Source organism: Treponema bryantii NK4A124, from assembly GCF_000421345.1.
Classification (GTDB): Bacteria; Spirochaetota; Spirochaetia; order Treponematales; family Treponemataceae; genus Treponema_D; species Treponema_D bryantii_B.
The window spans coordinates 115,344-168,783 of the sequence record NZ_ATWV01000006.1; the positions used below are offsets into that span (position 1 = coordinate 115,344).

Genomic DNA, 53,440 nt, shown 5'->3' on the forward strand with positions numbered 1-53,440 from the left:
ATGCATTATCGCCCGGAAGTCCTGAAAGAAAAATTCCAGCTTCCTGATAATCTTGAATCCACTGCCCTGCTCGTTGTGGGCTACCCTGCAGAAGATGCAAAGCCCGCCCCGGGCCACGAAAATTGCCGCCCGGACAGCGAGCTTATCAGCTGGGAGTAATTAAAACTATCGCACCTTATGCCCAGAAGCTGCTTCGAAATTGTACTTTACAATTCCCAAATCCAGCTGAGTCATAGGGCCGCGTTTTGTTGTGATAACTGCTTCATCCCCATCAAGAGAAACCTGGAACTTCTGCTGATTCAGCGCAGTCGGTGCCAGAATTGCGGCTTCGAGGCCTTCCTGGAACCAGGCCGGTGTAGCAGGCAAATCAGCTTCTGAAACCTTACAGAGCTTGCTAACCGGCTTTGACTTATGAGCCACGCCCTGACTTTCACCATATCCCAGAGCGATTACACAGACAATCTTTTCGCCGGCATTTTTATCTGCCTTGCATTTACCTTTACCGTAAGTGCCCGCAACCCAGCAGGTGTTGAGGCCCAGAGTCTGTGCCACAAGAACAAGTTTCTGTCCGTAATAGCCGCACTTTTGGTCAAGCTTATCAATGGACTTGCTGCCAATCATCGCGATATAGTTCTTTGCATTTTTGAATTTGCCGTAATGTGCAAGGAAGGTATCAAAACATTCAGGGTCATCAGTAACCAGCTGAATGTTTAAACCGCTTTCCGCATTGCACTCCTTAATCAGAACCTCAAGCTTTTCCTTATCTTCGCTTTTTACAGGAAGATCCTTAAACTGTCTCACCGAATGTCTTTCTTTAATTGCTTCTTTTATATCCATATATAAATAATAATACAAAAATTCCTGTCAGTATCATAAAATTATGTTATTCCCAATAAATTTTGTTAGTCTCAGTTGACAAAACTATAAAACGGTATTATATTTTACTCAATTACATTGTATACAATGTATATATAAACGGAGGCTTTTATGTCATTTGCTGTAAGATACTATACCAAAACTGGTAACACAAAACGACTTGCAGATGCAATTGCAAAGGAACTTGGAGTTGAGGCACTTCCAATCTCTGAGCCAGTAACAGAAAAGGTTGATATTCTTTTCCTCGGAAATTCATATTATGCCTTTAATATTGATCCGGAGGTTCGCAATTTCGTTGCATCTCTTTCTAAAGACAAGGTTGGAAAGATTGTAAACTTTGGTTCAGCAGCCCTTCTCAATTCTACTTACAAAAAAGTTAAAGCAGAAGCAGATAAGGTTGGCGTTCCAATGGATGAAAAAGAATTCCACTGCAAAGGTGAATTCAAGGGACTTCATAAGGGCAGACCAAATGAAGATGATATCAAGGCTGCTGTTGAATTTGTAAAGCAGTATAAATAGGTAAAGATAAAAGACACTGCCCGTTCTGTCCGGCGGGCTTAAACTGGAGGATTATTATGATTTATGATTACGAAGTAACAACAGGTAAAGGTGAAACATTAAAGCTTTCTGATTTGAAAGGAAAGGTAATTTTGATTGTAAATACAGCAACAGGCTGCGGCTTTACACCACAGTATGCACTTATTGAACAGCTGTATAAAGATTATCATGAAAAAGGACTCGAGATTCTCGATATTCCTTGCAATCAGTTTGGAGCACAGGCAACAGGCAGTGATGAAGAAATTCACAACTTCTGTACAACTCGTTACAACACTACATTCCCTCAGATGAAAAAGTCTGATGTAAATGGCGCAAATGAACTTCCACTCTACACATACCTTAAATCTCAGAAGGGCTTTGAAGGATTTGATGATAATCCATTAAAGTCTACACTGGAAAATATGTTCAATGCAGCAAATCCGGACTGGGCAAAAACTCCGGATATCAAATGGAACTTCACAAAGTTTGTAATTGACCGTAACGGAAATGTAGTTGCCCGCTTCGAGCCAACTGCAGATATGGCCAAGGTCGAAGAATGCATTAAAGCATTACTCTAGAGTGCCAAAGTTTGCCTGCAGAATCAGAATATTAAGGGAGAGGTCTCTCCCTGGTTCGTACTTCGTTGCTCACCACCCTCTCCAGCGGGGGACACCCCCTGCGATGTTTGCGTAGCAAACTCGGTTACAACGCCCCTAGGGTGTCCTTAATAATGCGGCGGCTTTCTATTAGGAATATCGCCTTCCATCTGATTGGACATTTCGCGGATTCTGTCCGACATCATTTTTATTTCCTTCTGCAGCTTATCAATAGTTTTGGCCTGATCAACTGCAACGTTCTGAATCTGGCTTACAAAATCTTCCATGTAGGCGAGTTTCATTTCGATTGCAGTCAGGCGATCTTCTGTTTCTTTTTCCATATATTTATTCCTTCATTTACTCAATCACTTCCAGAACTGCTTCGTTCCATTTGATGGATTTTACTTTCAGCTGAACATCTTTTGTAATATCCGGAAAGCGGCAAACGGTAATCACATCACCAGGGCGAACGAAGTATTCAAAAGTTTTTGGAATCTGATTTGATTTAGAATCAACGACGAGAGTGAGGCACCACAAATCCTTTTCAACATTTTTGATGCTGGAAACACAAGTCCAGCTGCCACGGATTCCCTTGGCAACCGGCGTAAAGTAATCTGTCATAGATGCGCCGAACACATCCCCAGTTTTCACTTTTACGTCTTCGGCAAAAACAAGTCCCGAAGCAATCAGCAAAATAAAGAAAAAAGCATGCAGTTTTTTCATTTGTCACCTCTTTAATCAGTAAGAGCTTTACTAGAGTGCAATCCACTAGAGTAGACTCTACTAGAGTGCAGTCTACTAGAGTTAACTCTACTAGACTGTACTCTAGTAACGCTATATAGATAAAGAATATTTGTCAAGGAAAAGAATCTCACTCACACAAACTATTTTCTCATATTCAAATATAAAATTCATGAAATTATAAAATAATAAAGGTATAATCTTTATAAAGAACGACGAATATACAAAAGAATGATTGATAATGTGAGGTCCAAAATGAAAAAAAGTATTGTTTTTCTTCTGGCATTAAGCCTTTTGATAATCAGCTGCAAAGGGAAAAATCAAAAATCAGAAAATACTTCAACCGTAATTCAGGAAAAAACAGTCGAAGTAACTGGCTCAAATAAAACAATTACTGTCCCAAATGACACTGAAAGCATCACAGTTACCGGCGATTTTGATTTTACAGTTTCTACAAATTCTTAAAGACCTTATCTACTGCAAGGTCTAAATCAAGATCGTGCAAGCCTTTGTATGACGCTTTCATAAAATCAACGGGAAGTAATTTTATGAGTTTTGCACTTGGAACATTTTCCTGCCATTGAGAGCGGGCATAGAATTGACCAATCCAATCTGGCGCAAAGCCTGTAAGCGTCTTGCCTTCTTTTGGAGAATAACCATCTACTTTGCAAAAGTAATCATATAATTCTTTTTCTGGAAGATTGCTTACATAAGCATCTGCTCTATCAAGATAAGTTCGTGTTTTGCTTGTCATATATTTTTCAATGAAATCGTCAAAATCAATATGAGGAGAATCGGCTACAAGCTCGAACATTTTTCCCTGAGTTTCAACAATTTCATCTACATAACATTCTGGATATGCTGTCATTGCTTTACCTCTATACCAGCGTGCTGAAAACTTTTTCAACCTTGTTCTTATCTGAATTAATCAATTCCTTCATTTTAATTCTAGCTTCAGCATCTCGCTGATTGTATTTTTGATTAAACTCATGATAATCAACAGGAATTATTTCTCCTGTCTTATGAATACTTGCGAAAGCTTTTTCAGACTTCAAACACCACTGGATTCCAAGTCCACCAAGCTGCATAAGTTCTTCAAGGATATCAATATCAACTTCATCACGAACAAAAGCTTTTGCAATATAGAAATATGAAGCATTTGCTCGCCAGCCTTTTATGACATCAGCTGAAATTGTATCTTTTCCATATTTTGCAATAAACTTTGGAACAAGAACTTTATATCGTTTTGAATCAGCAGCGTCTCTATGCTTCATCAATTCACTAAGCCAGCAAAGAATATTTTCTTTTTCATAATCAAAAACTGATAAATCGCTTGTATCCAAGTCAAAGGTATGAACATATCCACTTTCAGAATCCGGTTTACAAACCGCCCATTCTTTAGCAAGTTCCAGATCAGCAGTTAGATAAAAACCTTTACCGTAATCATGACGTTCTTCGCCAAGACCAAAGGTCGGAGTAACTATTTTGTCTGGACTTCCATGGTATAAAATCATATCTTTTTCCTTATTCGAATTATAACATTAAACAACAGAAATCGCTAGATTTTAGATTTTCTTCTTGGAACATATAAATTTTGCATAAACTTTTGCAACTTCGTTATAATCCTGACATCTGATTCTCTGCCCACTTGTATAATTATGGAAGAGCATTGCGGACAATGCTGACTTTTGATAAATACGTTTTCCGAGAGAAAAGGCTATTTGTTTCGCAACTGCCATTTCATGCCTTGAACAAACTATTGTAATTTCCGGTTCATGCATTGTTTTGGAATCATACCGAAGCCCTACAAGACGATGAATACAGCTGTCATCAGAGACTAGAAAATCTGATGATTTGATGCCATCCTGGAGTTTTTTAAAAGAGATTTTATTACTAAAATTATAAACCGCAAATGTATTCCAGATTTCTTTATCCATATTATCAGCTAGGTCTACCACATCGAATCCAATAATTTTTTCCTTAAACCAGGATTCTTTTCTTCTGCTTTTTTAGCATATATACCAATATTATTTACACTCTGCAACATATCCTTATATGCTTCTTTTTCAAATTGAATTGATTGCTCGGCAATTTTTAACAATTTTTTTGCAGAAGACTCTGTATTAGCTATTTGAATCCACATTTCTTGTTGACGATAGAAGATTTTAGCATTTAATAATTCATTTTGTTCTATAAATAATTCTATTCTTTTGTACTCAAGCGTAGATTTTTTTACTTCCATACTTACATCAGTACTAATTGCAATTGCAAAACGGCCAATACCTACAAAATTAACACGTAATATAATATCCTTTATAAATAATGGACTGCCAATTTGGCCTGCGTTTTTAACCGCAGAACGAATTGTTGCATCTGCAAGATCAAATGCAGTAAACGTACCGGTAGAAATAGTTAGCATTCTTATGATAGTGCGATTTTTAAAAGGAAGAATGTTTTTCCAGTCTAATTTATAAAAATCATTTTTTAATTTGTATTCAGCAATAAAATGTCTAATTGTATAAAAACCCCTAACTAAGGCTTCATTTATTACCACAGGAACAGCTTGCCTTTTAAGTTCATGTTTTAAGGCATTTTCAGTTCTAATATCAAATTTACTAGAGGCACCTTCAAATAAACTATTAAGAATCCCTAAATCAATTTGTTTTTTTCCTGTACCAATTCCATTTTGATAAACTTTTCTTAAATTTTCTGAAAAATTTGAATCTTTAAAACAAGGAAGTGCAGATAATTCTTTTAATAATGACATTACAGGACCAGGCAAGCCAGCACCACCATGTTTAGAAGTGCCAGAACCTGCTATATCGCTCATCCAATGTCCTTTAGCATTTGCAATAGTTTTTGCAACTGTAATAAACCAATTAATTATTCCACAAAAAAATTTTGTAACTAGTGTTGTACCTTGTAGTTGCCCATAATCATTAACTAATATTGGAATAGAATACTTTGTGCTCGAATTATTATAATAAATTGTTTCACCTTTAAACTGAACCAATAAACAACAAATTAAGCCTACAATATTGGGATGATGGCAAAAATCATCGATATGATGAGTATTTTTTGTTATTCCAGAACCTGCAAGTTGTTCAAACGCACCATCACCAGGTAATGGATATTTTTTCTCTAAATATTTTATCGCTAAATCAAGTCTTTCTCCATTGCCCTCATGTGGTTGCCATCCTTTTTTCTTTGCAAATGCCATTACTTTTCTATTAATTTCTTCATTACTAATGGCTTTAGCATGTTCAAAATTCCATTCACCAACGAAAATTGAATCAATTATTCCAGATAAAATGCCACTAGAAACTGCTACTATATAATCTAGACCATCTGCATGATTCGTTAATCGATCTATTTCAGAATTTAATTTTTCAATTTCAGTATCAATACTTGAAATACGTTGATCTAATGCGTAAATATCTGAATTTTGTTCCTTTTTTATATAAGGAACAATTTCATACTCTACAGAAAAATTATCATCAGGGATTTCTTGCTTAAATTCAACTATTGATTTTTGTTCCAAAATATCCATTTTTTATCTTTCTCCTTTTTATTGTCTTCTGCAACAGGTTTTTCTTGAATTGTATTAGATGTCTCATTCTTTTGAATTGTTTCTACAATATTATCTGCAGGTTCATCTTTTTGATTATTATCTGAAAAAGATTCAAGTTGTTTTTTTAGGATATCTAATTCCTTCTGGAATTGTTCTTGTTGCTTTTCTTGTTGTTTGCGAAGCTCATCAATTAATTGTTGTTGTCTTTCTACCTGTTCTTGCTGTGAATGAACAACTTCACTCAATTTATTATGTTTTGCCATCACATCCTGTTGATCATTCAGTTGTTGCATTACAGCTTGAAGCTCTTTTTGTGCAAAATCTGATAACTGCTCATCAGAAGCACCTTTTAGTTGTAATTCAAGTTGTCTATAAACAGAACGATTTGCCGCAATACTACTTGTACCTAGCAAAAAAAGAGCTTTTGTCGCTTCTATTATTTTTTCTTGTAATTTAGCTATTTTTGAAATTGCCTGAACACTTACATCATTAGCAATGGCCTGTTCTTTTTGTGCAGTCTGAAGAGCTTCGATAGCTCTTTTCTTTTTTCCAATTCCAGCTGATTTTTCAGCAGCTTTCTCTGCAGTTTCTAAGGCTTGCTCAGCACTTTGTTTTGCTTTGTTTGAAAGAGACAGAGTTTCTTTATATTCTCTATCAATAGCACAAACACAATTTATTTTTTCATCAACTTGAATTAAGAATGTTGAATCCAAAACAGTATTGTCATAATTTTCAATACTAGTCTGAATTTCTGAAATATTTCCAGACTCAGTTGTTTCAGATTGTTTTTTGTACTTGCTATGTATTCTATCTCTGTAGGATGATTCATTTAGTTCAGATTTTATATCAAATATCATTTTAGAACTCCTTTTATTCTTCATTATTAGAATCAGTAATTACATTCTCAGAAGAAATCATTTCTGAAGAATCAGTTCTTTCTTCTTCATTAATCAAAGTCTGTTTTTCAGGCGTTTTTTGTTTTACATCCAATGCATTTAATAAATCGCTTGATGAAAGTATTGTATTTGAAGTCAAATATTCTCTTATTGTTTTTTTATTAAAATCCTCATCATCTGTCTTTGCATCGGCAGCGATTAGAATATAGGCAACCTCTGGTTTATTGTATTTTTCTAATGCATACATCAATGCTGTTTTTCCATCTTTATCTTTTTCGTTAACATTGGCACCTTTCTCTATGAGTAATTTGATAACTGAAGAATCCTGTTGATTTTCACAGGCATACATAAGAGCTGTTTTCCCTGTATCTGTTTGAGAGTTTACTTCATTAATATAATTAAATAATGTTAAAAGAACACCTGGATTTGGATTACATGAACCTAGCATGGTTATTGTAAGACCAACAGAATTTGGAACTAAATCGGCACCACGTAATATTAAGTCTTCCATAACTGCAGGGTTCGGATTATAGCGTGCTGAATACATTAATGCGGTCCATTCATTGTTGTTTTTAATATTTAATTCTGCCCCTTTATCAAGTAAATATTTTACAGTACGAACATCAACATTGCATTGTGCAGCATACATTAATGAGGTTTTACCACTTTTATTAATATTGTTAATATTATTTGTATTATCGATTGCATGCTTAACAATTTCATAGTCATTACATTGAGTAATAATTTTTATAAAAGGCAGATTACCATCATTATCTGGAATGTTCCAATATGATTGGGGGAGTATTGATAAAACATAATTAAATGTAGATATGTTATTAGCTTTTATAGCATAATCTAAACAATCACATCCACTTCCATCTTTTTCTATATATGAAGCACCCTTTTCAAAAAATAATTTACAATTTTCAATATCACCATTCTTCAAAACAATTAAAAATGGAGTAGCGTTATCTTGTGTATTATCGATTACAGGAAAGTATTTATTTTTACTTACGAATTTTGAAAATGCATCAAGTCCGCCTTTATTATATTCAGTCTGAGCTTTTTCAAATGCTTTTTCATCATCAGTCTTTTTATTTCCACATGAACTTAAAATAATAGTAAGTATAAAAACTTCGGATAAAAGAAAAATGCGAATGTAACTTTTCATTTAAAAATCCCCCTCAGAAAATTTTTTTGCCAAATCGCCATACTTTTGTGCAATAGTAACTAGATTAATTTTTATTACATTATTTGTTTCTTGCTTAGCAAGATTTACTACCTGTTCGGATGTATTTTTGAGAGTCTGTGTATAAGTCAAAAGTAAATTTTGTATATCTTTTTTATTATTTTTAGAATAACAGGCCTCTGTAGCTGTTTCTGTATATTTATTTATATTCGAATAAAACTCATTACAAAGACCTTGCTTCATTTCCTCATCATCACCAGCACCATTCCAATTTGCAAAAATATTAGAAACATCTAAATCTGTAAATATTTTTTTGTATTCAGTAATAGAAGGAGTAGATTTCAATGTTTTATAAGTATTTTGAGCAATACCAATAGCTTTACGATGTAATTTTTTCAAGTCTTCTGGTTTAGTAGATTTATCAATTTCTTCTCTTATTGTTTCTGTTTTACCTCCATATTCTTTTATTTTTTCTAAATATGTATCTGTTAAATAATCAAGGATTTCCTTTTGATTCTTTTGCTTGGTGTTTGAAGTCTTTTTTTCAGCAATTATTTTCCTGATAATTTTGGTAATGAAATAAATAAGAAAAAGGATGGTAATTAGTAAAAATATTTTTAAGATATATGGCCAAACTATTTTCAATCGTTCAGTACGAATATGATTCTCTTCAAAGACTTCACGTTTCCATTCTTTCTTGTACTCAAATATTTCTTCATTCTTTTTTTCTTCAAATTCTGAAGTAAGTTCTGCTCTTACTTCGTTTTTATATTTTTCTGCAAGAACTTCATTTTCAAGTGAAATTTGAGATCTAAGTTCTTTATCAAAGTTTTCTTTTTGTTCGTTATAAACTTGTAAAGAAAGTTGTTCTTTTAAGGTTTCGATTTCTTGATTTTTCTTCTCCTCATACTTTGGGGCTAATTCTTTTTCAACATCAGACTTGAACTGAATTTTTAATTTTTCGTTTTCTAATGAAATTTGTTCTCGTAATTTTGATTCAAGTTCTTTGACTTCTTTATTCTTTTTTTCTTCGAATTTTGGAATCAACTCAGTTTCAACTTCAGACTTGTATTTAGTTTTTAGATTTTCATTTTCTAATGAAATTTGCTCTCGTAACTGCTTTTCAAGTTCTTTAATTTCTTTATTCTTTTTTTCTTCATAGAGAAGAGTAAATTTTTCATTCAATTCATTAGTTACTGCTGTGCGAATTTCTTCACTTAATAGTTCCCGTTCATTCGTTCTAACGGCTTCAATTTCATTTTCATAGATTTCTTTTCGCTGTTTTTCCAGAGCTTCCGCAATACCTGCTTGATACTTTTGAGATTCTTCTTCTTTTACAGATTTTACTTCATTCTGGCGAATTATTTTTTCGTCATTACGGATAGAATCTTCTGATCTTTTTATAGCAGTTTCATACTGTAAATAAATTTCCTGGAAGAATTGTTGATTAGTATTATATTGTATATTATTTATAGGAGCGTCATAATTAACATCATATAAATCATTGGATTCAGCAAAGACCATTACATTAAAAAGTAGAAATACAAGAAAAGCAACCTTTTTCATTATTGAGCTTCTCCTTTGAAATCAAGAAATAGTGTATCCATATTAGTTAATTTTGACTGTTTATCTTTTAATTCTTTGTCTTGCTTATCACGAAGCATTGCAAGAGTTCCCATTAATTCAGAATCTGCTTCTTTATCTTCTTGCTGTAAATCACGAATAGTTTTTTCTAATTCCCGAGATTCATTTAGATAATTTAATTTTTCCTGACCTTTAGCTTCTTTCGAAAGTTCGAGCAAATGTTTTTTTTCAGAACGAGCACTTTCTAGACTTGTAAGAAATTTTACTTTTCGTGTCTCATTAAAAGATATTAAGGCTTGAATTTCAGAAGCATGTGTCTCTGTTACAACCGATAAGTATGAATTAAACATATCTTTCATTGTTGTTAATGCTTCAACTTTGAATTGTCGTTCCTTTTCGGCTATTTCAACATCTCTCTTAGCATTTATTTCGACTTGTTTGGTTGCTTCTTTTGCCACCGCTTGCTCTGCTTCTGAACGCTCTTTAGTCTGTTTTATTTGACTTTCTTCTTGTATTTGAATTCTTCTTGTAGCTTCTATGTATTCATTTTTTTTAGCTTCCAAATCAGAGTTTTCCTTTATTCGAACACGCTCCGTTTCTGCTTTTTCTTCTATTTGGGTTTGTTTAATATTTGCTTCTTTTTCAAGTTGAAGACGAGTCGTCTCTTCTTTTTCTATAATTTCTTTTTGCTTTATGCTGGCATTCTTTTCAAGTTGAAGGCGATTTGTTTCTTCCTCTAAAGCTTTAGCTTCTGACTCTACCTGTTTTTGTGCTAATTCAATTTTTAGTTCATTTTCTTTATCGATTGCATATTTATCCATTTCAGCTGAAATTTGAGCTTCGGCAATTGCTTTTTCTTTATTAGTTTGTGCAATTTTTTCTTGCGATGCTCTATTCCTAGCAGCTTCTTGTTCTGCAGAACGTATTTTAGCTTGTTCACGTCGTTCCTGTGATTCTTGAGCTTTTTCTGCTAATCTTTCTTGTGAAGCTCTTTCTTCTGCTGCTTCTCTTGCTTTTGCTGCATTCTCTTCACGCTGCAAATTCAGTTCGTGTTCCCTATCTTTTTTTGTTTTAATACCAAATAACCCCATGCTTTTACTCCCTTTTTAAAGTCATATTAATTATTATATAGATTTTTGTCAGTTATATCTTTTCAGCGAACTTTTCAGTTCAGCTTTTATTTCCTCAACCAGTTCCTGTGGTCCCAGAACCTTTACTGTATGCCCCTGACCAAGTACCCAGCGAATAATTTCACGTTTCTGTGTTGTCTGGAACTTTACATAAATGCTGCCATCATCTCGTTCTTCAACTGTCTGTTCGCTGTGCCAGATACGATTAAGAGCATAAGTTCCGATTTCTTTATCCACCAGAAGTTCTACTGTTATCGGTGTCTTATCGCTTAACCAGACCCCCATTTCAACATCAAAATAATCTGATGGTTTGAAGTCCTTTGGAATTCCAAACTTTTTTTCTAGGATTTTGATGTTTTTCATTCTAGAAAATGAAAAAATGCGAACTTCATTACGGTCGTGGCATTTTCCCATTACATACCAGTTTCCTCTCTGGCAGACAACATGATAAGGATCTAACGTGCGTTCCATATATGATGTTTTCTGGAGTGGACGATACTCAAATGTGATTGTGCAGCAGTTTTTCAGAGAATCAAAAATCGTTTGGAAAAAAGATGGATCAATATTTTCTGTTCTATCCGGAATGAACGTTATTTTAGGATTTAAGAAAGATGTATCGACACTGATTCGTTCAGGGAGACATTCTGTAATCTTCTTGAAAACTGAGCGAAGCTGATTTTCTATAGGTGTATTGCGATATTGTTCTAGAAGTGGATTTAAGACGGCAACCGAAAATGCCTCTCCTTCTGTGAGAGGGATAGTTTTTATAAAAAAGTTAGGTTCTGTATAACGATAACCACGATAGTCACTTGCAATTGGAGCGTGTAAGGTATCCAGCATATATTCCAAATCACGCTGAATTGTTCTAATAGAATATTCTTTTTTACCATTATCGTGCGTACCAACTAGCTTTGCGAGTTGGGCAGCTGTGTAAGGTTTACCAGTTTGAAGGTAACTGTCTATTTCAAGAATACGCCAGGCAGTTAGTTTTGTTTGTTTTTCGGAATAAGCTTTTGATGTTTTTACCTTCATACTTTTCTCTCTTATTTAATGATTATATCACATAAATTTGATTTTAGGGGAAAAAAGACAATGCCGTGGGTGGGAGGGGAACTACGGCATTGCCAGGAACTCTGGATTATTTTAACAAGTCTCTGTTGCTATAGTGTTTTCTGTAGGAAGTTCTCCTGTAAAAACTCTTTTTGTAGCATCAAAAACTTCTTTGCAGTTTTCCGAAAAATCTTTTCCAGTTTTCTTAAGTTTGTCTTTTACATTTTTCAGTGCAGGTTTTGTTTCTGCATAATCTGAAACAAGCTTTCCTGTAACTGCAAGAACAGTGGCAGCTACACACGTACCAATAAATCTCTTTATCATATTATCTCCTCAGAACCTTTTATCAGGTTCTTATAAATCAATTATAAATTCTAGGGTATGACAAGAAATGTCGTAATCTCAAAAATTTTTGATTTTTTTATGCATCCATAACGGATATTATGCTGATTCCAGAATCAAGGTCTTTCTTGATTTTGCATTTAGAACCATCAGGCATTGTCTGAATTTCTGTAATATAATGTGAATTATCATTCTTTATGTTTGACTTTTTGTTATTATAAAAATTCCCATTATTAATGGATTCTGACATTTCATTATACCTGTCTAAAAGGTTATTATAGTCATCGACATTTTTGTCGTATTGTTTTCTTACTTCATTTACGACATACCCAACGAATGCGATTCCGCCTGTGATAAGAAGTTTTTTGAACATAAATAATCCCCCTGAATAATTAGTTTATATGCTAAGTATAATGTGGAGAGCATGACAAGAAATGTCATGGGATAAAATATTTTTAAAGAATATTTTTTTTTAAAAGACTGAATCAGACGTTGTGGCAGGGTTTACTTCGCAAATATCGTAAAACGGCATATTCTGGGGTTTTAGGGGCAAAGCCCCTAGGAGAAGGGGTGACGGAAGACCGCGAAGCGGGCTGGAGGCAGGGGAAGGCTTTCCCCTCCTTCCCATTGATTTTTTCCCCTATATCTTCATAATAGTGCGATATGAAACTTAAAGGCTTTTACTATTCTTTGTTTACGATCGCAATTCCAATTTCTCTTCAGGCGCTTTTGCAGAACTTTGTGAACATGCTCGACACCGTTATGATCGGGCGGCTTGGTAGTGTTGAGATTGCAGCAGTTGGACTTGGAAATCAGATTTTCTTTATCCTCAACATGATTCTTTTTGGAATCACTTCTGGCGGCGGTGTTTTTATTGCGCAGTTCTGGGGTAAAAAGGATATTCGCGGAATCAGAAAGTCTTTAGGTTTGATGACTTTGATTGCTGGTTTTGTTGCCGTAGTTTTCACAGTACTCGGGCTTTTTGTTCCTCATCAGCTTATAAGAATTTATTCTCCGGATCCTGAGGTTGTGCGCGTTGGCGGAGAATATCTTCGTCTTGCATGCTTGAGTTATATTCCTACTGCTATAAGTTTTTCTATCACCCTTGCTCTGCGAAGTACGGAACGGGTAAAGCTTCCGCTTGTTTGTACATCCATTTCGCTTTTGACAAATGCCGGTGCAAATTATCTTTTGATTTTTGTTGCGGGACTTGGAGTAAAGGGAGCCGCCATCGCAACTGTATTTTCACGCCTTGTTGAACTTGTAATTCTTTTGAGCTGGTCTTATTCTCACGGTTATGAAATCTGCGGAAAGCTTCGCGAACTGCTGGGCTTTGACTGGTCTTTTGTTTTTAAATATCTGAAGATTGCCTTCCCGGTTATTGTCAACGAAACCTTCTGGGGACTTGGAACTTCTGTTTATAACGGAATCTATGCTCATGCGGGAACTGATTCTTTTACCGCCTACAGCATCACCGGAACCATTAGCCAGCTAACCTGGGTATTCTGTATGGGCTTTGGAAACGGTATTGGAGTTTTGATTGGAAAACGTATCGGCGAAAAGAAGCTGGATGAAGCAAAAGGATATGCCCTGCGCTCCATGTGGTTTATGCCTTTAGTGGGAGCGGTGGTCGGAGTTCTGCTGCTGCCGCTTTCTAAACTGCTCCCCTTCCTCTTTAACGTTGAGCCCGAAATTATAAAGATGGCAACTCAGATTCTTATGATTTTGATTCTGCTCTATCCATTTAATTCCTTCTGCATGGACTGGGTTGTCGGTGTGTGCAGGGCAGGTGGAGATACAGTATTTTCTGCGGTTGGTGAACTGATTGTTTTGTGGGGAGTTGCAATTCCTCTTGGATATGTAGCGGCCTTTGTGCTCCATCTTCCCGCCCCAATGATTTTCTTATTCCTCTCAAGCGAATCAATTGTAAAGGCAATTGTCGGAGCCATAAGAGTTCTGAGCGGAAAGTGGCTGCATGAAGTTACGTGATTTTTTCTACACTCTACAGTAATCGCACTCCAAACCTTTTACATCGACCTTGCAGGTAAAGAGGCAGCCGTCGAGTTCGCCGGTCTGGCCGGTTGCTGCACTTGTGATAAAAAGGGTATCCAGCTTGTCGCCCATGAAGCAACAGGATGTTACGTTTTTGGCAGGCACGTTTACAACAGCAAGAAGTGAACCGTCTTTTGTGCTTCGCTCTTCTATGCGGCTGCCACCCCAGAAGGCTACCCAGAGATTGTCTTCTGAATCGATGCACATTCCGTCTGTCATACCACGGCCTTCTTCCGGCTTGAACAAAACCTTGCGGTTTGAAATCGCACCAGTTTCTAAATTATAATCATATTCAAAAACCGCATACTGCAGGGTATCTGAAAAATAAAACTTTTTGCGGTCCGAGCTCCAGGCAAGTCCATTCGAAATCTTTGTGTCAGCCTGCTTTACAGTCACCCGGCCTTTTTCCAGGCAGAAGAGATTTCCGCTCGCTTCGTGAATATCATCATCCACAGAAGAACCAAACCAGACACGGCCTTTAGGATCAGCCTTCACGTCATTTGAACGCTGCCAGGCCTTGTAGTATTCAGAAAGATTTTTGATAAGCAAAGGCTTAGAGCCATCAGCATTTTCAAGATAAAGCCCATCTGTTCCTGCAATCAGATAAGTGCCGGGCTTTTCAGCCGGAACCGCAGAACCGATTTTCTGCCCGTAAGAAAAAACTCGCTTGTTTCCGTCCTGGTCAAGAGTAAAAAATTTTCCTTCCGAAATATCAACCCAGGAAAGAGTCTTAGTGCGGGCATCATAAAAAGGCGACTCGCCGAGATTGTGTTTTTCTTTTATGAAAAGCTCTGCTGTATATGTTTTGATTTCCTTTGCCATAAAAATATTTTATCACTAAATGCCGCTTAATACATCGCTTTGAATATAGTTTTCTGTTATAATTTTTGAGATGAATATTTACGTTGATTTTGATGATTGCCTCTGCGAAACAGCCCGCTACTTTTCAGGGCTCGTAAAAGAAATGTTTAATCTTGATATTCCCTACGAGCAGATTCACTATTTTAACCTGCAGAAATCTTTTAACCTGACAGAAGAGCAATATGACCAAATGATGATAAAAGGCCATCAACCGGAAGTTCTTTTATCCTACGACGAAACTCCGGGCGCAAGCGAAACCATCAATAGCTGGCTGGCAAAAGGCCACGACATAAAAATCATTACCGGCCGCCCTGTCAGTACCTACGACGCATCCCGCGAATGGCTGAATCAGCATGGTCTGGAGAAAGTAAATTTGTACTGCCTGAACAAATACGGCCGCGACAATTTCTTAAAAGGCAGCAGCTTCAATCTGGAACTGGAAGATTATTACAAAATGCATTTTGATTTAGCAGTCGAAGATTCCCCTTCTGCTTTCAAGTTTTTCGACCACCTTCCAGACTTAAAAGTTATGGTATTCGACCGCCCCTGGAACCAGACCTACACCTTCCCCAACCAGAACTACAAAAGATGCACTGGCTGGGAGATGATAAATGACAAGGTAAAAAAATGACAGAAAAAGAAAAACTTCAAATAAAAGATTTTTTCCTCTTAGACAAATCTGAAAAAGAATTCTGGCTGACAAAAATCGGTGAATCTGACTGGAGGGCTGGAAAACATCTTTTTAAGATTCTTTCTGAAGGAAGCTTTAATCTGCAATATGGCGAAAAATCAAAAGTCTTTTTACTGACCCAGGGTAATAATCTGATTTCTTTTTGCAGCTTTTCGGAACGCGACGAAATTCCGGATACAGAGCTTACTCCCTGGATTGGCTTTGTTTACACCTTTCCTGCCTTCCGTGGAAAACGCCGCATTGGAAAACTGATAGAATATATTTATCGCCTTGCAAAAAATCAGGGCTTCAAACAGCTTTATATCTCAACAGACCAGAAAGGCCTTTACGAAAACTTTGGCTTTTCATTTTTGCAAACTATGACAGAACGCTGGGGTGGAAAAACACTGGTTTATCAAATGGAAATCGCCCACAAAGATTACAGCGACATCATAGGAAAAACCGTAAAGGGCACAATTGACCGCCCTCTTGGCTCTTCTCATCCTCGACACAAAGAAATGATTTATCCAATAAACTATGGCTATGTAGACGGCCTTCTTGCCGGTGACGGAGCAGAACAGGATGTTTACGTTTTTGGTACAAATCAGCCGCTAAAAACTTACGAAGGAAAAATCATCGGAGTTTATCACCGTTTGAATGATGTTGAAGACAAATGGATTGTTGCCCTGGATGACAGGCCTTACTCAGACCAGGAAATTCTTGAAGCCATTTCTTTTCAGGAACAATATTTCATGGGTGAACTCTACAGATAAAATCCAGAAAAGCAGACCAGACTACCCCCTTGCCTTCCATGCCGGATACCATTTTACAAACCAGCCGGTAAAAAGTCCCATTGCAAGAGGCACCAGATTGTTTACTACAAGAAGAATATTTCCAAAGCCTGCTCTTCTTAAGAAGAAGGTCCAGATTGCAGTAAAAATATAAAGACATCCCCAGCAGGCAGCCAGAATATAATTAGCATTCATAAAGAGTGGATTCTTGTCGGCCTTGCTTCCGCCATAGTTGTACTTTACATAAGAGGCACATAGAGGCTCCTTTGTAAAACAAGATGCAAGCCAGAAAAGTCCAAAAATCAGATAGCCCGCATTTGTTGCCACTTCTCCCTTGCCAGTAAAATGCGCAGCTGCAGATAAAAGTGCAACGGCCGCAACCGAAAGCTGATCCCAGATAATCAGCTTATGCTTTCTCATTATAAATGGAACAAGTGCACAAACTGCCATTGCAGCAATTGAGCCAACCAGCGGATTTATTGCAACTGCTACCCAGAAGGAAATCCATGGAAGCAGCATGCTTGTCATAGTAGGATTTTTCAGGCCTGCTTTTCCTGAACCAGCGCCTTCATCATCAAAAGCTTCCCCGCTTCCAACTGCATCGCTACCAAATATTTTATCCCAGTCCATCATCAAAGAAAAATCACCGGTTACGGAATAAAGCTTTTTCCCCAGGGCTTCAGCACCTTCCATTTCTCCACGAGAAATTGCCGCCCATACCTCAAAAGGAGTTTCAACTCTTGTTGTTACCTTTAGGCTTCCGTCTGTAAAAAGCTGGCTACCGTCTTTTGTAAGAAGAATCTGATAGGTGTGACCTGTGTCGGTATAACACATTTCAAGAACCCGGTTTTTACCCTTAAAAGAATTTTTGTTATAGAGGGCTGCCATCTGACGAGTAAAGGTAAGATCCTGCGCTTCTTTTTCACCGGTCTCTTTGTTGATTCCCCAGTCAGCATCTGCAAGCTTTTCAAAAACTTCTTTAGGATAAAGCAAAGTTCTCAGCTGATTTAAAACCTGCTCAGAGATTTTTCCATCAGCATATTCAGAACCGGCTTTCTTCACAATTTCCAGATACTGATTAATTCTGTCAGAAAGTTCATCTACTCTAAAGAGTTCTCCCTGACCACAGAAAATTGTCTGGTAATTTCCCTTGCCCAAAAAGTGATCGAACATATTTGTTACAGAATCATAATTTCCTTTTGCCGAATAAAAGCCGCAGGTAGAAATCAAAACATGATGGATATTTTTCATATCATATCTGACATCGTGCCCGCCACTTCCAGTTTCGTTTGTATTTTCACTCATAAAAGGCAGACTCATAGGCAGCTGACGGTCTATAAGATTTTTCAGAATGCCAGGAACATTAAAATAATAAAGAGGAAAGCTCCATACAACTAAATCAGCTTCAATTTCTTTTTCAATGATTGAAGCCATATCATCTTTAATGCAGCAGTGGCCCGGAGTATTTTTCCAGCAGGCAAAGCAGCCGCGGCAGGCAGAGATTTTTAATGAAGCAACTTCAACTTCATCTACAGTGACCAGGTCTCCCCTTCCTTCTGCCTTTGACTTTACGCCTTCTACAAAACTCGCTGCCAGTCTGAGGGAATTACTCTTCTTGCCTTTTGGGCTTCCGTTTATCAAAAGTATTTTCATATCAGCTGTCTCCTTTTCTGCTGCATTTAGTTTATGCTTTCATAATAAGGGCAGATGATTCTGAGCACAAGAGAGCTTTTGGTAAGATGCATTTTTGATGGGGTAAGAGTGGATTATGTAGGGGTGAAATTTGCAACTGACAGTCTCCCCCATTTCCGCTATAATCAAGCCATGTTCAATTACATCTGGCCGCTTTTAATCATTATTTTTTCAAACACACTTTATCAGATTTGCGCAAAGGGAATTCCTGAGCAGATGAACACCTATGCAAGCATGACAATCACTTATGCTGTAGCAACGTTCTTTTCGGCTCTTGCATTCTTTGTCACCTCCAAAGGTGGAAATATCCTCAAAGAATTTTCCCACACAAACTGGGCTACAATAGTTCTTGGAATTGTGATTACCGGCCTTGAAGTGGGCTTTATTTTTGCCTACAAGGCCGGCTGGAAAGTAAATACGCTTTCTGTTACGACAAACGCAATTCTTGCTATCGTACTTATTGTTGTAGGCCTTATCGGCTATCACGAAGTAATCAGCTGGAGCAAGGTCCTGGGTGTTGCAATATGCCTTGTGGGATTGTATTTTATTAATAGAAAGTAAAAGGTGATTATATGTTCAGACCAATGAGAAGATTTAAGCAACAGATTGCGGATAGCGAATGCAAAGAGATTTTGAAAAACGAAAAACGCGGAGTTCTTTCACTCCTGGGTGATGACGGATATCCTTATGGACTTCCACTCTCCCACTTCTATAGCGAAGAAGACAACAAGATTTATTTTCATGGCGCAAAGGAAGGCCATAAAATCGATGCCATCAAAAATTATGACAAGGCAAGCTTCTGTATTTATGATTCAGGCTACCGCAAGGAAGGCGAATGGGCTTTAAACATCAACAGTGTAATCGTCTTTGGAAAAATCCGCCTAGTGACAGACCCGGAACTGGCCCGCAAGATCTGCACAAAGCTGGTTCAGAAGTTTACAGACGACCAGGAATATCTTGAAAAAGAACTCAGAAATGCCCTTCCCCGTGTTCAGTGCCTGGAACTTGAAATTGAGCACATGACAGGCAAGCTTGTAAATGAGTCGTAAGGAGCAGATTTCACAGTTTCGATTTTAGTCTTTCCACTCAAGCCGCATTTTAATAAAGTCCTTCATGTCCTTGTAAAAGTCCATTGGCGGCGGAGTGATGTTGATTTGTTTGAGGGCTTCCTGAACAAGAGGATTTTTGTAGCAGCAGACTGCATTCGATGAAGCATAAAACAATATGTCCAGCTGGATTTTGTAAGCAGCATCCTGAGAGGTGCCCAGCATTTGTGCAAGTCTATCGCGGAAGGCATAGGCCAGGTCATAATATTTCTTTTTGAAAATAGCAAGACGCTCTACCGTTACATTTGTTTCAATCACCGGATTAAGATAGGAAACATAGCGCATATAATCCTGATTTGCATTTACAATTCCAGCCCATACTTCAGTAATCACGTCAGGCGTAAAATTGTTGCCATCTGGAAAAGCCGAAAGCAATGCATTGTAATAGGTAGCCATTTTTTCTGCGGAGATTTCCAGAAAGATTTCTTCTTTTGTTGTAACGTATTTATAGAGGTTGGCACGAGACCAGCCAAGTTTTTCAGCTATAGTAGTAAGCGTAATTTCAGAGTAAGGGCAAGTTGCAAAGAGTTCTGCAGTTGCCTCTTTTATTTGAGAAAGTCTTTCTTCTTTGTGTTCGTCGCTTCTTGCGCGGATATATTCTGCCATACCTAGAGAATAACACAGTAAACAATTTTTTGCAATAAGCAACTTTTTGTCACTAAAAACACATTTTAGTGTTGACAAGTCACCGATTATACCATACACTTTAGTTAAGTGACACAACGTTACTAAGGACACAAGGAGAATATTATGAATCCAAATCTCGCAAAAATAGACAGAACAAATGAACATTACACTTTTGAATTAGCCCAGGGAGTAAAACGGACAACCGTAACCTTCCGCAATCATTTTGGAATTGAACTGGCAGGAGACCTCTACAGCCCAGAGAATGCTGCATCTGCAGGAAATCCTGCCCTGGCAATCTCCGGACCTTTTGGTGCGGTAAAAGAACAGTCCTCCGGCTTCTACGCAAACCAGATGGCTTCCCGCGGTTACATCGCCCTGGCCTTTGACCCAAGCTACACAGGAGAATCTGGCGGTGAACCTCGTTACATGAACAGTCCCGACATCAACACCGAAGATTTTATGGCGGCAGTAGATTTTCTTTCAACCCGCGAAAACATCGACCCGGAAAAAATCGGCATCATAGGAATTTGTGGCTGGGGTGGAATGGCAATTAATACAGCAGCAATCGACACACGAATTAAAGCAACTGTTGCAAGTACAATGTACGATATGAGCCGTGTTACTGCCAACGGATATTTTGACAGCGCAAATAATGCAGAAGCCAGACACGAAGCCCGCAAGGCTCTTATGGCACAGCGCATCGAAGATTTTAAAGCAGTTCAGGCTGGCGGTACTTATAAGCTTGGCGGCGGAGTTGTAGATCCACTTCCCGAAGACGCTCCCTATTTTGTAAAGGATTATTACGACTACTACAAAACTCCACGAGGTTATCACGAGCGAAGTCTCAATTCAAATGGCGGCTGGAATGTTACTGCTGCAACTTCTCTTTTGAATACAAAACTCTTGGCTTATGCTGAAGAAATCCAAAGTGCTGTTATGGTTCTTCATGGCGAAAAGGCCCACTCCCGCTATTTTGGCGAAGATGCCTTTAAGCGTCTTAGCGGAGCCAACAAGGAGCTGGTAATTATTCCTGGTGCAAGTCACACCGATTTGTATGATGGCGGTAAAAACAATGCAATTCCTTTTGATAAACTTGCGGATTTTTTTGCAAAGTATTTGAAGTAGGATATTTTGGGCGTTCCCTGCTGCCAACAAGTTGTCAGCAGGTCGGGCTTTGCGGGGTTCCGCCTTTCGGCTCCATTCCTGCGTTCTGGTGGTTTCGACAGGCTCAACCACCGTCACTACGGAACGGCTTCGCCGCCCCTACAATCCCTAACGCAAAAGCATAAACAAAAGGAGTATCTGAACATGAAAAGAGTACTTGCGTTTTTAATTTCTGTTTTTCTTCTTGCTTCTACGGCCTGCGCTAATGGCAGCAGGGGAATAAAATCATCTGACAAAGGAGAACTTTCTGATATGAAAATCTCAATTCAAATTACAAGCGACAGTGGTAATCATAAACTTACCGCTACCCTAGCCGACAATTCTTCTGCAACAGCCTTTTACGAACTTTTGAAAAAAGGTCCGCTTACAGTTGATATGCACGATTACGGCAGCTTTGAAAAAGTTGGCCCGCTTGGAACAAAGCTTCCACGCAACGACACCCAGATTACTACCACTGCCGGCGACATCATTTTGTATCAAGGAAATCAGATTACGATTTACTATGACACTAATAGCTGGAACTTTACCCGCCTTGGAAAAGTGGTTTCGACAGGCTCAACCACCAGTATTACTCAGGCCGAGCTCAAAAAGATTCTGGGCAAAGGCGATGTGACTGCTGTCTTTTCTGTAATGGAATAGAAGGAAATGCTTTTGAAAAAACTATTTCTGATTTTTGCGGTATTGCTTATGACAGACTTAATAGCAGCAAAAGAAAACCAAACTGTAAAACTAAACTCTGGATATGAAATGCCTACTCTCGGTTTGGGCACCTGGACGCTTACAGGCGAGACTTGTGAAAATGCCGTTTATGCCGCGCTCAAATCTGGCTACCGTTTGATTGATACTGCAAAATATTATGGCAACGAGAGCGAAGTTGGAAACGCAATTCGTCGTGCTATAAAAGACGGAATCTGTAAGCGGGAAGAAATCTTTATAACTACAAAACTCGTTCCCTGGTCAAACAATCCGGATCGTGATATTGACGACTCACTCAAACAGCTTGGTCTTTCTTACATTGATCTTTGTCTGCTTCATCAGCACGGCTCGGCTTCGGGTGATGATGCAGTTTACAAAGCTATGATTCGTGCAGTTAAAGACGGAAAAATCCGTTCCATCGGAATCTCAAATTTTTACACCGAAAAAACTGTTTCGCATTTCATAAAGGACTTTGAAATCCCACCAGCAGTCATTCAAAACGAAAACCATCTGAAGTATCAGAATAATTCTTTGCGTGACTGGGCTGCAAAAAAAGGAATCTATATAGAAAGCTATTATCCATTCGGCGGTCGCGGCCACACAAAAGAGCATCTGCAAAATGGGACCGTGCTGGAAATCGCTCGGGCCCACGGCAAGTCGGCTGCTCAAATCATCGTCCGCTGGCACCTGCAGTCGGGCTACATCGCAATCCCCGGAAGTTCAAACCCGGCACACATTGCAGAGAACTTTGATGTCTGGGATTTTGAACTTACTGAGAATGAAATGAAAAAACTAAACGCACTCGATACAGGGCGACGTTATGAAAACTGGTAATAAATTTTAGGAGAAAATGCATGAAGAAAATACCATCACTTTTTATAGCAGCAATTTTGCTCTTTTTTACAGCTAACACAGTATTTGCAAAGGACAATCCAAAAGCTGCAAGCTACAAAACACACGAGGTTTCGACGAGCTCAACCGACGCCAGCGACAAATCAGTTCCAGTCGTTTACTTTATCCGCGACATCAGCCCGGAATCTCTGGTAAAAGTTTATCAGGCAACCGGCTACAAGACCAGCGGCAAAACAGGTGTAAAAGTGAGCACTGGCGAAAGCGAAAATTCAAATTACCTCCGTCCTGCCCTCATCAAAAATCTTGTAAAGGATGAATTGAATGCGACCATTGTAGAATGCAACACTGCTTATGGCGGAAACAGAAGCAACAACATTGATCACATGAAAATAGCCCGTGACCACGGTTTTCTGGATGTTGCAAACGGCTTTGACCTGCAGGACGCAGAGGGCTACATGACAATCCCTGTAAAAGGTGGTGTACGTCTCAAGGAAAATTATGTTGGAACTCATTTTAAGGATTACGACACCTATCTGATTCTTTCTCACTTCAAAGGTCACTCAATGGGTGGCTTTGGTGGGGCAATCAAAAATCTTTCAATTGGATTTGCTTCAGGAATGAGCTGCAAGAAATCCGGAAAGCTCAACATTCACTCTGCAGGCCGTAGTGTTACAAGATGGACCAGCTGTCCTCAGGATGAATTCCTTGAATCAATGGCAGAGGCAGCAAAATCAGTCTGCGATTACATGCAAGACGGAAAAGGCATTGTCTGCGTAAATGTGATGAACCGACTTTCTGTAGACTGCGACTGCGATTCAAATCCTGCAGAGCCAGACATGCACGACATCGGAATTCTTGCAAGCTTGGACCCGGTAGCTTTAGACCAAGCCTGCGTAGATCTGGTCTACAAAGCAAAAGACTCTGGCAGTTTAATTGAACGCATCGAAAGCAGAAACGGAATCCACACACTTGAACATGCAGAAAAAATCGGATTTGGCAGCAGAAATTACCGCCTGGTAGAAATCAAATAACTAAAAATATATTCAGGAGAAACAAAATGAAAAAACTTATTCTTATACTTTTACTCGGAGGCTTTATTATGACAGGTCTTTCGGCAAAAACAGCATTCGTTTACTTCAGCGCCACAGGAACAACAGAGCGCATGGCAAAAAATGCCGCTAAAGAAATGGGAGCTGATATTTTTGAAATCCAGCCGGTGCATAAATATACCGACGCTGACTTAGACTGGCACGACAAAAAATCACTTTCTTCGATTGAATGCAACGACCCGAAAAGCCGTCCTGCAATTAAGGCCGTGGTTTCGACAAGCTCAACCACCGCGTTTGACATCTCAGGCTACGACACAGTTGTGGTTTGTTACCCTATCTGGTGGGCTTATGCCCCAAAAATTGTATACACCTTTGTAGAAAGCCAGAACTGGTCGGGCAAAAAAATGATTACTCTTTGTACCAGTGGTGGCAGCGGTCTTGGTCGCAGCGGCACAGATTTGTCTAAGTTTGCAAAGAGCGTAGACTTCAAGGGCGGAAAAGATTTTACCCGCGGCTCTGCTGCAGACGTTAAGAAATATATCGAAGGCTTGTTGAAATAGAAAAAAATAGGAGCAAACTTATGACAAAACCCCAGCGCTTAAGAATGACTATCGACATTACTATGACCATCCTCTCCATCATTCTCATGGGCGGAAACTATTTATTCCCGGCAGACCTTATTCACGAAATCTTAGGCGTAGGTCTTTTTGTCTTATGGGGCGTTCACATCGCACTAAACCGCCGCTGGTACGGTGCAATCTTCAAAGGAAAATATAACCCATACCGCGTAATGCAAACCATCATCAATTGCTGTATTTTGATTTGCACAATCTTTTTGATGATAAGCGGAATCATCCTTTCAAATCACATCTTCACCTTTTTGAACATTCAGGGTGGCCTTGGCTTTGCCCGCATTACGCATCTGCTTGCCAGTCACTGGTATTATCTTTTTATGTCGCTGCACATCGGACTGCATATGGGGCGGCTCTTTCAGAATGTTACGGCAAAAATCATTCCGCGTATTATTCTTGCCCTGGTCTGCGCTTACGGCATTTATGCTTTTATCGCCCGCGGAGTGTGGAAATATCTTATTTTGCAGCAGCAGTTTTTCTTCTTTGATCTGGACCGCGGCTACATTCTTTTTGCAATCGATTATATTTCTATTATCATTTTGTTTGCTACACTCTCGCACCTTTTGGCAAAGAGTTTGAAAAAAGGTAAACTGTAATTCAGAGGTATTTTTGTGATTATCGAAAATCAGACTTTTGATGAAGAAAGAGCTTTGTACGGCCTTAAGGACCTTACTGTAAAAAACTGCCGCTTTGATGGTCCCGCTGACGGTGAATCCGCTTTTAAGGAATGCCGTAACATCGATGTGACCGGCTGCTTTATGAATCTCCGTTATCCTTTCTGGCATGTAGAAAAAGCAAAAATCACTGACTCAAACTTTACAGAAAACTGCCGGGCTGCCCTCTGGTATGATAAAGATATTTTGATTGAAAACAGCAGACTCGGCGGAATTAAGGCAATTCGTGAATGTGAAAATATCAGCCTTAAAAACTGCAGCGTTAATTCTCCAGAGTTTGCCTGGAAAAGTCAAAAACTGACAATTGAAAATGTCACAATCGAAGAATCTGAATATCCCTTTTTTGAAATCCGCGATGCAAAAATTACCGGCTTAAAAATGAAGGGAAAATATTCCTTTCAGTATGATGAAAACATCGAAATTACAAATTCAGAGCTGAATACAAAAGATGCCTTCTGGCACACAAAAAATGTCACCGTTAAAAACAGCATTGTAAAAAGCGAATACCTGGGCTGGTATTCAGAAAATCTCACTCTTATAAACTGCCGCATTATTGGAACTCAGCCTTTCTGCTACTGCAAAAATCTCGTGCTCAAAAACTGTACAATGGAAAAGTGCGATCTTTCTTTCGAACGCAGCACCATAGATGTAGAAGTCAGCGGAAAAATCGACAGTATAAAAAATCCTCTTGCAGGAAAAATCACGGCAGACTCTATCGGACAGATAATTCTGGAAGAAGAAATCTGCGACAAATCAAAAACGCAGATTATCTGCAGACAATAAAGAAACAGGAGAAGTAGAATGGCAATTACAGTAAATCTTCGTTATACAGGAAAAAAGGGTGCGGCTCAGGCCTTTGCACGCGAAATGATTTCAAGTGGAACCGTCGAAAAAATTCGTGCAGAGAAAGGAAATCTTCGCTATGAATACTATCTGCCTTTTGGAGAAGAAACAGCCGGCGGCGATGACACCAGTGAAACCATCCTCTTAATCGACTCCTGGGAAAATCAGCAAGCAATTGATTTGCACCATGCAACACCAATGATGAAAACAATTGCAGAGCTTCGCGAAAAATATGACCTTCATATGACAATTGAACGCTTTGTTTCTGATGATAAAATTCCTGAGCAGGATAAAGCTTTTATCAGAAAGTAAAAAATAAAAAACTCTCATTAGAGCAAACTTTCCCTTCCCGATATTTCAAAAAAATACTATTATATCAGCTATGAATAATAACTTGATTTTTGAAACTGAGCGGGAAATTTCTTCTGCATTTATTGATTCATCTGTTCGGATGGGAGTAGCTCAGTCTGTTTTACTTGTACAGGATAATCTTACTGAGAGTTTTAATGCAATGGACTGTGACGGTGTAATTTACCGCGAAAAGTTCAATGCCTTCTGGGTATTCACAAAGACAAAAGTTCATTTTGAACGTCGTCCAGACTGGCGGGAAATCATTAAAGCCCGAACATTCCCTATTGATAACCTTGGAATGCGTACTCATGTTAATACACAGTTTCTTGATAAAGAAGGCAAAACTCTTCTTGTTGCAAATCAGGAAGCCTGTGTTTTAAGTCTGGAAAATCATCGCCCGCTTAAAATCACAAATCTTCCATATCCGAAAGAAAATTTTCCTCAGGCAGTTTTTGAAGAACCTTTTGAACGTTTTCCATCTGATTTTTCTGACAATGAATTTGTATTTGAACAGCAGATTCGTTCATCACAGATTGATATGTCACACCACATGAATAATATAGAATATATCAAACTTGCCCTGTGCGTATTCTCGGATGATTTTCTTCAGTCACATGAAATTACAGATCTCGAAGTTCACTATACAGGAGAAAGCAAAGAGGGACAGATTCTTAGAGTTTACAAAAAAGAAGATGCAGAAGTCCCGGGCAAAGTCTATATTCACATCAAAGAAAGTGAACGCTGTGTTTTTGAATGCTGTGTGAAATTCGCAAAATGATTTGAGATGAATCGTCTTTCATAACAAATGGAAATATTTGTATAGATTTATTCTTTTTTTTAAACTGTTTTAATATTACCATTATATCATGGTTGAGTTTTTTAAATTATCTGCAGTTTCAAAAAAACGACATCGCGAATTAGTTGAAGAAAAATCTGATATTTATGATTCCCCTGAAGTCTACGGTTTGAACTATCAGGAAAAGATTCTCGGAGGAAACGGCTCATCAGCTTCTCCTTATAAAATTGAAGTAAGCATTCAAAATACCAGTGGAAAAGTTTTCGAAGGAATAATGCGCCTTGAAATTGAGTCAGACGGTAAAGCTGATTTTTATCTTCCGGGTTTTATGTACGGTTCAAACAGAGGAGACAAGCCCTGGAAAGTAGACTGTAAATTTCCCCGGCTTAATTCTGCTTTCACAAATCCTTCAGATTCTGATTGTCCGATTTCTTCATTTTATATGGTAAGGGGAGACAGACTTTCTCACCCATGTGCCTTGATATACATAAATGGAAACTCTCCAAAGATTCGTGGCTTTCACACTTCTCCATATTATTGCGAAAAAGATTTTGTACAGTATGGCGGCTTTACCTGTAATTCCAAAAGGCAAACTGTCGGCTATACCTTCGGTTATGAAAATGCACCCTGGCTTTTTATTCAGTCACATACAATTCTTCCAAGACAAACTTCGAAAAACTATTTTACTTTGCAGACAAATCAAAAAATTACACAAATCTTTTATGTTTATGATTTTGATGCGGCTTCGGTAACAGATATTCACAAGGTTATCAGAAATGTTTATGAGGCATATCACGAAGCTCCACGCCAATCGGCATCCATGGAAGAAGCAATAAAAGATTTATCACTGGCGGTCTGCGATTATGCTTGGATTCCTTCTCAAAAATGTTATTCGGGTTTTGTAAGAGAAGCCGGATTTGATCAGAAGGGCAAGGAAAGTTTTTCTTATAATGTAATTCCTTCTATTTCCTGGACCAATGGAATTGTTGTTGCCTACCCGCAGCTTGTTGCCTCTGCTCGTCTAAATAATCAGAAAATGAGGGAACAAGCTCTTGAATGTATTCAAAATATTGTTGATAACTCCCTGAACAAAGCTTCGTCGCTTCCGTATGAAACTTTCGACGGACAAAACTGGACCTGTCACGGCTGGTGGTATGGCGGAATGCACAGCGGAGGACACTCGGCTTATCTCGACGGTCAGTTTACTTATTATCTTTTGAAGGCTTACCAATTTGAAAAAGAAAATGGAAGGATTCACGATGACTGGCTCACCTTCTCTAAAACTGTAGTTCATGCTCTTGAACGAGAGATTAACCGTGTGGGTGAATATCCTTTTGTTTACTCCGAGACTGATGGAACTGGTATTGAATATGATTCTCTTGGAAGCTCATGGGCACTGGCCGCAAGCATTCTCTTTGCCTTGATTACAAATGAAACAAAGAATCTTCCTCTCTTTGAAAAATCTCTAACCCATTATTACGAGACTTTTATTGCAAAGCTTGAATGCTATGGAAGCCCACTTGATACAGACAAGGCTCCGGATAACGAAGGTGTACTTGCTTTTATAAGGGCAGCAAAACTTTTGCATCAGCTTACAGAAAATCAACTTTATCTTGATTATATGGAAATGGCCTTGTATCAGGAGTTCTCTTACAAGTTCTGTTATAACGGGCGTATCGAAGTTCCGCCTCTGAGTAAACTCAAGTGGAGTTCCTGTGGTGGCAGCATTACTTCAGTGTGTAATCCTCATATTCATCCTATGTCCTCATCAATTGTTAGTGAGATGGCTTACTTTATTGAGCATTCAAAAAAAGATTCCCGCACAATTGAATATATCAAGAATCGTATGCAAGATACAATTTTATGGGGCTGTCAGACATATAATCATTTTGACGGAGAATTTGATTACGGCAAAAAAGGCTGGATGTCGGAACGCTTTTGTTACAGCCAGGGCCTCGTTGTCGAAAAATATAAAGACGGAAATCCTTCTTCAACCTGGTTTGCTTTAATGCCATGGGCAAGCAGCAGCGTACTGGAAGGGTTACTGTATAAGCAGCTTTAGCAGTTGAAAGGCTCTTTCTCTTATTTTTTCACGCTGTCATCAAGATTGAGCTTATTTTCTGCATTTAGTGTATCCCTTCATCCCTTTTTCCAGAAGTGTCGTTGCAAGCTCAATCATTTCTTCCATAGGAATCTTACGGCCGTCGGCAACCCACTGGCGGTAAAGCAGAACTACGCAGTTATTAAAAGTCAAAAGGATGTTGCGCACGCTCTGGTCCAGACCTTTAAGCGGACGAGATTCCGCTGCCTGTTTTGTAACCCGGTTCTGCATTCTTTCGCGGATATAGTCAAAACGGCTGTCGCAGGTAATGCGTTTGAAAAAATCATCCTGAGCTTCCATGTATTCAAAAAAGGCCCGCACAAGTTTTCCGGTTTCCTTGAGCTGATCAATTCCCGAAACAATCGCGCTGTATTCGCTGGAATGCTTAGCCTGAATCTCCGCAAGCACATCGTCCACGCAATTATAATGGAGATAAAAAGTATTGCGGTTGATTCTGGCCGCCTCGGTAATTGCCTTTACTGTAATTTTTTCATAAGGCAGTTCACAGACCATCTGCTTAAAAACCGTCTGAATCGCTTCCTTTGTGCGGATAATGCGCGGATCGAGTTTTTCTTCTGACATAGTTCTACTCCGTTTTATCTTCTTTGTCTTCAATCTGCTGCTGCTCAAAATAATCTTTTGCATTTAGTGGAGATACAATTTTCTTGCCTGTTTCCAATTCTAGTTTTTCACGGGCTTCTTTTGCGATATTTCCACCTCGGCGGGCTGTGTCTGCGTGTTCTGTAAAATTCTTTGGATTACGAGCTTTTGAAATATCAGTTGTAGCCATTTCTGCAAGCATGTTCAGAACCAGTTCCTGATTCGTCATGTTGTCGCGTAAGTTTTCTTTTTTAAGACCTTTATATTCTTTGTACTGCTTTGCGGTTTTTCCTGCCCAGGCTTTATAGATAATGTCAGTAAGAGTTGCAAATTGAACGCCTTCTTTAAGCCCGTGTTTTTTCCACTCGTCGGTAAGGTCTTTTCGGATTTCAATTGATTTAAGACGCTGATTTATCCAGTTGTCAGAATATCCCAATGCCTTGTATTCTGCCAAAGCTCTGTGGATTCCCTGCTCAGGATCCTGCATTTCATCTAGCCGCTCTTTTGCAACCTGTGCCATCCAGAGTTTAAATGGTTCTGCTTTTGGAGAAGGAATTGACTGAATCAGACGAAAGACTCCTTCTGTATCAAGACAATCTGTTTTGTAGTTTTTACCGTCAGAAGCCGGTAATTTCAGTCCGTGACATTTTGTCACGACCTCACTACCTTCTGCCTTTAAACGCTGCTTTAATTTTCTCCAATATGCTCCAGGGTCTTTACTTGCTGATTCTGCAAGTACTTTACATACATCCACCACCGAAAAATACCATTCTTCTTCTTCGGCATTCCATATTGTACGAACTTTCTGTTCTTCAAAAAGTCTGATTTGTGTTTTTTGTTCAGCCATCTTTCCTCCGGAAAAACCTGTTTAATAGGCATATTTGCAACATCTGTCGTTTAAACAACATTATACCATATCTTGCCCATAGATAATAGACACATGTCGCTTATAATGTAGATGTAATTTGAAGGAGGATACTATGGACTACACCCCAGGCTATGTTTATGAACTTATGGAAAAAGGCGGACCGACAGATGTTCGCGAGCCGTATTTTAAGGAAGCAGTCAGTGAGATGATGCGTGCCAGGAAGCTCTGCGCAATTGCAAATGCAAAGATGCCCGATGACGAAAGTTATGTTTCTGATCTTGAAGAACTTTTTGGCCGCAAGCTGGATGATGTTCGCATTCTCACTCCCTTTATCTGCGACTTTGGAAACCGTGTGAAGTTCGGAAAAAATGTCTTCATCAATCATTCGGCAATTTTGTCGGCATCCGGTGGAATAGAGTTTGGCGACGGAGTTTGCATTGCGCCTGGTCTTCGCATTGCTACAATCAATCACGACTTTAATGAGCGTCACACAAAATACACCTACGGCAAAGTCACAATCAAAAAGAATGTCTGGCTTGGAATGAACGTTACAGTTTGTCCCGGCGTTACAATCGGCGAATATGCAGTGGTTGCAGCAGGAGCTGTAGTCACAAAAGATGTTCCGGATTTTGCGGTAGTCGGTGGGGTGCCTGCAAAAGTTATTAAAATGCTCAATCCTTCAGAACAGAAGGAATAGGAGGGACAGATGAATCTGAAAAAAACACTTATCGGCTTGGGAATAATAGCTTGCCTTGCAGGTTCGCTATTCGCACAAAACAAAACTTCAAACTCAAAGGAGACTAAAATGGGAAAATCACTGGTAGTTTATTTTTCGCTTGCAGGCGACCAGTATAACGTTGGAATTATAAAAGAAGGAAACACTTCAATCATCGCAAAGTTCATTGCAGAAGAAACAGGCTCAGAGCTTTTTGAACTTGAAACTCAAAAGCCTTATCCGACCGACAGCTACAGCCGCCTGACTCAGATTGCAAAGGACGAGCAGAACAAAAAGGCCCGCCCTGCCCTCAAAGCTGATATCGACATCACCGCATACGACGCAATCTTCATCGGTTATCCAAACTGGTGGGGAGACATGCCAATGCCGCTTTACACCTTCCTCGAAGCCCACGACTGGAAGGGAAAAACAATCATCCCGTTCTGCACACACGAAGGAAGCGGACTTAGCGGAACAGAAAGCCGCATCCGTTCAACCTGCAAAGGAGCCACAGTAGAAAAGGGCCTCGCCGTTCAAGGAAAGGTAGCACAGACTAACAGAAGTGCCGCTAAAAAAGCTGTTCAGGACTGGCTTGCAAAATTGGGAAAATAAGGAAGCTTGTATGAAAAACTGACCTTCACCCACATGAGCGGGAAAAAACAGACTCGCGACAGCTGGGCACAATTCCAAAGGGATTTAGAATGAAGGACGGACATTTTGAAAACATCTGTCCTTATTATCATGAATTGTAATCGACGTCCCGCCCTAAAGTAAAAGCCCCTGATAAATCTCCAGATCCTTATTTCCAAAGACATTGAAGACAACCTTCTTCACGCTGGAATCTGGATTTTCTGCCAGCCACTGTTCGACTGTCTCAACTGCAATCTGAGCGGCAAGGTCCTGAGGGAATCTGAAGACTCCGGTAGAAATGCAGCAGAAAGCGACCGATTCAAGCTGATTTTGTGCCGCAGTTTCAAGACAGTTTTTGTAGCAGTTTGCAAGAAGAAACTTTTCACGGGGCCCTACACTTGTGTAAATAATGGGGCCAACAGTATGAAGCACATAACGACTTGGAAGATTAAAGGCCGGAGTGATTTTGCAAAGTCCGGTTCCTTCTTCGTGCCCCTGCTTCTGCATCAGCTCGTTACAGGCAAGCCGTAGCTGAATACCTGCATAGGTGTGGATACAGTTGTCGATGCAGATATGAAGGGGCGCAAAGCAGCCAAGCAGGGCAGAGTTTGCAGCATTAACAATTGCATCAACTTTTAGAGTAGTGATGTCGCCCTGCCAGAGGTAAAGTCCCCTTGTCATTGTCGGGCTTGACCCGACAATCTCTTTTATACATTTCAAATCCGCAATATCCGTAATCCCCCGCTCTTTATTAACCTGCTGCAGGTATTCATCTTGTATTCTCAAAAAGTCTTCGCTAATGGAATATGGACCACGAATATTCATCAAAGCCCTCAGTATATCGCGCTGACTTTTTTCATCATCAGGAATTACAAAGCCGCCTTCATTTCCGGGCACAAGGCCCAGCTTAAAGCCTGCACTACCCTTATCTTCTTTGAGAAGTTCTGTTATTAAATATAGTCTGCGTTCTGCCTGTGTCATAAGCTTTTTAAAACCTCATAAATGTCATTATTTACGCAAATACTCTGTTTTTCAATCTCGCCGGGAACCTCTGCCTCACCCTTGTTTATGCAGACATAAACAGCTTTTGGATTAGCATAGGTCATCTTCCAGAAAGGATATTTGATGATCCCCGGAGTATTACCACCAACACCAAGCTCCAGATAAACAATCTTTCCGTCTTTATTTTCATTCAGAAAATCTTCATAACGGCCAGCTGCCTTATTCCAGCCTTCATCTTCCACAAAAGTATCGTCACAGCGCAGGTTCATTGTCATGGGCTTACCGCAAACAGGACAGTGAGGAACGAGCTCAGACGGAACTGTCATTTTGATTTCATTAAAGCCTGACTTGGGAAGTTCAAGGCCACCGTCACTCTGAATTACAAAGCCCTGTTCCCTAATCATTTTTTCAACAAACAGCTGGTTGTCGTAGGTTTTCTTGTGACATGGTTTTGAGCACTGCCAGAGTCCGTAATCACCCTGAGTGTAGAAAAGACGAGATTTATCAAAGCCCGCCTTTTGAAAGCAGTGGTCCACATTGGTCGTAAGGACAAAATAGTTTTTATCCTTAACAAGCTCCAGGAGTTTTTCATAGACAGGCAAAGGGGCTTTTACAAAACGGTTCAAATAAATCTGTCGGCTCCAGTAAGCCCAGTTTTCTTCCAGAGTTTTGTAAGGATAAAAGCCACCCGAATACATATCATGAAAGCCGTACTTCTTTTCAAAATCAGCAAAATATTTTTGGAAGCGAGGCCCGCTGTAGGTAAAGCCTGCAGAAGTAGAAAGTCCCGCTCCAGCACCGATGAGAATTGAGTCTGCATTTTGTAAGATTGATTTGATGTTTTCCATTCTCCACCTCTATAGATTAAAAACAACAGGCTTAGAAAAAGCTTTATTCTCTTCAAGTCCCTTAACATGACCAAGATTGTTCAGACTGCCAGAAATTTCAGAAAGATAGAAAACCTTGAACAAGGAATGATTTGCATCATTTTTGTACAGCTGGCGAACTATGGAAGATTTTTCCATAATCATTTTCTTAACCGTAAGATTTTCTTCAAAGACAACCCTTGCACACATGCGAATCCAGACTGTATCGATTTCATTCTCCATAAGACGGGAGCCACAAAGGTCAATATAAGGATTCACAGAAAGCTCCTTGAACATATCCTTCTGGCTGTTTGTGCAGAACCACAGCTTTTCATCATGGACTACCATGTACTGAACAGGCCTCACCTTTGGCTTCCCATCCAAACCGATTGTTGCCAGATACTGTAAGCCTACTTTATCAAGATATTCTGCAATTTCTGTAACTGTCATTCGTGGCTCCTTTTAACATCATCCAGATTTTTTATCTAGTTGTAATTTATCGTTTACAACTATGAATAATATAGCGTTGTAATTTATAAATGTCAAGTGATGTTCTTTATTTTTTACAACAAATCTGATATACTGAAACAAGGACAGGATTATGAAACTAAACACAAACCTTACCGTTGCCATTCACACTATTCTCTGCATCGCTTATTTTGAAAAGGATAACAAGGTCACTTCCGATTTCATTGCAGGAAGCACCGGAATGAACCCGGTAATTATCAGAAAGATTTTGGGGAAACTCCAGGCAGCAGAAATTGTAGAAACAAAAGCCGGGGTCGGAGGCTCTACCCTTTCAAAGAAAGCCGAAGAAATTTCCCTTTTGGATGTTTACAAAGCCGTAAGCGAAGAAAAGGAAAGCGAACGGTCCGTCTTTAATTTTCATGTAAATCCTAATCCAAAATGTCCCGTTGGCAGCAAAATCCATGCAGTTCTAGACCAGCCATTAGATAATGCCCAAAAGGCTTTGGAAGAAGAATTGAAAAAAACAACAATTAAGGATTTGATGGGAAAGCTATAATCTAGTGCCCTATCTGAATAATAGGTAAACAAGGATATTTAGATATATGATAAATGAAAAAGTTTTAGACTTCCTCAAATCTAAGGGATATGCAGACAGACTCACCGAACACAAAGAAACAATCGACAGCGTAGAACACGCAGCACAGCAGATTGGCTGTTCTGAGGCGGAGATTGCAAAGACGCTCTCATTTATTGTGGATGAAAAACCTGTTATCGTGGTAATGGCTGGTGATGGCCGTGTAAACTCGTCAAAGTTCAAAGCTCTCTTTCATACAAAACCAAGCATGATTCAGCGAGACCAGGTTGAAGCAATTACCGGCTTTGCTCCCGGCGGAGTCTGCCCTTTCAATGTTCCAAAAGAAATCCCCGTATGGCTCGATGTATCAATGAAGAGATTTGAATACGTTCATCCAGCAGGCGGAAACTCATTTACTTCGGTAAAACTAACTCCATCCGAACTGGAAGAAGTATCAGGCGCCACCGGCTGGTGTGATGTCTGTAAAGGCTGGGAAGAATAAAAAACAGTCAGATTTTACATCTCTGCAATCTTTCCCCGAGGTAAAGTGATGTATCTCACTTTTTACTCCTTATCCATTCCTTAAGGAACTTCATTTCTTCTTCAATTCTCTTAAAAGCTCTGATTAAATACTATCTTTAGAAAACTTGTATTCTAAAATTCAAAATAAAAAACAGAGCCTTTTTCAGGGTGACTTTCTACACGGATTTTTCCTTTGCAAATATCTGCCACCCTTGTGGCTAAGGCAAGCCCAAGCCCGTTCCCTTTTGTAGCGTGACTCGTATCACCCTGATAGAATTTTTCGAAAATGTGACTCATAGTTATTTCATCCATACCACAACCTGAATCCTGAACACTTACTTGTATTAGTTCTCCGAGCTTTTGCAGACGTACGATGATTTTTCCATTTTCAGGAGTGAACTTAATTGCATTGGAAATAAAATTATTCCAGATAAGACTCAAGAGCTGGCCATCTGTAGTAGTCATTATTCCATCTTCAATTTCAACTTCCAGCTCCAGATTTTTTGCAGACCATGCTTCTTCAAAACCAAGCAGGCATTCCCGCAGTTCTTCTCCTAAATCATAAGGAGGAACTTTTGGATAAATCTGCTGATTTTCAAGTTTATTTAATTTGAGGATATTAGTTATAAGAGAAGTAAGCTGCTGACAATTTTGCGAGATTGCCTTTGCATATTCCTGCCGATTTTCTTCCGTCAAATCAGAAGTCTGAAGAAGCCTTGCATAGTTTTGCATTACTGCCAGAGGAGTTTTTAGTTCATGAGAAACATTAGAAATAAAATCAGTACGAAGTGTTTCTATGCCATTTAAATCTTCAATCATCTTGTTTAAATCTAAAATCATATAATCAAGATAATCATATTTTTCGGGAGGATTTACTGTTGGAACCGAAACTGAAAAATCTCCCTTTGAAACTTTTTCTGTAGCCTTTGAAATTTCCTGAAGAGGAATCTCGTAGGTTTTGTGAATTTTATGTCTTATATACAGGACAATTAAGCCGGTCACAAGAATCCAATAGAGGATAACCAGATGAACAAAAAATATTTCATTCCAGTTATTCTTGAGTCCTAAAAGGATAATAGCAATATTTATACCGGCAGTCACCAGCAGCATACCAAGAACAATCCAATAAAGACCTATAGGAAAACGACTTTTTCTTTCAGACTCTTCCTTCATTTTACAACCGCCTTATAACCAAGTCCATGTACCGTTGCAATTTCAAAACCAGAACAGCCGGCCGCAGAAAGCTTATCGCGAATCTTTGTAATATAAACATCTACTGCACGCGGAGTCGCATTAGAGTCTGCATCCCAAAATTCATCCATAAGTTGAAGGCGGGTAAAGGTTTTATTTGGATAAGAAAGTAATTTATAAATCAGATTAAACTCGCGGGCTGTAAGCTGAATTTCCTTTCCATCGGAAACTGCTGAAATTGCATCTGCATCAAGCGTCAACGAACCAACCGTTAGTTTTTTGCTTTGAGAAATCTTGGCTCTTCTTAAAATGGCAGAAATGCGAAGAAGAAGCTCGTCCAGATCAACAGGCTTAACAAGATAATCATCTATACCGGCCGTAAACCCTTTTTGCTTAGCAGTAAAATCATCGCGCGCTGTCATAAAAATAATTGGAATTGTCTGATTGATTTTTCTTACTGTCTCTGCAAACTCAAAGCCATCAATCTGAGGCATCATTACATCTGAAATTATTAAATCAAAGAGATTATTGTACATGGCATTATAGGCATCGTTTGCATGCATGCATCCGGTAACCTCATAACCATTTTTTCTTAAAAAAGCACAAACGGTCATATTTAAGCCCGCATCATCTTCAACAACCAGAATCTTAATCATAAAAAAATTATAACATGCTTCTGCAATAAAAATGAAAAAATGAATCAAAAATCGTCTAAAAATGCAAATTTTTAATATTTCAGCAACATTTCGTAAACATTTTGGAAATATGGGGGGCTTATATTCAAATCATAAATTATGACAGACAGGCACAAAAATAAGTGCAAGGAGAAAACTATGGAAAATACAATGAACAAAACAATTTATCTAGTAACAGGAGCTGCAGGATTTTTAGGCGGAACAATCTGCCGTCAGCTTATTGAACGCGGGAACAAGGTTAGAGCCTTTGTACTTCCAAATGACCCGGCAGAAAAATACGTTCCGGGAGAAGCAGAAATTGTACGAGGAGACCTTACTGATATGTCTTCTCTTGAAAAGCTTTTTACAATACCAGCGGGTTATGAAAGCGTAGTAATGCACATTGCAAGCATTGTTACCGTTAATCCTGATTACAATCAGAAGGTTATGGATGTAAATGTTGGCGGAACAAAAAACATAATTGAACTTTGCAAAAAGCATGCTGAATGTAAAAAGCTTGTTTACTGTTCAAGTACAGGGGCAATTCCAGAACTTCCAAAAGGGAATAAAATTGATGAAGTAAATCATTTTGATGCTGACAAGGTTTTGGGCTGTTACAGTCAGTCAAAGGCACTTGCAACTCAGGCGGTTCTGGATGCAGCAGAAGAAGGCCTTAATGCCTGTGTAATTCATCCGAGTGGAATTCTTGGCCCGGAAGATTTTGCAGTTGGTGAAACAACTAAGGTTCTGATTCAAATAATCAATGGCGAAATGCCTGCCGGAATTGAAGGTTCTTTTAATCTTTGTGATGTCCGCGACCTTGCTCATGGAGCTATTCTTGCGGCAGATAAAGGACAGAAGGGAGAATGTTACATTCTTGGAAATGATGAGGTTTCTTTCCGTGATTTTGCCAATCTGTTAAGCGAAGAATCAGGCTGTAAAAAACTGAAAACTTTCATCCCTGTAAAATTTGCAAACTTTATTGCTAAGCTCATGGAAAAGCAGGCAAAGAAAAAAGGAAAGCGCCCTCTTATGACAACCTTTGCCGTATACAATCTTGCAAGAAATAATAATTTTGATTCAAGCAAGGCTCGTAAGGAACTGGGCTACACAACAAGAAGTTACCGTGAAACAATGCATGACGAAATTGAATGGCTTAAAGCAAGTGGAAAAATTGCTTAAGAAATATTGATATAATTTTGGGGAGGAACTCGTGGAAGCGGATTTTCTGCAATGAGCAATTTCCAGACAGCAGAAGCCAGAGAAAATCAGAAGAAGATGGTAACTTAAAAGTTGATATGAGTTGGTCTAGCGGACGATAAAACTGATAAGAATTATAATGATTTCGAGTGTGTGAAAGTTTTTCTGTAAATGAGATATCCTAAGATAATTACGAGCTGAATGGTGGTTAAATATCCATTGTTCAGCTCGTTTTGGCTATATATAATTCCGTGAATTTCGTCAAGAGTTATGTTAGAATGAATGCATACTATATTCCAGTTTTATAGACGATGACAAATCGGAATTTGAAGGAGTATCACTATGTGGTTTTTATTAGCGCTTGGTTCGGCAATCTTTGCCGCACTGACATCAATATTGGCAAAGATAGGAATTGAAGGTGTCGGATCGAATCTGGCTACTGCAATCCGTACGATGGTTGTTGTTATCATGGCATGGGGAATGGTATTTATTACTCATCAGCAAGCCGGAATAAAAGACATTAGCCCAAAATGCTGGATTTTCCTGATTCTGTCCGGCCTTGCTACTGGTGCCTCATGGCTTTGCTATTACAAGGCCTTGCAGATGGGAGACGCTTCAAAAGTCGTCCCGATTGATAAGTTGTCCGTTGTCATTACGCTGATACTGGCGTTTGTTTTTCTGCATGAAGAATTTACTCTTAAGTCAGTGATAGGGTGTATCCTGATTGGAGCCGGAACATTGCTGATGGTTCTGTGATACAAATTCCAGTTTCTCGACATGTTCCCCTGTACCAACGAGGGGTATGAGTTAGTGGTTTGGATAACGGCAGGTTGTGGCTGTGCTTTAGATGTCAGCGCGACAACTCGGTATTTATAAGGAGGCGATAAGATGGATGGCTATAACGAGGATTTTTGGAAAGCGTTAGATGAATTGGTAAGCAATTCAGAAATCGTGATCGACAGGCCCAGAGGCTCTGCTCATCCCAGATTTCCAAACTTCATCTATAAGGTTGACTATGGCTATTTGAAAGATACCGCCTCTATGGATGGCGGAGGAATTGATGTATGGGTCGGAAGCGGTGAGAAAAAGATCGATGCCATCATGTGTATCGTTGATTTAATGAAGAAAGATTCGGAGATCAAAATACTGGTGGGTTGTACGGAAGAAGAAAAACTGGAAGTATACAAAACGCATAACGAAACGCAGTATATGAAAGGCGTTTTGATACGTCGGTAAATCGGATTTGTAAAGAAGAAGTGTATGTTTTATTTTGTGCGGCTCGGGGAGACAGATTATGCAGTCTGCAGCCATTACGGTAAACGTCGCTGTCATAACGTTCTGACTTCTGATATCAAAGATGATCGTCCATTTCGGCTTCCATCATTTCTTTGATGGTACCACCTAAGAGATCCTTGAGAGCATCCTGTATGTCCTCTGCGGTCTCGATGTCATACTCCTGAAGGAGCTGTTGGATGATCTGACGCTTACCGTCTGTCATCTGGACTTTGTGTACGGGTTCCTTTCCGGGGGCATTTGCATGTCGGAATTAATCCACCATTTGATTGTTTCGCAAAAGCTCCCGGTAAACAATTGCAGTTTGAGTTGCAAGTGCCATCAAGGTCAAATACAAAAAGTTTAAGTTTTAGATCTATCAATTTTTCTTTAAATCTACTCTGTATAAATCTCTATAATTATTCTGTTCTTTTCCGGACAATCTACATTTTTTATGCGCCCTGTCAGCTTTTTAGAAAAAAGAGATTCCAGTTCATCATTATCACAAAGAATACAAGGACTAGTTTCTATAGAACCATCTTCATTAACAAAACCATTATTTTCAATGAAGAGAGATGTATCCCGCCCCTTACTATCTTTGCCTTTGATAATATATCTGGCACTTAATGTACCTGGCTTGCCTTTCTCGAACTTCTGGGTATCAACTCCACCCTCAATAATTTTTCCTGTAAAAAACGGAGCCTTACAATCTCCATCAAAAGTAATAAAATTCACTGTAGTCGAATCTGTCTTAACCTGATTAAAGCCGATAATTCTTACATTAATATCAAATAATTTTTCCATTTTCGGTTCCCTAAATAAAAATATCATAATTATTCTTATAAGAACATTCTAGTCTGCCTGATACGACAAAGGTTGAAATTGATGTAGAGTCAATTGTAGAATAGTAATCATGTTTGATTCTTCCCTGATTACCTATGCCGTGTCTCTTCATTTTTCGCAAAAGATAAATGATATTGTTATCTCAACCTTACAAGCCATTGCAGATGAAACCGGAAACCGCTTTATGATTGAAAATAAAATTCCACCGCATATTACAATCGGGGCTTTTCATGCAGCCAGGGAAGAAGAAGCAAAACTGCTGCAGCTTGTAGAAGACTTTGCGCGAGACCAGAAGGCTGGTTCTGTGCAATTCAGTGAAGTCGGCGACTTCAACGGCAAAGTACTTTTTTTGCAGCCAGAAAAGAATAACTTTCTTTCCGAAATTAACAAGAAACTTCATACACTACTGCTTCCAGAGTTTGAAAAAGCAGAAAACGGCTACTATCTGCCGGATATCTGGTTTCCACACACAACCCTTGCAACAAGATTGAATCAAAACCAGTTTTCCGCAGCAAAAGAAATCGCAAAAAAAATCTCGCTGCCACTAGAAGCTCCTATAGAAGAGCTTGCAGTTTACCAGTGCTCGCCGTTTTTGGAATTGAAGAAATTCGGATTGAGCAGATAATTAGTGCAAAGCCTTATTCACAGCGTTCTTTATTATTCCACTGGAAACTGTTGCTCCGCTGACTGCATCAACATCCCAGGTATTCTGCTTGAATTACTCCTTCTTCGGTCAAGAACAGCTGCAAATAACCCAAGTATAATAAAAATAACTGATTTTGAAATTAAAGCTGGTAATGGAATTTGAGCACCGGATGCAAATTGGACAGCAGATTGAGTAATCATCATTACGGCAACAACAATAATTGACTGCAACAAAATCGCATACAAAACTAGGCCCAAAGAATCCTTCTTTTTCATAAGAACCAAAGAAATAAAACATAATGGTGAGATGATGCCAAGATCTAACACATAAGTTGGCTCAGTCGTATAATTTTCTATCAGCTTCAAAGAAGTTCCCTTGAGGATAGTTGGAATTATATCCGGCCACCAGGCGACACAGAGTGAGATTCCGGAAAATATCAGAAAAACTGCATCAGATTTTTTCATTTCAAAAGAATAATTGTTGCGGCTTAAATTACGCATCCTCTTAATCAGAGTAAAAAAGAGCAGAGAAAAGAGAATTACATATAAAATAAAAATGCGATTGTATTTTACACCGATACACAAACTTACTGCATAATACAGACTTATAGCTTCGATTGAGACGAGGCGTAACTGTGTATTTTCAATACTGTTTCGTAAATCCTTTATTAATGAAATCACAAAAAGTGGCACAACGAAAAACAAAATACATAAATCAGTACCTATAAAAATCGGAGCTTTAAAATATGAATCATCTTTATAGATTCCGCTTCCAAAAAGTTTTACTTCATCACCATATTGATTTATGTATGAACAGGAATTTGAAAAATCCATAGAAAGGATTCCGCAAAGAGATACAATAATTAAAAGTAGAATAATCAGAATTTCCGGTATTTTTTTTTTCATTACCTCAACTCCGCAAGAATTGGTTCGATGTACTTTTTGTCAGAAATGTCGTAGGAATGAGAAATCATCTGGGCCATGTTCTTTTCAGCTTCGCTTGCATCTTTTTTGTTTGCTAACATTGTTGTAAACATTTTCATCATGAACTTAGAAAAGCCGCTCATTTTTTCGTAATTAAAACCACCAGGACAATAAAATGTTTTCAGGGAATTCCATTCTTCGTCGGTAAAGTTTCTGCGCATTGCAGCCGGGATATCTGGACTATCTGCAGGGCTTCCCCCAACTCCATAAACTATGATTTTTTTGCCCGCAGCTGAAAGGGATGGAAGCTGTTTTTTGAACCAGGCAAGATTTTTAATTCCACCCGCCATGAACCAGCCGCCGAAAATAATTGCATCAAAATCAGAAAGTTTGATTTTTTTAGCCTGCTTAAAATCTACGCATTCTGCCCCACTCGCCTCGCTGATCCATTCTGCGTATCTTTTTGTAAAGCCTGTCTGACTTGTGTAAATTACGATTGTTTTCATTTTGATTCCTCCAAATATAGAATTATGATTTTGAAAAATATTTTTCATCTAAGGAGCCATTACCCCATCAACGCTGCTGATTTTTCCATCAAAGTAAATAAAGTCCTGGTCCGGATATTTCCATACTGCACGGAAAACTGTCGGACGCTTGATGCCATCTGAATACAACTTGTATTCCCGGCACTGGGCTTCCCAGGGAATATTTTCGATACTTCCATCTGAAGAAGTTTGTCCACGCTCGTCTGTTGAAAAATAAATCATTTCATGAGCATCATTGAAGTGATAAATTCCACAAGCTTTCAGTCCCTTGTATTCAATGCGTGCTTCTACCCTATGAGAATCAAGCTGATTAAAATTCACAAAATCCTGCAGCAGGGCTTCGGGAAGAAAAATGATTTCTGCAAGATAAGTCACAAGGGCAGCCTTATCCATCTGTTCGTCAGTCTGATCAAAAAGCGGGAAGGACTTTGCAAGAACTCCCTTCATTCCGCCCTTCCCGTTCACAAAATAATCATAACCTTGAAATGGAACACCAAACATTTTACTGTCGATAAAAGCAAGCCTGACCGGAGCGTTTGCAAAATCAACCTGACTATAATCAATCTTAGGCTTTGGACGGTTCTGACCAAGAGCAAAATCAACCTTCTTATATTCCATTTGTAAAATTGATTTTCTCGGGCTGCCGATATAGCCGCACTCTTCAAGATAAGTCTGAATCAAAGGAGGAAGTGATTCAAAATCTTCTCTCGTATACACAGTTTTCGAAGATTCCCGTAAGAAGCTTTCCGAAAGCTGAATCTGTTTATTAAGGTCTTTTTTAAACTGATTTCTAAAAGGAGAATAGGGAATATTAAACCAGAAAATCACAAGCACTATGAGTGCGAAAATTATAAGCAGCAGAATCATTTTCTTTTTCCTCACGAGGCTACCTCAGTCTCTATAAGATTTTTCTCCATTTTTGAGATAATTTTGAAAACACTGCGTATTTCCTTTTCAGAAATGCCCTCATATAAAAGCTTCAAAAAATCCATCTCTTTATTCTGATATTTTTTTGCAAGCTTTTTTTGCTTTGAAGTAAAATAAATCCGCTGCTTGCGTTTATCATTATCATCCTGCTTCAGAACAAGGATTTCTTTTTTTACGAGAGCATTGAGAATCTCTTTTACGTTCTGTCTGGAACAACCCATTGTTTCGGCGAGCTCATTTGCGGTAGGAGCCTCTTTTGAATATAGCTTCATACAAGCCAGAAGAAACCACTGCTTGCAGGTAATCTCTTCATAAAAAGAATCCCCCGCTGCCTGCAGTCTGTTCATAAAGGCAAAGAGAAGCCCGAACAATCCAAACTGAGGCGGCATCATATTAAGAATCTGATCATTTGTTATCTGCATATATGCAATATATTGCATAATATTATAAATGTCAAATTCATAAAATTCCAAACAATATCAGTTTTAATTTTTCCAGATGGTTTTGATGATTTGCTCTTCTTTTCCCTGATAGTTTCCAGGGCCCTGATAGATTTGGGTGAATCCGCATTTTTCAAGGACACGCACAGAGGCAAGATTTTCTGCAAGGCAGATTCCGTAGACTTCTTTTAGATTGAGTTTTTGAGCCATGGCAGGAAGAAAGGCTTTTACTGCTTCTGTGGCGTAGCCTTTGCCGGTAAAGTTTTTTGCAATGTGATAGCCGATTTCCCAAGTTCCTTCGTCGAGTTTGCAAAGCTGAACATAGCCGATATTTTTTCCTTCGTTATTTGTGATTACAGGATATACAAATGGGCCGTCTGTGCTCTCGTATCGTGACATCAAAAACTCAATTGCCTCGCGGGCTTCTTCAACAGAGTTATAAACTTCATCTGGTACAAAACGTCTGGTATCGTCGTCCTGAGAGTTTTCATAGACGGTCTGGGCCATGTCTGGGGAGAAAGTTGTGATTGTAAGGTGTTCTGTTTTTATTTGCACGGGTTTTCCTTTTTACAGTATATTCATTATCCACTCCGCTCGCCGCGACATACACTTTTCGACAATCGAACTTTTTAAGGCTGTCTCATAGCCGTGGCAGGTGTCTTTCATATCATGAACTTCAACTGTCACACCCTGGGACTTTAACTTTTCTGCAAACTCAATTCCTTCGTCGTGGAGGCAGTCATATTCTGCAGCTTCAATATATGTTGGAGGGAAAAATCTCAAATCTTCAACTTCTGAAATTGAGGCGTATTTTGTCTGATTTTTATCCTGATCTTTCAAATACATATCCCAGAAAAGTTTATCACAATTTGAATCCCAGATTGGAGTATCGGTGAATCGCTTCATCGAAGCTGTAATCATTCTTTTATCAAGAACCGGATATATTAGCATTGCGCCTTTTGGAAGCAGCTGGCCTCTGTCGTACAGCATCGCAGTTACCGCAGCGGCAATATTTCCGCCGGCACTGTCTCCGGTAACGATGATTTTTTCTTTGTTGATTTTCATTGATTCTGCATTTTCCAAAACCCACATATAAGTGTTGTAACAGTCTTCAATCGCAATAGGATAGCGGTATTTTGGAAGAAGTCTATAATCTGGCATGACAACCTTACATTTCAATTCACGGGCATACCATTTTGCAATCTGATAATGAGCAGCAGATGCCCTCATCAAAAATCCGCCGCCATGGAAAAACATAATGCAGGGAAGCTCACCTTCATATTGACGCGGTTCGATTACCAAGGTTGAAAGCTTTGCTCCATCATAACCTGGAGTAGAGTATTTTTTCACCATTACATAATCATCCGATTTACATTTTATAAAACCGTAAGCAAAGTTCACCATCGGATATAAACGACCAACCATTGAGCCGCTGTAAATTGAGATGCTTTTTAATTCTTTAGATATTGGATATTTCATGATCTATTTTTTATATTTTAGCACAAACCTTCTTTTTCTGGAAACTCATGTCCTCACTCCGGCAACTTATGTGAATTATTATTCCTTTTGAGCTGAGTCTGTTTTATATTGGAGTCATCAAACAAACGGCACGGAAGTGTGACTACACAAAAAGTGTCAACGCACAAAAGTGCAAGGAGTAATAACATGAAATTGAAATCAAAGGCTTTCATCAACCTGGTATTTAAGGCTGTAGGACTTGCTATGGGAGTAGCTGTTACAGTGTTATGCATCATCAAAGAAATTGAACCAACAAGTGCTTTAATTATGACAGGCATCGGCTTGACATGTCTCGGGATTTCACAGTTTACTTTAAGTAATGAAAATAACGATTAATGTCGAACCATCAGCAGCTGAAACTTCTCTACTTGTAACCTGTAAAGAACTTACACCGCAGGTAGAGAAGCTTCTTGCTGCAATCAGGATTCTAGACAAACAGATTACCGCTAACAAAGACGACGCTGTTTGTCTGATTAATCTGGCTGATGTTTTTTATATAGAAGCTTTAGAACGCAAAACATTCATCTATACCGACAAAGAAGTTTTTGATTCAGAGATGAAACTTTACGAACTGGAAGCAGCTTTAGCTCAATACAATTTTGTCAGAGTAAGTAAAAACACAATCTGTTCACTTAGCAAAATCAAAACTCTAAAATCAGAAGTTGACCGCAAAATCAAAATCACAATGGAAAACGGCTACCAGATTATTGCCTCGCGCATGTATGCCGATGAACTCAGGAAAAAACTTGGAGTATAAAATGAAAATAATTCAGAAAATCATAAATGAAACTTTAATCACCTTTGGAATACTGACAGCGATTTTTGCAATCCTTACATTCTTTATCGGGGACCAAGCCGCCAGCGTTTCTACTCTTTTTACCTTCGGAAATCTCGCAATTCCGGTAAAATCAATTTTCCAGTTTTTTATTCTTTCTTTTCTGATTGCATTATTAAAGAATTTTATGTATTCAAACTATATGATTAAAAAACTGCCACGTGTATTACGGCAGATACTTTTATTTGTTCTATGTTTTATTCTTTTAGTGTTTATGATTTTAGTCTGCGGCTGGTTTTCAACTGATTCAAAACTGCCTTGGCTTTTAACAGCCCTTGCCTTCTTCTTAAGTTTTTCATGCACCATTATCATCACTACCCTTCTAGAAAAAAAGGATGATGACAAAATGAACAGCGCTTTGGAAAAGTTTAAATAAGATATTTTAATTAGTTCGTTCCAAATAGTTTCTTTCCCTTTTCATATGCAATCTGGAGATTTTTATGCCAGTCTCTTTCTCGTGTTTCACTTCCTTTAGACATGCCACCGAAAACTACAAAATCTGATTCTTTTACACGATTAAAAAGACGATCACCAAACATTACTTTTTCCATTGCATCAATGAGACCGAATTGTTCGAGCTTTTCTTTTTCATTGCCTGCGGTACAGAGAATCAACCCCTTATCTAAAAACTTCATAGTTTTGTTGCCATATGCAAAACCATAAGACCAAACTCTGTCAAACCACCCCACAAGTTTTGCAGGAGCTTCTGTCCAGAATACAGGATAAATAAAAACAATTGCATCACAATCATTTATCTTTTTCTGTTCCACAAGAACATCTTCTTCAAGATCTGGAGTATCCCTGTAATTCGAATCCCGTAGATATTCTTTTTCTGACATATCAGATTTAAAATTCATTTTATATAAATCAGAAATTAAATATTCATTTCCTGAATCAACAATTCCCCTGATAAATGAATCGCGGACATGACTTGTAAATGAATCTTCTGACGGATGACAGTAAACTATAAATGCTTTCATAAGTGTCCTCTTACTTCAATTCAAAATCCGTTCGGATATTCATCACAACATCAACTTCATTCAAAATTTTAATAAGACGTTCATCAAGGTCTGAATTGTTGTCACGGTAATCAATTTCTGCATATTCTTCGCGAGCTGGAAATGCGAGTTTTTCTTCTTCAAGGCTGAACTGGGCATGAACGGTTGCCTTGTTTCCACGGGCATCCAGACGAATCCATTTTTGCAATTCTGGAATATATACAGTGTTCAGGGCATGGATGATATAACCGTCGCTGGCATCATCAGCGCGTGTTAGTTTTTGATAACTGATTCCCGAAGGAATTCCATTTCCACGAAGCAAGGCCGCAAGCAGACAAGATTTTGTCCAGCAGATTCCGGTTCCGTTTTTTAAAACCTCGGCTGCATTTTTTGAAACAACCTTTGCCTTTATATCCCAGGAATGAAGAATTTCATCACGGACAAATTCGTAAGCCCGCTTTATGTAGTCAATCTGTGAATCTGATTTTTCCTGAAGCTCTTTGATTTTGGCCTCAATCAGCGGATGAGAAAAATTTATGCTTGGAGTTTCTTTAAGGTATTCACTCAGATTTTCATTCATTTCAAAAAAATCCTTCGCCCGCTCGCACACCTCAACCATCACTTCGTCTGAAGGTAAATGCTTGCTGTCTATTTCTGATGTAGTAACTGGTCCGGTAAAAATCTTTCTGGCTTTTGCGAATACTCTGTCTGCCGGAAAGAAGATATCTTTTTGGGAAGCCATAATTAAAAGCGGTGCCTTGAATGCAGCCATCTCTTTCTTGCTATATTCTTTTGGAGGCTTCATTTCCATTTTGTAGGAAGACATCATCAAATCAAAAAACTCACGCCAGGTCTCGTCACCCTTACCGCCCATAGTTTCGATTACTGTATCAAGAGTTTTTTCTGAGGGATTGAAATAATATTGTATAAAAGGCACAACCATCTTTCCCAGCATTGGAAGAATCGGCCCATGAGCTATTCCAGACGGCACAATCAGTAAGGCAGAACTAACTCTTTGAGGGTAATATTTTGCAAAGGAAAGGAACATTGCAGAACTATAAGACGACACAACAAAGGAAATTTTTTCTTCGCCATAATGACTCAGAACTTCATTAATCCAAAGCCCGTATTGGTCTTTTCTGCTGCTGATATTTCTGTAAGGCTCACTCTTTCCCGGCATCCCGATTACATCCGGCGCAAGAATGCAGAAGTCTTTGAGCAGCGGCAAAAAGAGTTTGAGATTAAGAGTTGTGATTCCGTTGCCACCGTGAATTGTACAGATTCGAGGCTTGTCTTTGTCGCCAACAAGAAGGCAGTGAGTTTGACCGAAAGAAGTTTCGAAGTAATCTTCTGAATAAGGGACGCCAAGTGCAGCTAGAGTTTTATCATAAAAGGCATGCATCTTGTTCAGGCTGTCCTGATTTTTGTAAACAAACTTTCCCTTCTTAATTCCGCCACTCATACAAAATCTTCTCCCCTATTTGATTCTGGCAAAAGCCTTCTGACACCAAGCAATTACAGCAGTATAAGTTTTTTCAAAATCATAATCATCTGGCAGTTCCGGAATACAAAGCATTTCGCGGTCCTCTACAGACACGGCCGCCTTCAAGTCAGATTTTTTCAAGAGAAAATTTCCACTTTCTAAATAATGAAGATTTTGAATTATAAAGTACAACTGCTTACTGCTCGCGCGAAGCTTGTCACAGCTTTTTTCGTCACCAGCATGAATGTAGCGGTGACATATTTCGTGATAAAAATTTCCAAGGCTGATTTTTGCATAATTCACTTCATCCTGTCTTGTTGCTGGAGGAAGCAGATTTTCAAGTTTGCCGAACAAATCTTTTGTCGTATATTTAAGCTGCAAAGTTTCCAGAGAATTCCAATTTGCTAAATCTTCCTTACCACAAATAAAGCCACATGATTTTTCATACCAGCCGATTTCTTTGAGGATGCCACGGTAAGATTTCATATCTTCAACTGAAAATCCATCCAGCACAATCATCACATCAATATCGCTGTCTTCCGTTGCTTCACCACGCAAGTAACTTCCCTGCAGGCCCGCATACACAAGCCTGCCACCAAAAGATTCCTTGCATCGTGAAATCAGTTTTTCCAGGTAGTTATCAATCTTAAAGCAGTCCATCACTTTACCCAATTTTATTTTTTTCATAGTACAAAATCTTAAGATTGTTTGCTATACGTAACCTCTTTTACATACTCCGCAATAATCTGGGCAGTTTCTTCCGGCGTCTGTCCGGTGTTATCTATAAACTTCTGAAACTTGCCGCGATTCTTTTTAAACCAGGCTGCATATTCTATCTGGCTTTGGATAAATTCGTCGCTGCCACAGTTGCGTTCGGCCGGGCGGGCTTCCAGGCGTTTTCTGATTTCTTCATCGGAACAGACCATGGCAATAAAATGCGTATCAGAGATTTCATCCGGCAATGTCACCTTCTCGAAAAAATTTATCGGATTCATCCCAGCCGATACCAGCAGAAGATTTTTATCATCGGCAATTTCAACTGCGCGTTTTAAGTTATCGGTGTAATACTGATCTTCGCGTTCCGTGCCCTTGTAATCAAGCCATGAAATATCTATATCGTCAGAATCCAGAGTTGCGTAGTCTGGAAGAAGCCCCCTTCTTTTGAAAATCTGATTAACTGTAGATTTTCCTGTGCCGCATGGGGCGCATAAAATTATTAAGTGCTTCATTTTTGTCTCCCATTATCTTCTTATCACCGGGGCTCCCTGGACATACTTTCCATAGTGCTTAAGAAAGTCCTGATATTCCGCTTCTTCTGTAATCCAGACAATAACGTATACTTCCTTAACTCCAAGATTTGTATAGGCCTGAAAGCGAGTGTTACCGTCGTTCAATTCAAAATCATCTTCAACATAGTGAACAATCAGCGGCGGCATGTCCGGATCCTTTTTGATTGAATCCTCCAGCGCGGCAACGTGAATGGGCCACCAGTCTTTGTCGATTCTGTATTTCATATTTTCTTCAGGGCCTGTGCAGCGATGAAAAAGTTCCAGAGACATTTTGACCGGACCAATATAGTAGCGTTCAAAAAGCTTGAGCCCGTCCGAGAATGGAACATTGCGTCCATCTTCTAAAAGATAAGTATGAATCCATTCATCAATTTTATTTTCCTTTGCGTAACTCAGTGCAGAGGAAAGAGTCTTGTTGTATTCTAACATAGGTGTCTCCTTTTTTGTGTAGACAATATGCTTTACAGAATCAACAGAAAGACAATATTTATCGGCCAGAGAATCAATATCAAAGCCACCTGCAAAATCATCCCTAATAGCCTGATTTCTTTTTGCAAGATAAGCCCTGTAGCCCGAAGATTCACCCCAGGCCTTCTTCTTCTGCTCGCTGGCCGGAATATAAATTGTTTCTCCCGACACATAGCGCTGAATCTGCTTTAGAAGCTGCTCGGGAAAAATGTCCTGCGCGTTTCTGTAATTCATAAAATCCACCTTATTTTTTTACGCTCGTGCACTGCGTTGTGATTTTAGAATAAAGGATTTAGTGTCTCTTGTATATGTTGAGTTTGGGTGGAGGTGAAATTGGCATAAAAAAAGCGAGGCTAGAATCCTGGCAAAACTGAAGCAGTTGTTCTTCTTATATCATAAAACCTATGATCTTTTTGCTTTCAAGAATATCCCAAGCATCAGCATATAGCACACAGTCTTAGGCAGCATGAGCATTCCAAGCAGAGGAAAAAGAGATGCAAAAACTGCTACAGGGATGTAAAAAAGAAAGGACAGACTGACATACAACCACATTCTTTTGAAAAGCGGATTTTCCCTGCGAGTCTTGAAGTAGATAATCACAATCAGAATACCAATTGATATAAATGGGATATTTCTGAGACAGCCCCAAAGAACGGAGCCCTCGCCTGTGAGCCAGTGATTTCCCGGTAAGAAACAGATAAAAATTCGGCAGGCAGTCAGCAGCCAGAGAAAAATAGCCATTGATTTTTTCTTGCCTTCTTCCCAAGTAAAAAGCTTTGTATGCAGGAAAAAAATCAGCATATAAAAGAAGGTCATTGTGATTGATGTTACAAGTTTGCCAAATCCCAGCCAGGCTGTAAAATCACTTTCGATAAAATAGTTGAGAACCCGCGGCACCAGATGAAAAGCATCGCCGCACCCAAGAATCAAAGCAGCACTTCCCATCAGCTTACCAATACTGTCCCGGCGTTTTGCTAAAATCACAATTCCGGAAATTATTGCAAACAGAAGATAAATAATGTCAAAAGTTGATTCACCGTATTTCATTATGGCCTCCACAATTATTTTAATGCACAACTTTAAAATTATGAAGATAAAGTTAATAGAAAAAATGCAGGACCCGTGCTATCATAAAATACAGAACTTTGAGACGCATATAATTCTGACTTTGAACAATAAACCACATGAAAGTAATTATCTTAAACGGACCGATGGGAGTTGGAAAAACTGCCGTTGGAAAATACATTGCAGAAGCTACTCCGGGAACAGCCTTTATAGATGGCGACTGGTGCCTCGACATTCATCCATTCATTGGAAATCGCGAAACCAAAACCATGGCTGTGGACAATATTCTTCATATGATAGGAAACTACAAAAAGTGTTCTGAATGCAAGATGATTGTTCTTGTCTGGCTGATGGATCAGTCCTGGGTTTATGACGCAATTATTGAAGGAATCAAAAAACTGGAACTTGAAATAAAACCTGTTACTCTAACCTGCAGTAAGACTACACTAACCGACCGCTGGCAGAATGACAAAGTATGTCCATGGCGAACCAATGACTGGCTTAAAATCACCACAGATTCACTCCCCTATTTTTCAACGCTGGACAATACGCTCGATACAAGCAACCTTTCGATTAAAGAAGTCGCTGAAAAAATATTGGCAACAGAATAGTACTGAAGATAATTCAGACTGCAATTGGTGTTTTATCTCTCCATAAAAAACTCGACCTGTTCTCCAAGCGGACCGTAACAGAAGGCCATGCGGATTGGGTAAGGCGGATTTGAAGGAATAACTTTATCATTCGGTTCTATAAAAACCTCGTAACCAGCAGCTTTTACCTTCGCAGCAATTTCATCAACATTATCAGTAAGAAGTGCCATGTGGCGGATAGCGCCAAGGCAGTGAGTTCCCTCGGTATTTGTAAAAATCTCGAGCAGGCCGTTACCTGTATCAATCATCATACCCTCTGCCCATTCACGTATAATCTTTAAGCCAAGAGTTTCTACATAAAACTTACGAACGTTAGTTAGTTCTTCGGTTGTTCCGCATTTCATTGAAATATGGTGAATTCCTTTAATCATTTTTGCCTCTCGTTTTATTATAACAGATAAGCAAAAACTTTTGTTGTGTATTTTATCAGAATTATTCTAATTGACTGTCGGCTCTCTTATTTGTATCATATTCCTATCTAATTTATAGGTAAATACCAGGAGAACTTCTATGAAAACAATCGAAACAAAATCAGCACCGGCTGCAATCGGACCTTACTCACAGGCAATTCTCGCAAACGGTTTTTTATATACCTCAGGACAGATTCCTTTGAATCCTGAAACAGGCGCAATCGAAGGCCAGACAATCGAAGCTCAGGCAGAACAGGCAATCAAAAATCTAAGTGAAATCTTAAAGGCAGCAGGCTCTGACTTTTCAAAAGTTGTAAAAACAACCTGCTTTCTCGCCCACATTTCAGAC

71 protein-coding genes and 1 pseudogene (2 of these 72 only partly in view) are annotated in these 53,440 nt (G+C 38.9%); 32 read left to right on the plus strand and 40 right to left on the minus strand.

All coding sequences use genetic code 11. The features are described 5' to 3' along the window. Positions 1–159, plus strand: partial view of a nitroreductase family protein gene (locus tag G626_RS0107665; RefSeq protein WP_022932205.1) — the 3' portion only. The gene continues 363 nt to the left of window position 1, outside the view; the window shows 159 of its 522 coding nt (coding positions 364–522); its start codon lies off the left edge, out of view; the stop codon is at positions 157–159. Between the two features lie 6 nt (positions 160–165). Here G626_RS0107665 and G626_RS0107670 read toward each other — a convergent pair whose 3' ends face one another. Next, positions 166–837 (minus strand): nitroreductase family protein, encoded by a 672-nt coding sequence (locus tag G626_RS0107670; RefSeq protein WP_022932206.1) that lies wholly within the window; start codon positions 835–837, stop codon positions 166–168. Between the two features lie 150 nt (positions 838–987). Between G626_RS0107670 and G626_RS0107675 the strand changes: the two genes are divergently transcribed. Beyond that, a complete protein-coding gene (locus tag G626_RS0107675) occupies positions 988–1,395 on the plus strand; it encodes a flavodoxin family protein (RefSeq protein WP_022932207.1) in 408 nt (135 codons plus the stop codon). Between the two features lie 56 nt (positions 1,396–1,451). Then, the gene (locus G626_RS0107680; protein WP_022932208.1) at positions 1,452–1,991 is read left to right on the plus strand and encodes a glutathione peroxidase; all 540 of its coding nucleotides are present in this window, start codon (positions 1,452–1,454) and stop codon (positions 1,989–1,991) included. Between the two features lie 146 nt (positions 1,992–2,137). On the opposite strand, the gene G626_RS0107685 is transcribed toward G626_RS0107680, so the two are convergent. Continuing rightward, complete coding sequence (locus G626_RS0107685) at positions 2,138–2,350, minus strand: SlyX family protein (RefSeq protein WP_022932209.1); 213 nt, start codon at positions 2,348–2,350, stop codon at positions 2,138–2,140. A 16-nt stretch (positions 2,351–2,366) separates the two neighbouring features. Beyond that, positions 2,367–2,732 (minus strand): hypothetical protein, encoded by a 366-nt coding sequence (locus G626_RS0107690; protein ID WP_022932210.1) that lies wholly within the window; start codon positions 2,730–2,732, stop codon positions 2,367–2,369. 273 nt (positions 2,733–3,005) lie between these two features. Between G626_RS0107690 and G626_RS0107695 the strand changes: the two genes are divergently transcribed. Then, a complete protein-coding gene (locus G626_RS0107695; protein WP_022932211.1) occupies positions 3,006–3,215 on the plus strand; it encodes a hypothetical protein in 210 nt (69 codons plus the stop codon). On the opposite strand, the gene G626_RS0107700 is transcribed toward G626_RS0107695, so the two are convergent. The 11 genes from G626_RS0107700 to G626_RS0107750 form a co-directional block, all read right to left on the minus strand. Further along, positions 3,202–3,618: a hypothetical protein gene (locus G626_RS0107700; RefSeq protein ID WP_022932212.1), complete on the minus strand. Its 417-nt coding sequence runs from the start codon at positions 3,616–3,618 to the stop codon at positions 3,202–3,204. The two genes, G626_RS0107695 and G626_RS0107700, sit on opposite strands and share 14 nt — an antisense overlap. Positions 3,619–3,628: 10 nt before the next feature. Continuing rightward, positions 3,629–4,264: a DUF3990 domain-containing protein gene (locus tag G626_RS0107705; RefSeq protein WP_022932213.1), complete on the minus strand. Its 636-nt coding sequence runs from the start codon at positions 4,262–4,264 to the stop codon at positions 3,629–3,631. 51 nt (positions 4,265–4,315) lie between these two features. Beyond that, entirely contained in the window at positions 4,316–4,708 is a 393-nt protein-coding gene (locus tag G626_RS0107710) for an EscU/YscU/HrcU family type III secretion system export apparatus switch protein (protein ID WP_022932214.1), read from the minus strand. Further along, positions 4,702–6,300: a hypothetical protein gene (locus G626_RS15775; RefSeq protein ID WP_022932215.1), complete on the minus strand. Its 1,599-nt coding sequence runs from the start codon at positions 6,298–6,300 to the stop codon at positions 4,702–4,704. The genes G626_RS0107710 and G626_RS15775 overlap by 7 nt, the downstream gene beginning before the upstream one ends. Next, entirely contained in the window at positions 6,273–7,178 is a 906-nt protein-coding gene (locus tag G626_RS17395) for a hypothetical protein (protein WP_027727041.1), read from the minus strand. Before G626_RS17395 ends, G626_RS15775 begins: the two co-directional genes overlap by 28 nt. Before the next feature lie 13 nt (positions 7,179–7,191). Then, positions 7,192–8,388, minus strand: coding sequence for an ankyrin repeat domain-containing protein (locus G626_RS0107725; protein WP_022932217.1), 1,197 nt, complete (start codon positions 8,386–8,388; stop codon positions 7,192–7,194). Continuing rightward, positions 8,389–9,972, minus strand: coding sequence for a hypothetical protein (locus G626_RS0107730; RefSeq protein ID WP_022932218.1), 1,584 nt, complete (start codon positions 9,970–9,972; stop codon positions 8,389–8,391). Then, positions 9,972–11,081: a coiled-coil domain-containing protein gene (locus tag G626_RS0107735; RefSeq protein WP_022932219.1), complete on the minus strand. Its 1,110-nt coding sequence runs from the start codon at positions 11,079–11,081 to the stop codon at positions 9,972–9,974. The genes G626_RS0107730 and G626_RS0107735 overlap by 1 nt, the downstream gene beginning before the upstream one ends. Before the next feature lie 48 nt (positions 11,082–11,129). Further along, positions 11,130–12,152 carry a helix-turn-helix transcriptional regulator gene (locus tag G626_RS0107740; RefSeq protein ID WP_022932220.1) on the minus strand — a complete coding sequence of 341 codons (1,023 nt, stop codon included), beginning with the start codon at positions 12,150–12,152 and terminating at the stop codon, positions 11,130–11,132. Between the two features lie 111 nt (positions 12,153–12,263). After that, positions 12,264–12,494, minus strand: a complete 231-nt coding sequence (locus G626_RS0107745) for a hypothetical protein (protein ID WP_022932221.1) — start codon at positions 12,492–12,494, stop codon at positions 12,264–12,266. A gap of 97 nt (positions 12,495–12,591) precedes the next feature. Continuing rightward, positions 12,592–12,885, minus strand: coding sequence for a hypothetical protein (locus G626_RS0107750; protein ID WP_022932222.1), 294 nt, complete (start codon positions 12,883–12,885; stop codon positions 12,592–12,594). A 290-nt stretch (positions 12,886–13,175) separates the two neighbouring features. Here G626_RS0107750 and G626_RS0107755 point away from each other — a divergent pair, with 290 nt between their 5' ends. Further along, positions 13,176–14,501: an MATE family efflux transporter gene (locus G626_RS0107755; RefSeq protein WP_022932223.1), complete on the plus strand. Its 1,326-nt coding sequence runs from the start codon at positions 13,176–13,178 to the stop codon at positions 14,499–14,501. Positions 14,502–14,507: 6 nt separating this feature from the next. Here the strand turns inward: G626_RS0107755 and G626_RS0107760 are convergent, their stop codons facing one another. Further along, positions 14,508–15,386 carry an SMP-30/gluconolactonase/LRE family protein gene (locus G626_RS0107760; RefSeq protein ID WP_022932224.1) on the minus strand — a complete coding sequence of 293 codons (879 nt, stop codon included), beginning with the start codon at positions 15,384–15,386 and terminating at the stop codon, positions 14,508–14,510. Positions 15,387–15,456: 70 nt separating this feature from the next. Between G626_RS0107760 and G626_RS0107765 the strand changes: the two genes are divergently transcribed. Beyond that, positions 15,457–16,056, plus strand: coding sequence for a 5' nucleotidase, NT5C type (locus G626_RS0107765; RefSeq protein ID WP_022932225.1), 600 nt, complete (start codon positions 15,457–15,459; stop codon positions 16,054–16,056). Continuing rightward, positions 16,053–16,868 carry a GNAT family N-acetyltransferase gene (locus tag G626_RS17865; RefSeq protein WP_022932226.1) on the plus strand — a complete coding sequence of 272 codons (816 nt, stop codon included), beginning with the start codon at positions 16,053–16,055 and terminating at the stop codon, positions 16,866–16,868. The genes G626_RS0107765 and G626_RS17865 overlap by 4 nt, the downstream gene beginning before the upstream one ends. A 21-nt stretch (positions 16,869–16,889) precedes the next feature. Here G626_RS17865 and G626_RS0107775 read toward each other — a convergent pair whose 3' ends face one another. Continuing rightward, entirely contained in the window at positions 16,890–18,539 is a 1,650-nt protein-coding gene (locus G626_RS0107775) for a flavodoxin family protein (protein WP_022932227.1), read from the minus strand. 171 nt (positions 18,540–18,710) lie between these two features. Between G626_RS0107775 and G626_RS0107780 the strand changes: the two genes are divergently transcribed. Together G626_RS0107780 and G626_RS0107785 are read left to right on the plus strand one after the other, a co-directional pair. Then, the gene (locus G626_RS0107780; protein ID WP_027727044.1) at positions 18,711–19,139 is read left to right on the plus strand and encodes a membrane protein; all 429 of its coding nucleotides are present in this window, start codon (positions 18,711–18,713) and stop codon (positions 19,137–19,139) included. Between the two features lie 11 nt (positions 19,140–19,150). After that, positions 19,151–19,627 carry a pyridoxamine 5'-phosphate oxidase family protein gene (locus G626_RS0107785; protein ID WP_022932229.1) on the plus strand — a complete coding sequence of 159 codons (477 nt, stop codon included), beginning with the start codon at positions 19,151–19,153 and terminating at the stop codon, positions 19,625–19,627. 24 nt (positions 19,628–19,651) lie between these two features. Here G626_RS0107785 and G626_RS0107790 read toward each other — a convergent pair whose 3' ends face one another. Continuing rightward, complete coding sequence (locus tag G626_RS0107790) at positions 19,652–20,290, minus strand: TetR/AcrR family transcriptional regulator (RefSeq protein ID WP_022932230.1); 639 nt, start codon at positions 20,288–20,290, stop codon at positions 19,652–19,654. Positions 20,291–20,434: 144 nt separating this feature from the next. On the opposite strand from G626_RS0107790, the gene G626_RS0107795 reads away from it, so the two are divergent. The 10 genes from G626_RS0107795 to G626_RS0107840 all read left to right on the plus strand — a co-directional run bounded on the left by G626_RS0107795 (position 20,435) and on the right by G626_RS0107840 (position 29,430). Beyond that, positions 20,435–21,436: an alpha/beta hydrolase gene (locus G626_RS0107795; protein ID WP_022932231.1), complete on the plus strand. Its 1,002-nt coding sequence runs from the start codon at positions 20,435–20,437 to the stop codon at positions 21,434–21,436. 183 nt (positions 21,437–21,619) lie between these two features. After that, a complete protein-coding gene (locus G626_RS0107800) occupies positions 21,620–22,114 on the plus strand; it encodes a cyclophilin-like fold protein (RefSeq protein ID WP_022932232.1) in 495 nt (164 codons plus the stop codon). A gap of 6 nt (positions 22,115–22,120) precedes the next feature. Continuing rightward, a complete protein-coding gene (locus G626_RS0107805) occupies positions 22,121–23,005 on the plus strand; it encodes an aldo/keto reductase (protein WP_022932233.1) in 885 nt (294 codons plus the stop codon). 20 nt (positions 23,006–23,025) lie between these two features. Next, entirely contained in the window at positions 23,026–24,054 is a 1,029-nt protein-coding gene (locus tag G626_RS0107810; RefSeq protein ID WP_022932234.1) for a DUF362 domain-containing protein, read from the plus strand. A 26-nt stretch (positions 24,055–24,080) separates the two neighbouring features. Then, positions 24,081–24,632, plus strand: coding sequence for a flavodoxin (locus G626_RS0107815; RefSeq protein WP_022932235.1), 552 nt, complete (start codon positions 24,081–24,083; stop codon positions 24,630–24,632). Positions 24,633–24,652: 20 nt separating this feature from the next. Continuing rightward, entirely contained in the window at positions 24,653–25,300 is a 648-nt protein-coding gene (locus tag G626_RS0107820) for a DUF4405 domain-containing protein (RefSeq protein WP_022932236.1), read from the plus strand. 15 nt (positions 25,301–25,315) lie between these two features. Continuing rightward, positions 25,316–26,161, plus strand: a complete 846-nt coding sequence (locus tag G626_RS0107825; RefSeq protein WP_022932237.1) for a DUF3737 family protein — start codon at positions 25,316–25,318, stop codon at positions 26,159–26,161. A gap of 18 nt (positions 26,162–26,179) precedes the next feature. Beyond that, positions 26,180–26,533, plus strand: a complete 354-nt coding sequence (locus tag G626_RS0107830; protein ID WP_022932238.1) for a putative quinol monooxygenase — start codon at positions 26,180–26,182, stop codon at positions 26,531–26,533. A gap of 70 nt (positions 26,534–26,603) precedes the next feature. Beyond that, positions 26,604–27,350 carry an acyl-ACP thioesterase domain-containing protein gene (locus tag G626_RS0107835; RefSeq protein ID WP_022932239.1) on the plus strand — a complete coding sequence of 249 codons (747 nt, stop codon included), beginning with the start codon at positions 26,604–26,606 and terminating at the stop codon, positions 27,348–27,350. Positions 27,351–27,438: 88 nt separating this feature from the next. Continuing rightward, positions 27,439–29,430, plus strand: a complete 1,992-nt coding sequence (locus G626_RS0107840) for a hypothetical protein (protein WP_022932240.1) — start codon at positions 27,439–27,441, stop codon at positions 29,428–29,430. Positions 29,431–29,481: 51 nt separating this feature from the next. On the opposite strand, the gene G626_RS0107845 is transcribed toward G626_RS0107840, so the two are convergent. Both G626_RS0107845 and G626_RS0107850 read right to left on the minus strand, forming a co-directional pair. Further along, on the minus strand, positions 29,482–30,051 hold the full coding sequence (locus tag G626_RS0107845; RefSeq protein ID WP_022932241.1) for a TetR/AcrR family transcriptional regulator: 570 nt from the start codon (positions 30,049–30,051) through the stop codon (positions 29,482–29,484). Positions 30,052–30,055: 4 nt separating this feature from the next. Then, on the minus strand, positions 30,056–30,916 hold the full coding sequence (locus G626_RS0107850) for a BRO-N domain-containing protein (RefSeq protein WP_022932242.1): 861 nt from the start codon (positions 30,914–30,916) through the stop codon (positions 30,056–30,058). Positions 30,917–31,049: 133 nt separating this feature from the next. Here G626_RS0107850 and G626_RS0107855 point away from each other — a divergent pair, with 133 nt between their 5' ends. Both G626_RS0107855 and G626_RS0107860 read left to right on the plus strand, forming a co-directional pair. Further along, a complete protein-coding gene (locus G626_RS0107855; protein WP_022932243.1) occupies positions 31,050–31,634 on the plus strand; it encodes a DapH/DapD/GlmU-related protein in 585 nt (194 codons plus the stop codon). Between the two features lie 9 nt (positions 31,635–31,643). Next, on the plus strand, positions 31,644–32,264 hold the full coding sequence (locus tag G626_RS0107860) for a flavodoxin (protein WP_022932244.1): 621 nt from the start codon (positions 31,644–31,646) through the stop codon (positions 32,262–32,264). A 153-nt stretch (positions 32,265–32,417) separates the two neighbouring features. Here the strand turns inward: G626_RS0107860 and G626_RS0107865 are convergent, their stop codons facing one another. From G626_RS0107865 to G626_RS0107875, 3 genes are read right to left on the minus strand one after another with little or no spacing between them, the layout of a single operon-like run. After that, a complete protein-coding gene (locus tag G626_RS0107865; protein WP_022932245.1) occupies positions 32,418–33,263 on the minus strand; it encodes a protein-ADP-ribose hydrolase in 846 nt (281 codons plus the stop codon). Then, positions 33,260–34,132 (minus strand): SIR2 family NAD-dependent protein deacylase, encoded by an 873-nt coding sequence (locus G626_RS0107870; protein ID WP_022932246.1) that lies wholly within the window; start codon positions 34,130–34,132, stop codon positions 33,260–33,262. Before G626_RS0107870 ends, G626_RS0107865 begins: the two co-directional genes overlap by 4 nt. 9 nt (positions 34,133–34,141) lie before the next feature. Then, complete coding sequence (locus G626_RS0107875; RefSeq protein ID WP_022932247.1) at positions 34,142–34,600, minus strand: pyridoxamine 5'-phosphate oxidase family protein; 459 nt, start codon at positions 34,598–34,600, stop codon at positions 34,142–34,144. Between the two features lie 151 nt (positions 34,601–34,751). Between G626_RS0107875 and G626_RS0107880 the strand changes: the two genes are divergently transcribed. Beyond that, positions 34,752–35,174: an Rrf2 family transcriptional regulator gene (locus tag G626_RS0107880; RefSeq protein ID WP_022932248.1), complete on the plus strand. Its 423-nt coding sequence runs from the start codon at positions 34,752–34,754 to the stop codon at positions 35,172–35,174. 46 nt (positions 35,175–35,220) lie between these two features. Beyond that, positions 35,221–35,694 carry a YbaK/EbsC family protein gene (locus G626_RS0107885; protein ID WP_022932249.1) on the plus strand — a complete coding sequence of 158 codons (474 nt, stop codon included), beginning with the start codon at positions 35,221–35,223 and terminating at the stop codon, positions 35,692–35,694. 152 nt (positions 35,695–35,846) lie between these two features. Here G626_RS0107885 and G626_RS0107890 read toward each other — a convergent pair whose 3' ends face one another. Both G626_RS0107890 and G626_RS0107895 read right to left on the minus strand, forming a co-directional pair. Beyond that, entirely contained in the window at positions 35,847–36,887 is a 1,041-nt protein-coding gene (locus G626_RS0107890) for a sensor histidine kinase (RefSeq protein WP_022932250.1), read from the minus strand. Then, positions 36,884–37,561 carry a response regulator transcription factor gene (locus G626_RS0107895; RefSeq protein ID WP_027727048.1) on the minus strand — a complete coding sequence of 226 codons (678 nt, stop codon included), beginning with the start codon at positions 37,559–37,561 and terminating at the stop codon, positions 36,884–36,886. The genes G626_RS0107890 and G626_RS0107895 overlap by 4 nt, the downstream gene beginning before the upstream one ends. Positions 37,562–37,738: 177 nt before the next feature. Here G626_RS0107895 and G626_RS0107900 point away from each other — a divergent pair, with 177 nt between their 5' ends. The 3 genes from G626_RS0107900 (at position 37,739) to G626_RS0107910 (ending at position 40,015) form a co-directional block, all read left to right on the plus strand. Beyond that, positions 37,739–38,761: an NAD-dependent epimerase/dehydratase family protein gene (locus tag G626_RS0107900; RefSeq protein ID WP_022932252.1), complete on the plus strand. Its 1,023-nt coding sequence runs from the start codon at positions 37,739–37,741 to the stop codon at positions 38,759–38,761. Between the two features lie 360 nt (positions 38,762–39,121). Beyond that, positions 39,122–39,535: an EamA family transporter gene (locus tag G626_RS0107905; protein ID WP_022932253.1), complete on the plus strand. Its 414-nt coding sequence runs from the start codon at positions 39,122–39,124 to the stop codon at positions 39,533–39,535. A gap of 132 nt (positions 39,536–39,667) precedes the next feature. Continuing rightward, complete coding sequence (locus G626_RS0107910; protein ID WP_022932254.1) at positions 39,668–40,015, plus strand: inorganic pyrophosphatase; 348 nt, start codon at positions 39,668–39,670, stop codon at positions 40,013–40,015. 115 nt (positions 40,016–40,130) lie between these two features. Here G626_RS0107910 and G626_RS17875 read toward each other — a convergent pair whose 3' ends face one another. Together G626_RS17875 and G626_RS15785 are read right to left on the minus strand one after the other, a co-directional pair. After that, the gene (locus G626_RS17875; protein ID WP_196800468.1) at positions 40,131–40,277 is read right to left on the minus strand and encodes a hypothetical protein; all 147 of its coding nucleotides are present in this window, start codon (positions 40,275–40,277) and stop codon (positions 40,131–40,133) included. A 170-nt stretch (positions 40,278–40,447) separates the two neighbouring features. Continuing rightward, positions 40,448–40,855 (minus strand): DUF3237 family protein, encoded by a 408-nt coding sequence (locus G626_RS15785; RefSeq protein WP_022932255.1) that lies wholly within the window; start codon positions 40,853–40,855, stop codon positions 40,448–40,450. Between the two features lie 109 nt (positions 40,856–40,964). Between G626_RS15785 and G626_RS0107925 the strand changes: the two genes are divergently transcribed. Then, positions 40,965–41,519: a 2'-5' RNA ligase family protein gene (locus tag G626_RS0107925; protein ID WP_022932256.1), complete on the plus strand. Its 555-nt coding sequence runs from the start codon at positions 40,965–40,967 to the stop codon at positions 41,517–41,519. Here the strand turns inward: G626_RS0107925 and G626_RS18380 are convergent. The 7 genes and pseudogenes from G626_RS18380 to G626_RS15800 all read right to left on the minus strand — a co-directional run. Continuing rightward, a pseudogene (locus G626_RS18380) lies at positions 41,520–41,570 on the minus strand (hypothetical protein); the annotation flags it as partial. Beyond that, complete coding sequence (locus G626_RS18260) at positions 41,552–42,445, minus strand: hypothetical protein (RefSeq protein ID WP_022932257.1); 894 nt, start codon at positions 42,443–42,445, stop codon at positions 41,552–41,554. The gene G626_RS18260 and the pseudogene G626_RS18380, both read right to left, overlap by 19 nt. Then, positions 42,445–42,969, minus strand: coding sequence for a flavodoxin domain-containing protein (locus tag G626_RS0107935; RefSeq protein WP_022932258.1), 525 nt, complete (start codon positions 42,967–42,969; stop codon positions 42,445–42,447). Before G626_RS0107935 ends, G626_RS18260 begins: the two co-directional genes overlap by 1 nt. Before the next feature lie 48 nt (positions 42,970–43,017). Beyond that, positions 43,018–43,890: a DUF6920 family protein gene (locus G626_RS0107940; RefSeq protein WP_196800469.1), complete on the minus strand. Its 873-nt coding sequence runs from the start codon at positions 43,888–43,890 to the stop codon at positions 43,018–43,020. Then, complete coding sequence (locus G626_RS0107945; RefSeq protein WP_051142212.1) at positions 43,887–44,357, minus strand: MarR family winged helix-turn-helix transcriptional regulator; 471 nt, start codon at positions 44,355–44,357, stop codon at positions 43,887–43,889. The genes G626_RS0107940 and G626_RS0107945 overlap by 4 nt, the downstream gene beginning before the upstream one ends. A gap of 63 nt (positions 44,358–44,420) precedes the next feature. Beyond that, on the minus strand, positions 44,421–44,930 hold the full coding sequence (locus tag G626_RS17400; protein ID WP_022932261.1) for a GNAT family N-acetyltransferase: 510 nt from the start codon (positions 44,928–44,930) through the stop codon (positions 44,421–44,423). A 12-nt stretch (positions 44,931–44,942) separates the two neighbouring features. Then, the gene (locus G626_RS15800; protein ID WP_022932262.1) at positions 44,943–45,854 is read right to left on the minus strand and encodes an alpha/beta hydrolase; all 912 of its coding nucleotides are present in this window, start codon (positions 45,852–45,854) and stop codon (positions 44,943–44,945) included. A gap of 186 nt (positions 45,855–46,040) precedes the next feature. On the opposite strand from G626_RS15800, the gene G626_RS15805 reads away from it, so the two are divergent. Genes G626_RS15805 through G626_RS0107970 form a run of 3 tightly spaced genes read left to right on the plus strand, consistent with a single transcriptional unit; the run spans position 46,041 to position 47,104 of the window. Beyond that, on the plus strand, positions 46,041–46,229 hold the full coding sequence (locus G626_RS15805; protein WP_022932263.1) for a hypothetical protein: 189 nt from the start codon (positions 46,041–46,043) through the stop codon (positions 46,227–46,229). Beyond that, on the plus strand, positions 46,213–46,650 hold the full coding sequence (locus G626_RS0107965) for a LytTR family DNA-binding domain-containing protein (protein WP_022932264.1): 438 nt from the start codon (positions 46,213–46,215) through the stop codon (positions 46,648–46,650). Before G626_RS15805 ends, G626_RS0107965 begins: the two co-directional genes overlap by 17 nt. 1 nt (position 46,651) lies before the next feature. Then, positions 46,652–47,104 carry a DUF3021 family protein gene (locus G626_RS0107970; RefSeq protein WP_022932265.1) on the plus strand — a complete coding sequence of 151 codons (453 nt, stop codon included), beginning with the start codon at positions 46,652–46,654 and terminating at the stop codon, positions 47,102–47,104. 10 nt (positions 47,105–47,114) lie between these two features. Here G626_RS0107970 and G626_RS0107975 read toward each other — a convergent pair whose 3' ends face one another. The 6 genes from G626_RS0107975 to G626_RS0108005 form a co-directional block, all read right to left on the minus strand. After that, the gene (locus G626_RS0107975) at positions 47,115–47,708 is read right to left on the minus strand and encodes an NAD(P)H-dependent oxidoreductase (protein ID WP_022932266.1); all 594 of its coding nucleotides are present in this window, start codon (positions 47,706–47,708) and stop codon (positions 47,115–47,117) included. Between the two features lie 10 nt (positions 47,709–47,718). Further along, positions 47,719–49,188: an alpha/beta fold hydrolase gene (locus G626_RS18060; protein WP_022932267.1), complete on the minus strand. Its 1,470-nt coding sequence runs from the start codon at positions 49,186–49,188 to the stop codon at positions 47,719–47,721. A 15-nt stretch (positions 49,189–49,203) separates the two neighbouring features. Continuing rightward, the gene (locus G626_RS0107985) at positions 49,204–49,896 is read right to left on the minus strand and encodes a nucleotidyltransferase domain-containing protein (RefSeq protein ID WP_022932268.1); all 693 of its coding nucleotides are present in this window, start codon (positions 49,894–49,896) and stop codon (positions 49,204–49,206) included. 11 nt (positions 49,897–49,907) lie between these two features. Then, on the minus strand, positions 49,908–50,438 hold the full coding sequence (locus G626_RS0107990; protein WP_022932269.1) for an AAA family ATPase: 531 nt from the start codon (positions 50,436–50,438) through the stop codon (positions 49,908–49,910). Positions 50,439–50,450: 12 nt separating this feature from the next. Then, the gene (locus G626_RS17885) at positions 50,451–51,200 is read right to left on the minus strand and encodes a ParB/Srx family N-terminal domain-containing protein (RefSeq protein WP_081647507.1); all 750 of its coding nucleotides are present in this window, start codon (positions 51,198–51,200) and stop codon (positions 50,451–50,453) included. 168 nt (positions 51,201–51,368) lie between these two features. Beyond that, positions 51,369–52,013, minus strand: a complete 645-nt coding sequence (locus G626_RS0108005; RefSeq protein WP_022932270.1) for a hypothetical protein — start codon at positions 52,011–52,013, stop codon at positions 51,369–51,371. A gap of 137 nt (positions 52,014–52,150) precedes the next feature. Here G626_RS0108005 and G626_RS0108010 point away from each other — a divergent pair, with 137 nt between their 5' ends. Further along, positions 52,151–52,642 carry an AAA family ATPase gene (locus tag G626_RS0108010; protein ID WP_022932271.1) on the plus strand — a complete coding sequence of 164 codons (492 nt, stop codon included), beginning with the start codon at positions 52,151–52,153 and terminating at the stop codon, positions 52,640–52,642. Positions 52,643–52,674: 32 nt separating this feature from the next. On the opposite strand, the gene G626_RS0108015 is transcribed toward G626_RS0108010, so the two are convergent. Beyond that, positions 52,675–53,052, minus strand: a complete 378-nt coding sequence (locus tag G626_RS0108015) for a VOC family protein (RefSeq protein ID WP_022932272.1) — start codon at positions 53,050–53,052, stop codon at positions 52,675–52,677. Between the two features lie 139 nt (positions 53,053–53,191). Between G626_RS0108015 and G626_RS0108020 the strand changes: the two genes are divergently transcribed. Continuing rightward, on the plus strand, positions 53,192–53,440 hold the 5' portion of the coding sequence (locus G626_RS0108020; protein ID WP_022932273.1) for a RidA family protein. The gene runs 126 nt beyond the window's last position; 249 of the gene's 375 nt are visible here — the first part of the coding sequence; the start codon lies at positions 53,192–53,194; its stop codon lies off the right edge, out of view.

What these genes read in the sequence shown, in the direction of transcription:
- G626_RS0107670 (WP_022932206.1), bottom strand. Translation starts at nt 837, where the DNA reads ATGGATATAAAAGAAGCAATTAAAGAAAGACATTCGGTGAGACAGTTT.
- G626_RS0107675 (WP_022932207.1), top strand. Translation starts at nt 988, where the DNA reads ATGTCATTTGCTGTAAGATACTATACCAAAACTGGTAACACAAAACGA.
- G626_RS0107680 (WP_022932208.1), top strand. Translation starts at nt 1,452, where the DNA reads ATGATTTATGATTACGAAGTAACAACAGGTAAAGGTGAAACATTAAAG.
- G626_RS0107685 (WP_022932209.1), bottom strand. Translation starts at nt 2,350, where the DNA reads ATGGAAAAAGAAACAGAAGATCGCCTGACTGCAATCGAAATGAAACTC.
- G626_RS0107690 (WP_022932210.1), bottom strand. Translation starts at nt 2,732, where the DNA reads ATGAAAAAACTGCATGCTTTTTTCTTTATTTTGCTGATTGCTTCGGGA.
- G626_RS0107695 (WP_022932211.1), top strand. Translation starts at nt 3,006, where the DNA reads ATGAAAAAAAGTATTGTTTTTCTTCTGGCATTAAGCCTTTTGATAATC.
- G626_RS0107700 (WP_022932212.1), bottom strand. Translation starts at nt 3,618, where the DNA reads ATGACAGCATATCCAGAATGTTATGTAGATGAAATTGTTGAAACTCAG.
- G626_RS0107705 (WP_022932213.1), bottom strand. Translation starts at nt 4,264, where the DNA reads ATGATTTTATACCATGGAAGTCCAGACAAAATAGTTACTCCGACCTTT.
- G626_RS15775 (WP_022932215.1), bottom strand. Translation starts at nt 6,300, where the DNA reads ATGGATATTTTGGAACAAAAATCAATAGTTGAATTTAAGCAAGAAATC.
- G626_RS17395 (WP_027727041.1), bottom strand. Translation starts at nt 7,178, where the DNA reads ATGATATTTGATATAAAATCTGAACTAAATGAATCATCCTACAGAGAT.
- G626_RS0107725 (WP_022932217.1), bottom strand. Translation starts at nt 8,388, where the DNA reads ATGAAAAGTTACATTCGCATTTTTCTTTTATCCGAAGTTTTTATACTT.
- G626_RS0107730 (WP_022932218.1), bottom strand. Translation starts at nt 9,972, where the DNA reads ATGAAAAAGGTTGCTTTTCTTGTATTTCTACTTTTTAATGTAATGGTC.
- G626_RS0107735 (WP_022932219.1), bottom strand. Translation starts at nt 11,081, where the DNA reads ATGGGGTTATTTGGTATTAAAACAAAAAAAGATAGGGAACACGAACTG.
- G626_RS0107740 (WP_022932220.1), bottom strand. Translation starts at nt 12,152, where the DNA reads ATGAAGGTAAAAACATCAAAAGCTTATTCCGAAAAACAAACAAAACTA.
- G626_RS0107745 (WP_022932221.1), bottom strand. Translation starts at nt 12,494, where the DNA reads ATGATAAAGAGATTTATTGGTACGTGTGTAGCTGCCACTGTTCTTGCA.
- G626_RS0107750 (WP_022932222.1), bottom strand. Translation starts at nt 12,885, where the DNA reads ATGTTCAAAAAACTTCTTATCACAGGCGGAATCGCATTCGTTGGGTAT.
- G626_RS0107755 (WP_022932223.1), top strand. Translation starts at nt 13,176, where the DNA reads ATGAAACTTAAAGGCTTTTACTATTCTTTGTTTACGATCGCAATTCCA.
- G626_RS0107760 (WP_022932224.1), bottom strand. Translation starts at nt 15,386, where the DNA reads ATGGCAAAGGAAATCAAAACATATACAGCAGAGCTTTTCATAAAAGAA.
- G626_RS0107765 (WP_022932225.1), top strand. Translation starts at nt 15,457, where the DNA reads ATGAATATTTACGTTGATTTTGATGATTGCCTCTGCGAAACAGCCCGC.
- G626_RS17865 (WP_022932226.1), top strand. Translation starts at nt 16,053, where the DNA reads ATGACAGAAAAAGAAAAACTTCAAATAAAAGATTTTTTCCTCTTAGAC.
- G626_RS0107775 (WP_022932227.1), bottom strand. Translation starts at nt 18,539, where the DNA reads ATGAAAATACTTTTGATAAACGGAAGCCCAAAAGGCAAGAAGAGTAAT.
- G626_RS0107780 (WP_027727044.1), top strand. Translation starts at nt 18,711, where the DNA reads ATGTTCAATTACATCTGGCCGCTTTTAATCATTATTTTTTCAAACACA.
- G626_RS0107785 (WP_022932229.1), top strand. Translation starts at nt 19,151, where the DNA reads ATGTTCAGACCAATGAGAAGATTTAAGCAACAGATTGCGGATAGCGAA.
- G626_RS0107790 (WP_022932230.1), bottom strand. Translation starts at nt 20,290, where the DNA reads ATGGCAGAATATATCCGCGCAAGAAGCGACGAACACAAAGAAGAAAGA.
- G626_RS0107795 (WP_022932231.1), top strand. Translation starts at nt 20,435, where the DNA reads ATGAATCCAAATCTCGCAAAAATAGACAGAACAAATGAACATTACACT.
- G626_RS0107800 (WP_022932232.1), top strand. Translation starts at nt 21,620, where the DNA reads ATGAAAAGAGTACTTGCGTTTTTAATTTCTGTTTTTCTTCTTGCTTCT.
- G626_RS0107805 (WP_022932233.1), top strand. Translation starts at nt 22,121, where the DNA reads ATGCTTTTGAAAAAACTATTTCTGATTTTTGCGGTATTGCTTATGACA.
- G626_RS0107810 (WP_022932234.1), top strand. Translation starts at nt 23,026, where the DNA reads ATGAAGAAAATACCATCACTTTTTATAGCAGCAATTTTGCTCTTTTTT.
- G626_RS0107815 (WP_022932235.1), top strand. Translation starts at nt 24,081, where the DNA reads ATGAAAAAACTTATTCTTATACTTTTACTCGGAGGCTTTATTATGACA.
- G626_RS0107820 (WP_022932236.1), top strand. Translation starts at nt 24,653, where the DNA reads ATGACAAAACCCCAGCGCTTAAGAATGACTATCGACATTACTATGACC.
- G626_RS0107830 (WP_022932238.1), top strand. Translation starts at nt 26,180, where the DNA reads ATGGCAATTACAGTAAATCTTCGTTATACAGGAAAAAAGGGTGCGGCT.
- G626_RS0107835 (WP_022932239.1), top strand. Translation starts at nt 26,604, where the DNA reads ATGAATAATAACTTGATTTTTGAAACTGAGCGGGAAATTTCTTCTGCA.
- G626_RS0107840 (WP_022932240.1), top strand. Translation starts at nt 27,439, where the DNA reads ATGGTTGAGTTTTTTAAATTATCTGCAGTTTCAAAAAAACGACATCGC.
- G626_RS0107845 (WP_022932241.1), bottom strand. Translation starts at nt 30,051, where the DNA reads ATGTCAGAAGAAAAACTCGATCCGCGCATTATCCGCACAAAGGAAGCG.
- G626_RS0107850 (WP_022932242.1), bottom strand. Translation starts at nt 30,916, where the DNA reads ATGGCTGAACAAAAAACACAAATCAGACTTTTTGAAGAACAGAAAGTT.
- G626_RS0107855 (WP_022932243.1), top strand. Translation starts at nt 31,050, where the DNA reads ATGGACTACACCCCAGGCTATGTTTATGAACTTATGGAAAAAGGCGGA.
- G626_RS0107860 (WP_022932244.1), top strand. Translation starts at nt 31,644, where the DNA reads ATGAATCTGAAAAAAACACTTATCGGCTTGGGAATAATAGCTTGCCTT.
- G626_RS0107865 (WP_022932245.1), bottom strand. Translation starts at nt 33,263, where the DNA reads ATGACACAGGCAGAACGCAGACTATATTTAATAACAGAACTTCTCAAA.
- G626_RS0107870 (WP_022932246.1), bottom strand. Translation starts at nt 34,132, where the DNA reads ATGGAAAACATCAAATCAATCTTACAAAATGCAGACTCAATTCTCATC.
- G626_RS0107875 (WP_022932247.1), bottom strand. Translation starts at nt 34,600, where the DNA reads ATGACAGTTACAGAAATTGCAGAATATCTTGATAAAGTAGGCTTACAG.
- G626_RS0107880 (WP_022932248.1), top strand. Translation starts at nt 34,752, where the DNA reads ATGAAACTAAACACAAACCTTACCGTTGCCATTCACACTATTCTCTGC.
- G626_RS0107885 (WP_022932249.1), top strand. Translation starts at nt 35,221, where the DNA reads ATGATAAATGAAAAAGTTTTAGACTTCCTCAAATCTAAGGGATATGCA.
- G626_RS0107890 (WP_022932250.1), bottom strand. Translation starts at nt 36,887, where the DNA reads ATGAAGGAAGAGTCTGAAAGAAAAAGTCGTTTTCCTATAGGTCTTTAT.
- G626_RS0107895 (WP_027727048.1), bottom strand. Translation starts at nt 37,561, where the DNA reads ATGATTAAGATTCTGGTTGTTGAAGATGATGCGGGCTTAAATATGACC.
- G626_RS0107900 (WP_022932252.1), top strand. Translation starts at nt 37,739, where the DNA reads ATGGAAAATACAATGAACAAAACAATTTATCTAGTAACAGGAGCTGCA.
- G626_RS0107905 (WP_022932253.1), top strand. Translation starts at nt 39,122, where the DNA reads ATGTGGTTTTTATTAGCGCTTGGTTCGGCAATCTTTGCCGCACTGACA.
- G626_RS0107910 (WP_022932254.1), top strand. Translation starts at nt 39,668, where the DNA reads ATGGATGGCTATAACGAGGATTTTTGGAAAGCGTTAGATGAATTGGTA.
- G626_RS17875 (WP_196800468.1), bottom strand. Translation starts at nt 40,277, where the DNA reads ATGACAGACGGTAAGCGTCAGATCATCCAACAGCTCCTTCAGGAGTAT.
- G626_RS15785 (WP_022932255.1), bottom strand. Translation starts at nt 40,855, where the DNA reads ATGGAAAAATTATTTGATATTAATGTAAGAATTATCGGCTTTAATCAG.
- G626_RS0107925 (WP_022932256.1), top strand. Translation starts at nt 40,965, where the DNA reads ATGTTTGATTCTTCCCTGATTACCTATGCCGTGTCTCTTCATTTTTCG.
- G626_RS18260 (WP_022932257.1), bottom strand. Translation starts at nt 42,445, where the DNA reads ATGAAAAAAAAAATACCGGAAATTCTGATTATTCTACTTTTAATTATT.
- G626_RS0107935 (WP_022932258.1), bottom strand. Translation starts at nt 42,969, where the DNA reads ATGAAAACAATCGTAATTTACACAAGTCAGACAGGCTTTACAAAAAGA.
- G626_RS0107945 (WP_051142212.1), bottom strand. Translation starts at nt 44,357, where the DNA reads ATGCAGATAACAAATGATCAGATTCTTAATATGATGCCGCCTCAGTTT.
- G626_RS15800 (WP_022932262.1), bottom strand. Translation starts at nt 45,854, where the DNA reads ATGAAATATCCAATATCTAAAGAATTAAAAAGCATCTCAATTTACAGC.
- G626_RS15805 (WP_022932263.1), top strand. Translation starts at nt 46,041, where the DNA reads ATGAAATTGAAATCAAAGGCTTTCATCAACCTGGTATTTAAGGCTGTA.
- G626_RS0107965 (WP_022932264.1), top strand. Translation starts at nt 46,213, where the DNA reads ATGAAAATAACGATTAATGTCGAACCATCAGCAGCTGAAACTTCTCTA.
- G626_RS0107970 (WP_022932265.1), top strand. Translation starts at nt 46,652, where the DNA reads ATGAAAATAATTCAGAAAATCATAAATGAAACTTTAATCACCTTTGGA.
- G626_RS0107975 (WP_022932266.1), bottom strand. Translation starts at nt 47,708, where the DNA reads ATGAAAGCATTTATAGTTTACTGTCATCCGTCAGAAGATTCATTTACA.
- G626_RS18060 (WP_022932267.1), bottom strand. Translation starts at nt 49,188, where the DNA reads ATGAGTGGCGGAATTAAGAAGGGAAAGTTTGTTTACAAAAATCAGGAC.
- G626_RS0107985 (WP_022932268.1), bottom strand. Translation starts at nt 49,896, where the DNA reads ATGAAAAAAATAAAATTGGGTAAAGTGATGGACTGCTTTAAGATTGAT.
- G626_RS0107990 (WP_022932269.1), bottom strand. Translation starts at nt 50,438, where the DNA reads ATGAAGCACTTAATAATTTTATGCGCCCCATGCGGCACAGGAAAATCT.
- G626_RS17885 (WP_081647507.1), bottom strand. Translation starts at nt 51,200, where the DNA reads ATGAATTACAGAAACGCGCAGGACATTTTTCCCGAGCAGCTTCTAAAG.
- G626_RS0108005 (WP_022932270.1), bottom strand. Translation starts at nt 52,013, where the DNA reads ATGAAATACGGTGAATCAACTTTTGACATTATTTATCTTCTGTTTGCA.
- G626_RS0108010 (WP_022932271.1), top strand. Translation starts at nt 52,151, where the DNA reads ATGAAAGTAATTATCTTAAACGGACCGATGGGAGTTGGAAAAACTGCC.
- G626_RS0108015 (WP_022932272.1), bottom strand. Translation starts at nt 53,052, where the DNA reads ATGATTAAAGGAATTCACCATATTTCAATGAAATGCGGAACAACCGAA.